At 35.4% G+C, this 57,671-nt stretch carries 36 protein-coding genes (1 of these 36 running past the window's edge); 19 read left to right on the top strand and 17 right to left on the bottom strand.

Going from position 1 to position 57,671, the window contains the following annotated elements:
- Positions 1–657: the 5' portion of an NAD(P)H-binding protein gene (locus EHQ43_RS10565; protein ID WP_135771187.1), read on the bottom strand. 174 nt of this gene lie to the left of the window's left edge; 657 of the gene's 831 nt are visible here — the first part of the coding sequence; the start codon lies at positions 655–657; its stop codon lies off the left edge, out of view.
- A 26-nt stretch (positions 658–683) separates the two neighbouring features.
- The gene (locus tag EHQ43_RS10560) at positions 684–1,490 is read right to left on the bottom strand and encodes a helix-turn-helix domain-containing protein (RefSeq protein WP_135742863.1); all 807 of its coding nucleotides are present in this window, start codon (positions 1,488–1,490) and stop codon (positions 684–686) included.
- Between the two features lie 207 nt (positions 1,491–1,697).
- Between EHQ43_RS10560 and EHQ43_RS10555 the strand changes: the two genes are divergently transcribed.
- Positions 1,698–2,696, top strand: a complete 999-nt coding sequence (locus EHQ43_RS10555) for an LLM class flavin-dependent oxidoreductase (RefSeq protein ID WP_135742862.1) — start codon at positions 1,698–1,700, stop codon at positions 2,694–2,696.
- Positions 2,697–2,795: 99 nt separating this feature from the next.
- A complete protein-coding gene (locus tag EHQ43_RS10550) occupies positions 2,796–3,824 on the top strand; it encodes a CE1 family esterase (protein ID WP_135771279.1) in 1,029 nt (342 codons plus the stop codon).
- A 10-nt stretch (positions 3,825–3,834) separates the two neighbouring features.
- On the opposite strand, the gene EHQ43_RS10545 is transcribed toward EHQ43_RS10550, so the two are convergent.
- On the bottom strand, positions 3,835–4,482 hold the full coding sequence (locus EHQ43_RS10545) for a hypothetical protein (protein WP_244242761.1): 648 nt from the start codon (positions 4,480–4,482) through the stop codon (positions 3,835–3,837).
- Positions 4,483–4,848: 366 nt separating this feature from the next.
- Here EHQ43_RS10545 and EHQ43_RS10540 point away from each other — a divergent pair, with 366 nt between their 5' ends.
- Together EHQ43_RS10540 and EHQ43_RS10535 are read left to right on the top strand one after the other, a co-directional pair.
- Entirely contained in the window at positions 4,849–8,076 is a 3,228-nt protein-coding gene (locus EHQ43_RS10540; protein ID WP_135771185.1) for a SpoIIE family protein phosphatase, read from the top strand.
- A 107-nt stretch (positions 8,077–8,183) separates the two neighbouring features.
- Positions 8,184–8,864 (top strand): nucleoside 2-deoxyribosyltransferase, encoded by a 681-nt coding sequence (locus EHQ43_RS10535; RefSeq protein WP_135753040.1) that lies wholly within the window; start codon positions 8,184–8,186, stop codon positions 8,862–8,864.
- Positions 8,865–8,871: 7 nt separating this feature from the next.
- Here EHQ43_RS10535 and EHQ43_RS10530 read toward each other — a convergent pair whose 3' ends face one another.
- The 3 genes from EHQ43_RS10530 to EHQ43_RS10520 all read right to left on the bottom strand — a co-directional run bounded on the left by EHQ43_RS10530 (position 8,872) and on the right by EHQ43_RS10520 (position 11,633).
- On the bottom strand, positions 8,872–9,153 hold the full coding sequence (locus EHQ43_RS10530; protein WP_244242760.1) for a cysteine-rich CWC family protein: 282 nt from the start codon (positions 9,151–9,153) through the stop codon (positions 8,872–8,874).
- A 303-nt stretch (positions 9,154–9,456) separates the two neighbouring features.
- The gene (gene eutC / locus EHQ43_RS10525; RefSeq protein WP_135753041.1) at positions 9,457–10,242 is read right to left on the bottom strand and encodes an ethanolamine ammonia-lyase subunit EutC; all 786 of its coding nucleotides are present in this window, start codon (positions 10,240–10,242) and stop codon (positions 9,457–9,459) included.
- 5 nt (positions 10,243–10,247) lie between these two features.
- Positions 10,248–11,633, bottom strand: a complete 1,386-nt coding sequence (locus tag EHQ43_RS10520; protein ID WP_135771184.1) for an ethanolamine ammonia-lyase subunit EutB — start codon at positions 11,631–11,633, stop codon at positions 10,248–10,250.
- A 98-nt stretch (positions 11,634–11,731) separates the two neighbouring features.
- On the opposite strand from EHQ43_RS10520, the gene EHQ43_RS10515 reads away from it, so the two are divergent.
- The 4 genes from EHQ43_RS10515 (at position 11,732) to EHQ43_RS10500 (ending at position 18,714) form a co-directional block, all read left to right on the top strand.
- Positions 11,732–13,225: a cryptochrome/photolyase family protein gene (locus tag EHQ43_RS10515; RefSeq protein ID WP_135771183.1), complete on the top strand. Its 1,494-nt coding sequence runs from the start codon at positions 11,732–11,734 to the stop codon at positions 13,223–13,225.
- 178 nt (positions 13,226–13,403) lie between these two features.
- Positions 13,404–15,629 carry a catalase/peroxidase HPI gene (katG, locus tag EHQ43_RS10510; protein WP_135771182.1) on the top strand — a complete coding sequence of 742 codons (2,226 nt, stop codon included), beginning with the start codon at positions 13,404–13,406 and terminating at the stop codon, positions 15,627–15,629.
- A 3-nt stretch (positions 15,630–15,632) separates the two neighbouring features.
- Entirely contained in the window at positions 15,633–16,007 is a 375-nt protein-coding gene (locus EHQ43_RS10505) for a high-potential iron-sulfur protein (RefSeq protein ID WP_135742849.1), read from the top strand.
- 55 nt (positions 16,008–16,062) lie between these two features.
- Positions 16,063–18,714: a phosphoenolpyruvate carboxylase gene (locus EHQ43_RS10500; protein WP_167481784.1), complete on the top strand. Its 2,652-nt coding sequence runs from the start codon at positions 16,063–16,065 to the stop codon at positions 18,712–18,714.
- A gap of 39 nt (positions 18,715–18,753) precedes the next feature.
- Here the strand turns inward: EHQ43_RS10500 and EHQ43_RS10495 are convergent, their stop codons facing one another.
- Positions 18,754–19,059: an LIC10421/LIC12816 family protein gene (locus EHQ43_RS10495; RefSeq protein WP_012389447.1), complete on the bottom strand. Its 306-nt coding sequence runs from the start codon at positions 19,057–19,059 to the stop codon at positions 18,754–18,756.
- A gap of 197 nt (positions 19,060–19,256) precedes the next feature.
- A complete protein-coding gene (locus tag EHQ43_RS10490) occupies positions 19,257–19,757 on the bottom strand; it encodes a hypothetical protein (protein WP_135771180.1) in 501 nt (166 codons plus the stop codon).
- 139 nt (positions 19,758–19,896) lie between these two features.
- On the opposite strand from EHQ43_RS10490, the gene EHQ43_RS10485 reads away from it, so the two are divergent.
- Positions 19,897–20,199 (top strand): hypothetical protein, encoded by a 303-nt coding sequence (locus EHQ43_RS10485; RefSeq protein WP_135742843.1) that lies wholly within the window; start codon positions 19,897–19,899, stop codon positions 20,197–20,199.
- Here the strand turns inward: EHQ43_RS10485 and EHQ43_RS10480 are convergent.
- On the bottom strand, positions 20,181–21,641 hold the full coding sequence (locus EHQ43_RS10480; protein WP_135771179.1) for a RecQ family ATP-dependent DNA helicase: 1,461 nt from the start codon (positions 21,639–21,641) through the stop codon (positions 20,181–20,183). The two genes, EHQ43_RS10485 and EHQ43_RS10480, sit on opposite strands and share 19 nt — an antisense overlap.
- 167 nt (positions 21,642–21,808) lie before the next feature.
- On the opposite strand from EHQ43_RS10480, the gene EHQ43_RS10475 reads away from it, so the two are divergent.
- The 5 genes from EHQ43_RS10475 (at position 21,809) to EHQ43_RS10455 (ending at position 27,832) form a co-directional block, all read left to right on the top strand.
- Positions 21,809–22,183: a hypothetical protein gene (locus EHQ43_RS10475; RefSeq protein WP_244242759.1), complete on the top strand. Its 375-nt coding sequence runs from the start codon at positions 21,809–21,811 to the stop codon at positions 22,181–22,183.
- 176 nt (positions 22,184–22,359) lie between these two features.
- Complete coding sequence (locus EHQ43_RS10470) at positions 22,360–23,202, top strand: CPBP family intramembrane glutamic endopeptidase (RefSeq protein WP_135771178.1); 843 nt, start codon at positions 22,360–22,362, stop codon at positions 23,200–23,202.
- Between the two features lie 278 nt (positions 23,203–23,480).
- Positions 23,481–24,776 carry a lactonase family protein gene (locus tag EHQ43_RS10465; protein ID WP_135771177.1) on the top strand — a complete coding sequence of 432 codons (1,296 nt, stop codon included), beginning with the start codon at positions 23,481–23,483 and terminating at the stop codon, positions 24,774–24,776.
- 281 nt (positions 24,777–25,057) lie between these two features.
- Positions 25,058–26,353 carry a beta-propeller fold lactonase family protein gene (locus tag EHQ43_RS10460; RefSeq protein ID WP_244242758.1) on the top strand — a complete coding sequence of 432 codons (1,296 nt, stop codon included), beginning with the start codon at positions 25,058–25,060 and terminating at the stop codon, positions 26,351–26,353.
- Between the two features lie 36 nt (positions 26,354–26,389).
- Positions 26,390–27,832, top strand: coding sequence for a hypothetical protein (locus EHQ43_RS10455; protein WP_135771176.1), 1,443 nt, complete (start codon positions 26,390–26,392; stop codon positions 27,830–27,832).
- Here EHQ43_RS10455 and EHQ43_RS10450 read toward each other — a convergent pair.
- The 3 genes from EHQ43_RS10450 to EHQ43_RS10440 form a co-directional block, all read right to left on the bottom strand.
- Positions 27,736–30,111, bottom strand: coding sequence for a hypothetical protein (locus EHQ43_RS10450; RefSeq protein WP_135771175.1), 2,376 nt, complete (start codon positions 30,109–30,111; stop codon positions 27,736–27,738). The two genes, EHQ43_RS10455 and EHQ43_RS10450, sit on opposite strands and share 97 nt — an antisense overlap.
- A 123-nt stretch (positions 30,112–30,234) precedes the next feature.
- Entirely contained in the window at positions 30,235–31,047 is an 813-nt protein-coding gene (locus tag EHQ43_RS10445; protein WP_135753054.1) for a hypothetical protein, read from the bottom strand.
- Between the two features lie 184 nt (positions 31,048–31,231).
- Positions 31,232–31,471, bottom strand: coding sequence for a hypothetical protein (locus EHQ43_RS10440; RefSeq protein ID WP_135753055.1), 240 nt, complete (start codon positions 31,469–31,471; stop codon positions 31,232–31,234).
- 442 nt (positions 31,472–31,913) lie between these two features.
- On the opposite strand from EHQ43_RS10440, the gene EHQ43_RS10435 reads away from it, so the two are divergent.
- Complete coding sequence (locus tag EHQ43_RS10435) at positions 31,914–34,433, top strand: adenylate/guanylate cyclase domain-containing protein (RefSeq protein WP_135771174.1); 2,520 nt, start codon at positions 31,914–31,916, stop codon at positions 34,431–34,433.
- Between the two features lies 1 nt (position 34,434).
- Here the strand turns inward: EHQ43_RS10435 and EHQ43_RS10430 are convergent, their stop codons facing one another.
- Positions 34,435–35,208 carry an Lcl C-terminal domain-containing protein gene (locus EHQ43_RS10430; RefSeq protein ID WP_244242757.1) on the bottom strand — a complete coding sequence of 258 codons (774 nt, stop codon included), beginning with the start codon at positions 35,206–35,208 and terminating at the stop codon, positions 34,435–34,437.
- 145 nt (positions 35,209–35,353) lie between these two features.
- Here EHQ43_RS10430 and EHQ43_RS10425 point away from each other — a divergent pair, with 145 nt between their 5' ends.
- Entirely contained in the window at positions 35,354–35,983 is a 630-nt protein-coding gene (locus tag EHQ43_RS10425; protein WP_244242756.1) for an LA_0442/LA_0875 N-terminal domain-containing protein, read from the top strand.
- A 23-nt stretch (positions 35,984–36,006) separates the two neighbouring features.
- Here the strand turns inward: EHQ43_RS10425 and EHQ43_RS10420 are convergent, their stop codons facing one another.
- The gene (locus EHQ43_RS10420) at positions 36,007–37,116 is read right to left on the bottom strand and encodes an AraC family transcriptional regulator (protein ID WP_135771173.1); all 1,110 of its coding nucleotides are present in this window, start codon (positions 37,114–37,116) and stop codon (positions 36,007–36,009) included.
- 119 nt (positions 37,117–37,235) lie between these two features.
- On the opposite strand from EHQ43_RS10420, the gene EHQ43_RS10415 reads away from it, so the two are divergent.
- Both EHQ43_RS10415 and EHQ43_RS10410 read left to right on the top strand, forming a co-directional pair.
- Positions 37,236–38,378: a DJ-1/PfpI family protein gene (locus EHQ43_RS10415; RefSeq protein WP_244242755.1), complete on the top strand. Its 1,143-nt coding sequence runs from the start codon at positions 37,236–37,238 to the stop codon at positions 38,376–38,378.
- 305 nt (positions 38,379–38,683) lie between these two features.
- The gene (locus tag EHQ43_RS10410) at positions 38,684–39,001 is read left to right on the top strand and encodes a hypothetical protein (protein ID WP_244242754.1); all 318 of its coding nucleotides are present in this window, start codon (positions 38,684–38,686) and stop codon (positions 38,999–39,001) included.
- Between the two features lie 842 nt (positions 39,002–39,843).
- On the opposite strand, the gene EHQ43_RS10405 is transcribed toward EHQ43_RS10410, so the two are convergent.
- From EHQ43_RS10405 to EHQ43_RS10395, 3 genes are read right to left on the bottom strand one after another with little or no spacing between them, the layout of a single operon-like run.
- Positions 39,844–45,750 (bottom strand): carboxyl transferase domain-containing protein, encoded by a 5,907-nt coding sequence (locus EHQ43_RS10405; protein ID WP_135771172.1) that lies wholly within the window; start codon positions 45,748–45,750, stop codon positions 39,844–39,846.
- A 9-nt stretch (positions 45,751–45,759) separates the two neighbouring features.
- Positions 45,760–46,164 (bottom strand): holo-ACP synthase, encoded by a 405-nt coding sequence (locus EHQ43_RS10400; protein ID WP_135742832.1) that lies wholly within the window; start codon positions 46,162–46,164, stop codon positions 45,760–45,762.
- Positions 46,161–56,165, bottom strand: a complete 10,005-nt coding sequence (locus EHQ43_RS10395) for a type I polyketide synthase (RefSeq protein WP_244242753.1) — start codon at positions 56,163–56,165, stop codon at positions 46,161–46,163. Before EHQ43_RS10395 ends, EHQ43_RS10400 begins: the two co-directional genes overlap by 4 nt.
- A 383-nt stretch (positions 56,166–56,548) precedes the next feature.
- Between EHQ43_RS10395 and EHQ43_RS10390 the strand changes: the two genes are divergently transcribed.
- Complete coding sequence (locus EHQ43_RS10390; protein ID WP_135742831.1) at positions 56,549–57,352, top strand: helix-turn-helix domain-containing protein; 804 nt, start codon at positions 56,549–56,551, stop codon at positions 57,350–57,352.
- Positions 57,353–57,671 lie beyond the last annotated feature (319 nt).

Here is a 57,671-nt window from a genome sequence, read left to right as displayed (position 1 = left end):
ACCAAATTCTCCCAAGATTTTGATATATGCATCCAATGGTATTTCTTCGAAATATATGGTCTCATTCAATTCTTTTGCAATTTGACCAAAAGCATCTTGGAAACTTAGCAGTGTTGGTCCAGTTAACTCATATTTTTTTCCAATATGAACATTTTTCACCAAAGCATCAACAGCAAGATCAGTTAAATCCTCCAAATCGACAAACGGTTCTGTAGATTTTAATTTTGGGAAAATTACTTTTCTTTCTAATATTTGACCAAGGAACATCCCTTCACTAAAATTTTGAGAAAACCAACTAGATCGTAAGATGGTCCACTCCAACCCAGAGTTCTCAACTAACTTTTCACAAGCTTCGGCCTCTGGTTCACCTCTTCCTGAAAGAAGAACAATTCTTTTTACATTGTATTTTTTAGAAAGTTCGATGAGTTTCTGGATATGATGGATCGAATTTGGATGTGCCAAATCAGGTTGGTATGAAATATAAATTTGGTCGACACCTTTTATAACATCATCCCATCCTTCTGGTTTTTCCCAATCAAAAGCGGGTATAGTCTTTCTTGATCCCAATCGTAATGGATAGTTTAGTTGGGTGAGTTTATTTAGAATTCGTGATCCAGTTTTTCCACTAGATCCTAATATTAAAGTTATTGGTTTCATTACATAAAGATACCAAAGTTATAAAATTAAAAATTGGACAAACCCGACATTGATTCTTTTTTTTCTCTGAATTGAAATGGTTTTTCTTTCGTAAATGATTTAAACTGTCTGATAAAATGAGATTGATCAGAGTAACCATTGTCATAGGCGATCTCTGTTAATTTTGTCTTTTGCACATCTTTTAATTCTTGTAAGCTTGTTTGAAAACGAATGATCGTAGCAAATTGTTTTGGTGTTAAACCTACATATTGTTGGAATTTACGTTGCAAAGTTCTTTCAGACATTCCAATCGAACTTGCAATCCTTTTGATCTCACAATTCCCATTTGAGTTCAATATCGTTTTCATACAATTTTGTAATGTGGTGTCAGGGACAAAATACTTAGATTTGTTTATTAAAAATCGAAAGATTGCATCCTTGGCTAACTCTGTTGATTGTTTTTGCATTGATATCTCAAAATTAGTTTCACTTTGCCATTCTGATTTTGGGATTGTCCAACAAGAATTCGTAAGTTCACCTATAGGGATTCCTAATGTCGCTCCAATGAAACTAGGGAAGAGTTGAACCATCATAAAAAAAAATGGACCTTCTATTTCAATCTGAATTGGTTCTAAGGTTTGCCCATAGATAAAAACAGGTTCCATTTCTTTAGAAAGATTTCCAACGATAACGCGAACTGGTGAAGGAGAATGAAAAAACACAATTCCAGGAAAACCATCGGCAAAAAAATTGAGCGTTTCCTTATTTTTATGTTTAGAATCATAAATAAAAAGGTCTTTTGCCACTAATTCTAATTCATTAGGAATCTTTGCTTTTGTTATGTGGATTCTCATTGTATTTTTTTATAATGTAACTCTTTCAAAAAAACTACGTTTGCTTAGACGAAGTGAAGTATCAAATCGATTTCATTTTTTATATTATTTTTTTGAAAACTTAATATTTGCCACATAACAGGCGCATTTGATTTTGAAGTTGCATTTAAATTTTAAAGATTTCTCCATTTACAGAAATAATCATGAACTGGAAATGTGTAATAGTACATGGAATTTTCAATCTTAGATTTAGTGTTTATCAACCAAGGGGAAACTCCGAGAGATGCCATTCAAAACAGTGTACAAATTGCAAAGGTTGCTGAATCACTAGGTTACCATAGGATTTGGATCGCAGAACATCATAACTTTCCATCCATTGCAAGTGCTGCCACATCCGTTGTGATTGGGCATATTGCAGGGCATACAAAAACAATTCGAGTGGGTGCTGGTGGCATCATGTTACCCAACCACTCACCTCTTGTCATTGCAGAACAATTTGGAACATTAGAAAGTTTATACCCAAATCGAATTGATTTAGGTTTAGGAAGAGCACCTGGCACTGATCAACTCACCTTACGAGCTTTACGTAAAGATCCCATGGCTTCCCAACATTTTCCGGAAGATGTCAAAGAATTATTAGAATATTTATCTTCCGACAAAGAAGAAGGAAAAGTAAATGCAATCCCAGGATATGACACAAATGTTCCTGTATGGATTTTAGGTTCAAGTTTGTTTGGTGCACAACTTGCTGCATTACTTGGACTACCATTTGCTTTCGCTTCTCATTTTGCACCCACCTACCTGAAAGATGCAGTATCCATTTATAAAAAACAATTTAGACAATCTCAATATTTGGACAAACCATATGTGATGATGGCGATGAATGTCATTGCCGCCGATACGGATGCAGAAGCAGATTATTTATTTTCAAGCGTACAACAATCCTTTCTAGGTATTTTAAGAAACAAACGGGCACCCTTCCCACCACCCGTTTCCAACATGGATTCACTTTGGTCTGAGACTGAAAAACAAATGGCTAATCAAATGTTATCAATTTCCGCAGTTGGTAGTGAAAACACAATCAAGGAAAAAATAAATACTACCATCAATGAAATGAAAGTAAATGAAGTGATGGTAGTATCCTCAATTTTTGATACCCAAAAAAGAATTCGTTCATTAGAGATTCTTGCAAACATTAAAGACCAAATTTTGGTAACAACTTCATAATTTTTTTAAACTTTTCATTTCATTTTTTTGTATTTGGTGTATGATTTGAATTTAGATTTTGCTGTTGGAATCTAAACATTGGATCATGACATGAAAAAAATGAAAATGCAGTTTTTACTTTTGAAAAGAATACTTTTATGTCTTTGTCTCATATCACTTAGTGTTTGTGAACGTGGTTTCATACGATCATCCTTAAAAGAACGATTTCAAAAAAAAATGAAAGATTTACCCGCTCCAACTGCATCAAGTGACTTAAGCCAATCGATAACAAATCCAGGTGATTATGTATTTTCGATCCTTCATCAAGATCTCACCCGTTACTACAAAATCCATGTACCAAAAAGTTATGACGGGAGTGTGAGTGTTCCACTATTATTTGTTTTTCATGGTGGTGGTGGTAATATGGATATACAATCTAATGAAGAGTATTATCACCAAATATCCAAATCAGAAGAAATTGGACATATAGTCGTTTTTCCCAATGGATTCAGCGAATATCGATCTGGTAAAATTGCAACTTGGAATGCAGGAAACTGTTGTGGTGAATCAAAAAAACAAAACATTGATGATATAGGATTTGTGAAATCAATTCTAAATCACCTAACAAACAAGGCAAATATAGACAAAAAGAGAATCTACTCAACTGGAATGTCAAATGGTGCAATGATGTCATACCAACTTGCCTGTTATATGACAGATACTTTTGCGGCAATCACGGCAGTTGCAGGAACTGATAACACTATCGATTGCCGGCCTTCAAAACCAATTTCGATTTTTCATATCCATGCAAAAAATGATGATCGAGTTTTATTTTACGGAGGTGCCGGTTCCAGCTTTACTGATCGAACACTCATTACCGACTTTGTATCAGTCCCAAAAACAATTTCCAAATGGGTTCAATTGAATGAGTGTAACTCTAGTCCAAAAATTATTTTAAAGAACCAAGAAGTCCAATGTGATGAATACTCTGGATGTAAGGACGGAGTCAAAGTGAAATTATGTGTTACAGAAGACGGAGGACATTCTTGGCCAGGTGGAGAAAAGCCCTCCATATTTTTAGGTGGAGGACCAACTTCAAAAGCAATCATTGCCAATGATGTTATGTGGGATTTTTTCAAATCCCAATAACTTAGATTGATTACTTTTCTGTTAAGTAACTCCAAGGAGTTTCTGCAAAAGATTTTTTTGCATCTTCTTTGAATTCTTTGATCGTTTCTTCATCCTTTTTATGAGAAACGAGTGTGCCAAGTAAATCAACAGCAATTAATTTGCCAAACATTCCAGTATTACTAAGCATATTTGGTCGCAGGATGTTAGCGTAATGTTTTTGAATATCATCGGCAGTTTCATAATCTTTGTTAGTATCAATTAAAAAACTTCCCATATAACCAATTTGGCCTACGCCTAATTTTGTTTTTGATTTTTCAGCAACTTCAGCACTTGTGATCACAGTATAAACAGTTTTTCCACCACCGGAAGAAGTAGTAACGGTTACGTTCCCAGAAGTTGTAGAAGAAGTTTGTTGTGGTGGTTGTTCTACTTCGTATTCCATTGCAACAACCGCATACTCACCTGGCTCAACATTTAGATAATAAACAACTCCGCGGTCAGACCAATTGGAGGCAATCGTTGGAGTTTTGACGATAAGAGATTGGCTAGGATTTACTTTTTTATCAATACGAACAACATACACTCTGGAGGCAATTTGACTTCCCAAAAATTGTTTGACTCGCATCTCTACTGCTAAAACAGAGCTGTCTTTTGCTGCTGGATTTTGGGAAGGCATTGATTTACAACCAATTGCAAGACAGATCAAAATTATGGACGGAATTATTTTATTAATTTTCATTAAACAACCTTTTAACTTAACGTATATTGAACCAAACAAAACATTTTCAAAAAAATTGTAAATGCAAAATCTAGTATCCGTTATACGAAAACAATTTATACATACTCAGACAAAGATCGCTAATATTTGTTATATTTTTAAGCATTTTGACAACCTAAAATTCTCTAAGCAATGTTTGATGTTCGTTTTTAAAAAGTATGAATCCCCCCTTGTTTTCCTTGAAATCAGACCCTTTTGTTCTTGGATAAAATCAACCATACAGACCAATGATGTAAAATCTTAGTTTTTCTCATTGGTTTTGTAATGAAATTTCGGTATTTATTTGCGATTTATGTTGTATTTCTAAATTTACAACCAATCATTGCGAGCCCAGACCAATTATCCTTTCCATTAAACAATCCTTCTGAGCTTGTCAAATTATCAGGTCCTTGGAAATTTTCTTCGAAAGACGACCTTTTACAGGCAAACAAAGAATTTCCAGACTCCGACTGGCGCGAACTTTCAGTCCCTGCACAGTGGAATAACTCGGGATTGTCAGGTTTTCAAATTGGGTGGTACAGACATAAGTTCCAAGTTTCCAATGATTTTAAAAATAAAAATATAAGTATCCTCACACCCATCATTGCTGATGCGAACGAAATTTATATCAATGGAGCTCTTGTCGGCAGAACTGGTTTAATTTCCGAAAAAGGCGAACTCATCAAAAAAAGTAGCCGTATCAATGTGTATTCTGTCCCCAAAGAACTTATCAACTTTGATGGAGAAAATACAATTGTCGTCCGAGTGGCCGACGATGTTGGCTGGGGTGGATTTGTTAATTCAGAATTTTATTTGGGAGAAACAAACCTTATCCAAGAAAAATTCTACAAATACATCATGTGGAATTCCGCAATCTGTTTTGCGTTTCTTTATTCCGCCGTGTATTGTTTGATCCTTTGGTTAAGAAGTCGTAGAGAACGTGCCTATTTAATGTATTTCTTTTTTGCAATCCTTGCTGGATTTGCAACCTTTGGGAACCTATCACTTCCATATTTTGTTTGGGATAATTTCTGGTTCAATCACTATATATTCCATCCAGCTTTAAACTTGATGGGTATCTTTGGGGTACTTTTCTTTTTTGATTTCGCAGGAGAAAAACCATCTAAGTGGATTAAAGTTATACTGTGGATTCATTTTAGTATAGCAATCGTATCCTTCTTTACATTCCATCCAATGGTGATGAAGTTATATGCTAAGTATACTTTGAATATTAATGATATTCTTTCCTTATTAGAACTTTTTTTCATATTCGGCTTTAATATTAAATCTGTTCGCAATAGAGAACCAGGCGCAATGATTATCTTAATCGGACAAATTGGCTTAGGTATCACCGTTTTTTTCTCTGTCTTAAGTTACCTACAAATTCATGTTTCCATTTTAGATCGTTCTCTCTCTGAAGGATTTTTATTTTACACTTTAAGTTTGTCTTTTGCATTATCCATACGTTTTGCAAAACTCTATGAAATAACAAACCAACTAAAAAGTGAATTAGAAAAGAAAAACGAAGAGTTAGTTTCATTGGATAAGATGAAAGATGAATTTTTATCGAATACATCCCATGAACTCCGAACACCTTTAAATGGAATTATTGGTATTTCAGAATCATTACTTGAAGGAACAATGGGAGTTCTGAATCAAGCAGTCGCAAAAAATTTAGGTTTAATTACATCTTCAGCTAAAAGACTTTCGAATTTGGTTAATGACTTACTTGATTTTTCGATGATGAAAAATCGAAGATTCACACTTTTCCCAATCACACTTGCCATCCAACCTTCGGTTGAAACAGTTTTCAGTCTATTAGATCGAAACGCAAAAGAAAAAGGTCTGACATTAATAAGCGAAATTCCAGACAATACCGCCTTAGTATTTGGTGATGAAAGTAGAATCCAACAAATATTATTTAATTTAATCGGAAACGCAATCAAATTCACTGAAATTGGAGTTATTCGAGTCACTGTACGACCAATAAACAATGGTTTTATGGATTATTTAGAAATCTCCATTTCAGATACCGGCATTGGAATTTCTGAAAAAGACCAATCCAAAATATTTTCGCCCTTTGAACAAGCAGATGCTAGTATTTCGCGAAATTTTGGAGGTGTTGGACTTGGACTTTCTATCACTAAAAATTTAGTAGAACTTCATACTGGAACATTATCCGTTGAATCTGAATTAGGAAAAGGATCCATTTTTAAGTTCACTTTACCAATTGCTAATGGACAAAGAGAATTCCAACAAATTCAAAACCCAAATCCAGAAGGAAAACATATTTGGATGTCAACTGAAGACCTTAGAGGTAACTTTATTGTTGAACAAGCTTATATTGAAAGAGTTGATTCTAGTATCAATCTTTCGAAAGATTTGAATCGAAACCTCACAATTCTTGCAGTTGATGATGATCCAATCAATTTAGAAGTTCTAAAAATTCAACTCAGTGGATCCGGATTCAATGTCGTTCCAGTGTTAGATGGACCGACGGCAATTGCTGTAGCACATGAGATAAAACCAGACTTAGTTTTATTAGATATCATGATGCCAAAAATGAGTGGCTATCAAGTTTGTAAAATATTAAGAGAATCCTATTCCATTTATGAAATGCCAATATTAATGTTAACGGCGAAAAATAGAATTGAGGATGTACTAACGGGACTGGAAACAGGGGCAAATGATTATTTAGGAAAACCTTTTGATAAAAGGGAACTTCTTGCTAGAGTGAACACACTCATCCTTTTGAAATCTGCAGTTGAAGAAAAAGAAGATTATCTAAGCATAAAAGCTGAACTTAAACTTGCAAAAAAAATCCAAGATTCATCCCTTCCTTTAAATCCACCAACAGGGGGAAAAGCTACAATTGTTTCAAGATACAACCCGATGACAGCCATTGGTGGAGATTATTATGACTTTCATACACCTGACGAATATAGTTTAGGTGTTGTGATTGCAGATGTATCGGGACACGGAATCCCCGCAGCGATAGTTGCTGCAATGTTCAAGATGGCATTTAATTTACAAAAACATGTTTCTAAAAAACCTAACGAAGTATTAAAAAGAATTAACAAATTACTTTTAGATTCAATTCACAAACAATTTGTAACTGCATGTTATTTATTTTTTGATTTAGAATACCAAAGAATTTTATATGCAAGTGCTGGACACCCTCCTGTTGCCTTTTATAGAAGGAAAACAAACAAAGTGGAGCTTGTAAGACCAAAAGGAAGGATCCTTGGTTGTTTTCCGGAAATCCCAGACGAAATTCTGGATTTGCCGTTTGCTGAAGGTGACAGGGTCATTTTATACACAGATGGAATTTCTGAAGCAAGGAATCTTGATGGAGAAATGTTTGGAGATGAACGGCTAAGCAATTATATCATTGAAAATGGTAGAAATCTTTCAACGGATCTCTTTGCTGACGGTCTTTTAGAACAAGTCAAAACATTTTGTGGAAAATCAGTCCCTGATGATGACATAACACTTGTAGTTGTTGACCTATAATCCACCAAACATCTAACTTTTTTGAAATTCAAACAAAATTTGAGATGAACAAATTTTGGTCTGATTCAAATTCTCGTCAATATCATCCATGTGAATAAGAGGAAATGATGAGCGAAATTATTTATTGTTCAGGACCAATGTTTAGCCCAGAAGAACTAAGCACAATGGCAAGTATTGCAACAACACTAGAAAATGCTGGGTATAAAACTTACCTTCCACAGAGGGATGGGATTGAAGTAGCCAAAGTAATGGCCCTTGTAAATACCCCAATCATCTCTGGTGAAATATTTAGAGATATTATGATTTTTGTACAAAAAGCGGTTTTTGCAATGGATGTTTACCAAGTTGTTGAACGATGTAATGCCACTGTTTTTAATATGAATGGTCGACCAGCTGACGATGGTTCTATTTCCGAAACCGGTATTTCATTTGCAGTTGGAAAACCTATTGTTATTTATAAAAATGATCCAAGAACTGAATTTAATGGATTAGACAATCCTCTCCTAACGGGTCTTAGTTATAACTGGAAATATGTCACTGATATTTCAAAAATCCCAACAAATTTGGCGGTTATGATTGAAAAGGTCAATTCAGCTGGAGCAAATCTTTATCTGAATAATCCACCACCAATGGTTAAAAAAACTTTAGAAGTTGGAAAAGAAGTTTGGGAAATTTTACAAATCATTCGTTTTTTTGAACACAAAGAAAAAGATTTAGTGACAATTTTAAAAGTCCTTATGGAAAAACTTAAATCTTCTGCTAATTTTATGAAATTTATGGAAGAATAATAAAGTTCTAAAAGTTCCAATTAATCAGCTTGTAAGAGTTGTTAATTCTATACTCGAATGCCAATGCTTCCATACATTGGAAACACAAACAGTCATTAAATTGACTTGCCAAATATTCAGACTCAGCTTTTGTCAATTGTACTTTTGTACATTGACAGAGTTGGATAGAACCAACCTTACATTCGAATATTCGTAAGCAGTTGGGACAAATTTTTTCTTCATGTTTTCTATTGGAAGTTTCGATTTCTTTAGGATTTTGTGCATTATGCGAATTTAATATATCTTTCACTGTGTGACTCCTTATATACTTGAATCACATTATTATTGAAAAAGGTGATCCGGCTAAATTGTCCGGGACCCTTTCTATGAAAGAACGAATGATCGTGTACGGGCGAATCATTTGTGGGAAGATCCGACTTTTTCAATCCTATGGATTAGGAATGAAATTTACGGTTGCACCGTCAGTTGAGGAATTGCACCTCATTCCTCCCGGAATGATTTCAGAAAACTAGATGCCCATCCTTTGTCAATTCAGTGTTTACAATTTGTGTATGTTTTCAAATGAAAACTTAGCTGGTATCATCTTCAATTTTTAATTATCTGCGTTTCCAAGGATTAATTTTTCCTGAGATAAGTAATTATTTTCGCTAGGCATTTGGTCTTTTAAGAGTACACCAGATTTTTTCTGAGCCAAACATTCGTTAATTAAATACATTGTTTTTTTCACTGCCAGTGGTAATGGAAGTCCAAGAGGCCTCACATTTGAGATACAATTTCTGCTTTCATCGGTATTCCCTAATTTAGGTTCGTAGGTCAAATAGATGCCCAAACTATCGGCGGCACTGAGCCCTGGTCTTTCACCAATGATTACAAGACAAATTTTTGCATGTAATATTTCGGCAATTTCATCTCCGAGAGCAACTCTCCCCCATTTTGCAAATACTAATGGAGCTAAAGACAATTTTGTTTTTTGAATCTCTGCAAACAAAAGTTCTAAAAAGGGAACTAAGTTTTCGTCTATTGCTTTGGCTGACAAACCATCAATACATACGATGCTCAAATCATATCGATCAGAAAATGGTTCCAAGTTTAATTTTGAATCTTCGAAAAGTCTTCGCCCCAAATCAGGCCTTAATAAATATTCTTGTTTGGAGGAAACTTTACTTTTTAGAAATAGATTTTGAATTCCGTATTTTTGCGTAAGTTCATTCGTTTGTTCTTGGATCAACTCCCAATTCGGCTCAAGAAGAACCGCATCTTTTGCCTTGGCATGGTCTAATCGAAACTTTAACATTTCTTTGGTGGAAATGGAACCACCTGACCGGTTCAAACCAATCCTTGCCTGAGTGAATTGTTTCCATTGCTCCAAACTTGACATATTAGTTAAAACCTCATTCCATTTTCAAATAAGGATACCATTTGATTTTCAATTGGTAAAAAATTTTGGTCCTTTGAAAAAATTCCATTGTCAACTAACCATTTTTCAAATTCCGGTGTTGGTTTGAGTCCTAAAACTTGTCTTAAATATAATGCATCATGAAAAGATGTACTTTGGTAAGATAACATCACATCATCAGCACCTGGAATTCCCATAATAAAATTACATCCCGCAACCCCAAGTAAAGTGAGTAATGTATCCATATCATCCTGGTCCGCATCCGCATGATTCGTATAACAAATATCAACTCCCATAGGTAAGCCCATCAGTTTACCACAAAAATGATCCTCCAAACCAGCACGAATGATTTGTTTACCATTGTATAAATATTCGGGACCAATGAATCCAACGACAGTATTCACAAGTAATGGCGAAAATTTTCTAGCAACAGCATATGCTCGTACTTCTAATGTTTGTTGGTCAACTCCATGATGAGCACCTGCGGACAAAGCACTTCCTTGGCCTGTTTCAAAATACATTACATTATTTCCAACTGTTCCCCTTTTTAAAGAAAGTGCCATCTCTCTTGCTTCTTCTAACATAGAAAGGTTGATACCAAAACTTTTATTTAATTCTTCCGTCCCACCAATGGATTGAAAAACCAAATCTAGCGGAGCACCTTTTTGTATTACTTGCATCGATGTTGTAACATGAGTTAATATACACGATTGTGTAGGTATGGAATATTTTTGGATGATTGTATCCAACATTTCAAGTAAGGTTATACAAGTTGGGATATGGTCTGTGGCAGGGTTGATGCCAATGACAGCATCTCCGCTACCCAATAATAATCCATCTAGGATACTTGCAGCAATCCCTTTTAATTCATCAGTGGGATGGTTTGGTTGCAATCGAACAGACAATCGCCCTGGTAATCCTATCGTATTTCTAAACTTTGTGATAATATTTATTTTTTGACTAACAAGAATCAAATCCTGGTTGGACATGAGTTTGGAAACTGCAGCAACCATTTCCGGCGTAAGTGCCATTCGAATCGATTCCAAAACCTTTTCATCTGTTGTTTCCGAAAGTAAAAAGTCTCGAAACCCACCTACAGTTAAATGAGAAATCTTTTTGAATGAAACCGAGTCATGTGATTCCTGAATGAGGCGAGTCACTTCATCAATATTTGATGGAATGAGTTCAAAATTTAAAAAATCTGATAAATAAATATCAGCTAACACCATCTGTGCGGCTATCCGTTCTTCTTGGTTTATCGCGGCAACACCAGACAACACATCTCCCGATCGTAGTGGACTAGCCTTTGCCAACACTTCCTTAATGTCTTGGAATCGGTATGTTTTTTTCCCTATCAATATTTGAAGATTCACAATCTTACTATACTCGATTTTTCCAAATAGAACAGAACTTTTCCATAGAAATCAGATCCAATTCAAATCACTTTACTTGTCTAAAAACTAAGCACCAAATGAAAAAAGCCCTTCTCATCCTCGGAAACCAACTGTTTGATCTAAGCTCTATTATCCCCAAGGAAAAACGATCAGACTATATAGTTTTCATCAGAGAAGACAAAGAGTTATGTACTTACTATCGCTTTCACAAACAAAAAATTTTGTTTTTCTTTCTGGCAATGCGTGCTTATACAAAAGAATTAACATCCCTTGGATTTTTGGTGCATTACGAAGCCTTTGATCCCAATTCAGAATCCTATGAAATACAATTATCAAATTTTATCAGAAACAAAAAAATCGAAGAGTTTCATACTTTTGAAATAGAAGATCGATTTTTCGAAACAAAAATCAAACGATTATTCAAACAAACAGGAACCATTTGGATTGAGCATAAATCCCCAATGTTTTTGACTTCACGCAAAGATTTTTCTGATTATTTGCTTAAACATAAAAAACCATTTATGAAAACTTTTTATGAATTCCAAAGAAGAACTTTTAATATCCTTTTGGACAAAAACAAAGAACCAATAGGTGGGAAATGGAGTTATGATACAAATAATCGCAAAAAATTGCCGAAAGGGTATTCTGTAAAGGATTTACCCAAAGTGAATTTTACTGCTTTTGAAAAAGAAGTATTCTCAATTGTTGAGAAACATTTTCCAAATCATCCGGGTAACACTGAAAATTTCTGGTTGCCGACAGATCGAAATAGCGCCAAACAGTGGCTAAATCAATTTTTAGAAGAACGATTGGATCTTTTTGGACCTTATGAAGATGCTTTTTCACAAGAATATCCTTTTCTGCAACATTCTGTTTTAACTCCATTTTTAAATGTTGGTTTGCTAACACCAAAGGAAGTCATCGAATCTACTTTGGAGTATTCGAACAAATATAGAATCCCAATAGAATCACTTGAAGGATTTATCCGCCAAATTTTAGGTTGGCGTGAATTTATTAGAGGGATATATCAAAATTTTGGAGAGCTCCAAGAATCAAAAAACTATTTTTCACACAAGAGAAAACTCACCAAACATTGGTATGATGGAACAACAGGCATTCCTCCACTTGATTTTGTCATATTAAAATGTAATCATTATGGATATGCCCATCACATTGAACGTCTGATGGTTGTTGGATCGCTAATGGTTTTATTTGAGGTTGATCCAAAAGAGGCCTATCAGTGGTTTATGGAAATGTTCATTGATTCTTCGGATTGGGTCATGGGTCCCAATGTATATGGTATGGCACTTTTTAGCGATGGAGGCATTTTTGCCACCAAACCATATATCTGCGGATCAAACTATTATCAAAAGATGGGTTCCTTTCCCAAAGGGGAATGGGAACAGGCAGTTGATGGACTCTATTGGTCTTTTGTTGCAACCCATGAGGCTTTTTTCTCAAAAAACCCAAGGACTTCTGTCCTCGTTGGAAATTTACACCGACTGCAAAAAGAAAGGAAAGAAACCCTTTTCCAAACTGCCACGTTATGGAAGGAAAAATTGACCCTTTGACCTGAATCCTTCTCCGATGAATGGAGAATCTGATTCAGAAAAAAAATCCATTCCAGTTGACAAAACAATAAAAAAGGTTCAGTTCCGGTATAAATTTAGATTAAATCTAAAATTTTTTGCTTGCCCTCCCAATTAGATTAAATCTAAATCTATACTAAATCTAGAAAAGAAGGTCAGTATGAGAAATTTCAGACGTTTCACAATCGCTCTCCTTGTGTTGGTCCTCGGCCCGATTGGTGCCGCTGACACAAAAGAGACACCGGGGTTAGACCGCAAAAATGTACCGAACCAGTTTTGGTGGCCAGAACGCTTGGATTTGGCGCCACTCCGCCAACATGGATCTGAATCCAATCCACTGGGAAGGCAATTCAACTATGCAAAGGAATTTAAGGAATTGGACTTACAAGCCCTTAAAGAAGAAATTAAGGTTTTGATGAAAACATCACAAGATTGGTGGCCTTCTGATTACGGTCATTATGGTCCTTTTTTCATTCGGATGGCTTGGCATAGTGCGGGAACCTATCGTATATCGGATGGACGTGGTGGTGCTGGCGGTGGGCAACAACGTTTTGAACCATTGAACAGCTGGCCTGATAACGCCAACCTCGATAAAGCAAGACGACTTTTATGGCCGATCAAAAAGAAATACGGCAAAAAAATTTCATGGGCCGACCTCATGGTATTAACTGGAAACGTTGCATTGGAATCCATGGGATTTAAAACCTATGGTTTTGCAGGTGGCCGAACAGATGATTGGGAAGCAGACCTCGTGTATTGGGGGCCTGAAAAAAAATTCTTAGAAGATGAACGATACAAAGGCAATCGGGAATTAAAAAACCCACTCGCTGCCGTTCAAATGGGATTAATTTATGTGAACCCAGAAGGCCCGAATGGTAACCCGGACCCACTAGCAGCCGCTAAAGACATAAGAGAAACATTTGGCCGAATGGCAATGAACGATGAAGAAACCGTGGCACTCATCGCAGGTGGTCACACCTTTGGAAAAGCGCACGGAAAAGCAGACCCATCAAAACACGTAGGAAAAGAACCTGCTGCAGCTGGACTCGAAGAACAAGGGTTTGGTTGGAAGAATAATTATAAAAAAGGGAACGCAGAAGATACTATCACAAGTGGTTTGGAAGGGGCTTGGACTGCCAACCCAACAAAATGGACCACCCAATATCTAAACAATCTTTTTGGTTTTGAATGGGTACAAACAAAAAGTCCAGCAGGTGCGATCCAATGGATTCCGAAAGACGGAGCTGGCGCAAATATGGTTCCAGATGCTCATGACAAATCTTTAAGACATGCTCCTATCATGTTCACTACGGATTTGGCTTTAAAATTTGATCCAAGTTATAAAGTGATCGCTAAACGTTTCCAAGAAAATCCAAAAGAGTTTGAACTCGCATTTGCAAAAGCATGGTTCAAATTAACACACAGAGATATGGGACCTCTGACTCGTTATATAGGAAAAGATTTACCAAAAGAACCATTGATTTGGCAAGACCCAGTGCCGGCCGTTAACCATAAGTTAGTTGGTGCGAAAGAAATCGAAAGTTTGAAAGGAAAAATCTTAAAATCTGGTCTGAGTATTCCACAACTAGTAAGAACAGCATGGGCATCAGCATCAAGTTTTAGAAGCACTGACATGCGTGGTGGTGCGAATGGCGCAAGAATCAGGTTGTCTCCCCAAAAAAATTGGGCAGTGAATGACCCAGAGGAATTAACAAAAGTTCTAAAAAAACTAGAACAAATCCAAGATGAGTTTAACAAATCAGGAAGTAAAATTTCACTTGCTGACCTCATCGTTCTAGCTGGTAATGCTGCAATTGAAGAAGCTGCGAAAAAAGCTGGAGTTAAGGTAACTGTTCCATTTACTCCAGGTCGAACAGATGCTACAATCGAACAAACAGATGAGTATTCCTTTTCTGTTTTAGAACCAAAAGCAGATGCTTTTCGTAACTATTATGGCGAAGGGAACTTGATGTCACCTACTGAGATGTTAGTTGACAGAGCCAATATGTTGTCACTTTCAATCCCAGAAATGACAGTGTTGCTTGGAGGAATGCGTTCCTTGGATGCCAATTCAGCAAAATCCAAACACGGGATTCTCACAACAAAACCTGGTGTCTTATCGAACGACTTTTTTGTGAACCTCCTTGATATGTCTACAAAATGGCAGAAATCAGAACAAACAGAAGGTTTATATGAAGGACTAGATCGTAAAACAGGGACTAAACGATGGACTGCAACATCGGTTGATTTGATCTTTGGATCTCACTCTGAACTTCGGGCAGTCGCAGAAGTGTACGCTTCCGATGATGCAAAAGAAAAGTTTGTAAAGGATTTTGTTTCTGCTTGGAACAAAGTGATGATGCTTGATCGGTTTGACGTTAAGTAAAATATGAATCGATTCAGTCGCAAACAATTCTTAAATCAATTGATTGTGCTTGTATCCACTCTCTCCCTATTCGGGGGAGAGAGTGCCATTTCAGGAAAAGAATCAAAACCTGTACCCAAAACAATTCCCATTCCTGAAGGAGAAACACCTGTTTCAGAAAATGAACCCACTGCACAAGCATTAGGTTTTCATCAGGATGCAATTAAGACGGATTACAATTTGTATCCAGATCGAAAATTACCCGAAGCAAAAAACCAATTTTGTGCTACATGCTCTCAATTTACCAAAATCAATGAGGGATGGGGGAAATGTAATATCCTATCAAAGGGCCTTGTTTCGAATCACGGTTGGTGTTCCGCTTGGTCAAAAAGATATTGATTTGAAATCTATCTATTTTTTGATTCACTCGAAGGTTAGGAGACCCAAACATTCCGTGGATCAAAAAATTCAGATCGACTATATATATTTACTAGATTGTTTAAAAGAAGTATTGGAAGAAATAGGACAAAAAGATTTAATCCCCTTTTTACCTTTCGATCTAAGTATTTCACCTAACAAAAAACAAAAAGAACAAACAAAAAAAATAAGCGAGCTCATTAGCCTTTGTTTCCAACTTCTCAATATGGTGGAAGAAAATGCCGCTGCACAATTCAGAAGAAAACAGGAAAAAGAAGATGGCTTCACAGCGCTATCTGGACTTTGGGGTCAATCTTTATCCAAAGCAAAAGAATACGGATTCACTCACAAAGAGATACTACCTATTTTAAAAGAAATTATATGTGAACCAGTTCTAACCGCCCATCCAACGGAAGCTAAACGTGCCAGTGTATTAGAAATCCACCGAGACTTATATTTACTCCTTGTTAAAAAAGAGAATAAAATTTGGACAGATCTAGAACAAAATACCATTCGGGAGGAAATCAAAGTCCAACTCGAAAGACTTTGGCGAACAGGAGAAATTTTACTTCATAAACCCGACATCAGAAGTGAAAGAAGAAATATCGAATACTACCTAAGGAATGTATTCCCAAACGTCTTACATGAGTTAGACCAAAGATTTTTCCATGCGTGGGAACAATCAGGTGGACACCTTGATGATGTATCTGATCCCAAATTAATACCAACTATTCGATTTGGAAACTGGATTGGAGGTGATCGTGACGGTCATCCTTTTGTTACAAATGAAATCACAAATGAAACATTAACTTTATTTAGTCAATATGCTAGAGAAATTCACAAAAACAAATGCATTGAACTTACAAAATTTTTATCTCTATCTGATCGCATCCAATCGCCGCCTATAGAATTTTTAGATCGATTAGAATTATGGCATGAAGAGCATAAATCAATTTCGCCAGAAGTTAAAAATCGAAATCCAAATGAACCTTGGAGACAATATTGTAGTTTTCTAATCGAAAAAATCGATAATCAAATATCAATTCAGGAATATTCAGAACATTTATTATTTTTACGAGAATCACTGATTGCGATTGGAGCTAAAAAAATTGCAAAGCATTATGTTTTTCCTATGGAAAGACTTGCTGTTTCGATAGGGTTTCATTTGGCCAAGACAGATATTCGTCAAAACTCCGTGTATCACGCAATTGCCATTGAACAAATTTTGAAAACTTCCGGGAAGGAAGAATGGAACTATCGTGAGTGGACTGAAGAAAAAAAAATACAATGGATTTTAGATGAACTTAAAACACAAAGACCTTTCCTCTTACAAGATTCAGATCCTGGAAAAGAGGCATCAAACATTCTATCAACTTTCAGATCCATCAAACAATTTATCTCCGAATTTGGAACAAGTGGTATTGGTAGTTTTATCGTAAGTATGACCCAAAGTCTTTCAGACTTACTGCTTGTTTATTTATTCTTAAAAGAGACGAATTTATTAGAATATAATGAAGACAAAGGTTTCCTTTCACCTTTCCAAGTGGTTCCACTATTTGAAACGATAGAGGACTTAGAAAGATCTCCAGACATATTAGAAGCATATCTGAAACAAAAAATCGTAAGAAACTCCTTTGTGAACCAATCCATTCAAATTATGTTGGGTTATAGTGATTCCAATAAAGATGGAGGAATATTTGCAAGCCAATGGAATTTATATGCAACGGAGATAAAATTAACTGAAATTGCTAAACGTCACCATTTTAAACTTAAATTCTTTCACGGTCGTGGTGGGAGTATTTCAAGAGGAGGCGGAAAAACACATAAATTTTTAGATGCCCTTCCTCATGGCACATTGGATGGAGAAATTCGAGTTACCGTACAAGGCGAGTCAATTAGTCAACAGTATGCAAATAAAATTACTGCTATTTATAACTTAGAATTGTTTCTTGCAACTACTACAAAAGTTACATTACGGCATCAACGGAATCAAAAAAAGAATCATCCTGCATATCCAATTTTAGAATCCTTGTCCCACCAAACAAAAGATACTTATACAGATTTGTTGAATACAGAAGGTTTTTTAACTTTTTTTTCACAAGCAACACCAATTGATGCAATCGAAAACTCAAAAATTGGATCGCGACCTTCTCGAAGAACAGGTAAACGCACATTCAATGATTTACGTGCAATCCCTTGGGTATTTAGCTGGAGTCAATCGCGGTTTCATTTGCCAAATTGGTACGGTGTTGGCTCTGTTCTTTATGATTTAAGTCAAAATAAGAAAGAAAAGTTCCAAATTTTAAAAGAAGAAATCAACGAATGGCATTTTTTAAATTATTTAATTAAAAATATTGAAACTGGTATTTATTCAGCATCTCCTAAAATATACACTATGTACTCTGAGTTAGTTGAAGATACCGCAATTAAAAATAAGATCCTTACCAAAATAGATGTAGAATACAAAAAAACTATGGATGTTCTTTACAATTTACGAGGAAAAGAAATTGGAGAAGTAAGACCGTCGCTGATTGAAACTCTTAAATTAAGAGAGCCTGGTCTTTGCATTCTACATGAAAAGCAAATCGATTTACTTAGTGAATGGAGAAAAAATCAAAACGAGTTTTTATTAGAAGAATTATTGGTAACTGTGAATGCAATTGCAAGTGGTTTGCGAACAACCGGATAATTTACGTTCCTTCATTTGAGAAGGAACGTATTTAACTTTTTAAAGTTTACCAGCTTCTTCTTCGTATAGTTTTGCATCAGCTTCAAACTTTTCAGCCAATTCGATCATTTCTGCTTTGCGATTATCTTGGTAAATTGCCTTACCACCTTTTTGTGCTTTCGCTAAGCCTCGGTATTTTGTTGCTAAATCTTTATGTTCCTTTGCAACTTTCAATAGATAGGATTTTACCACTTTTTTTTCTTCAGGTGTATTTGCCTTTTGAACCAACACTTTTTCAATGTCTTCCAACGCAAAAATTGATGTAGCAGCGAATGCTAAGATTAGAATCGATAGTTTTTGAATCATTTTTATCTCCCGTTCTTAGACAACTAAGCAGAAAAAAAAACAAAAAAATATAATTCAGGAAGAGCGTTTTCTAATGAGATTCCAATGCTTCGCATAACGTGCCTAATGTTTAGGCAATTTGTTTGTAAAATCAGGTTATCCGAGTGTTATAAAATCATGTTTAAAACTCAGGTCGTTTCCGTTGGAATCTAAGACATTCATTTCCATTGGCAATGGGTTAGGTCAACTGTTTCAAATATCCAAGGTTTGTGTGCATGTTTCGCATTTTTATCTTCAATCAAATCAAAGGAAGTCGCAGTTGATGAGAGACTCTCAAAACTCAAATAGAAAGGAGTGTCTTTCATTTTGGTTCGTTTCGGACAAAGTTCAACACCTTCTGATTTTAAAAATGAATACTGATTTCCCAGGTCATCTCGAAAGACCATCCCTTCTTTTAAAACGCAAACCCGTTTCCAATCTTTAGTGTGAAGTTTTAATTTTGTTTCAGTTTCACTGATACAAATTTCTCTAAGAACAACGACTCCCAAAAACTCTGCATTAAGATCACAACATTGAGGAGTCATACTCCAATTACGTTTGGTAATGACTTCTTTTGCTTCTGTAGGAGTGTCAGTTACTTGAGTCGTTTGCGAAGAACACGATACAACCAGGAAACATTCAAAAACAACTAACCAAATGAATCTATTAATTCTCTGCATCTACCTACCATTCCCAATGAAATTCCTTAAATTTCTGCATAGGAGTCACCAAAATTCTATCTTTTTTTATCATTATTTTTTCCAAACTTTCCAATTTGTCCTAGGTCCGGCCTAAGATGAATACCAGAAGAGGTCAATCATGGAATACGTAGAATCACTTTTAGAAGAATACTTTGATGTTTCGAGAACAGTCGAATTGGAAAAAGAATCAAATGGTAAGAATCGCGAATGGATAGATTGTCTACTTGCCATAGAAGAGGAAATCTGTTGGGAATTCAATGTCCCTCCCACAAATAAATTTAGAGATTTGTTTCGGTTGATACCAAAGGAAATTTCGAAAGAAATTTATGTTTCAACTTCTATCCAAACTCTTTCTCGAGAAAAAGCGAGATACTTTTACCGACCAAATGAATCTTTATTCAATCAATCAAAAGCTGCATAAGAAGGTACATGCTCTTTTAAACAAAGATCACAATTCCCACAGGTAGTAAATGGTGAATCAAAATATTGGTGGATGAACTTCCTCCTACAATCTTCGGTTTTTGTATACTGAAGCATTTGGTAGAGGCGTTTGCCACCTTCTTTTTTTTTGGTCTCCAAGTCCTCTTTGGAAAAAAGTGAATCGTCCCATCGATTTTCAATCTGTAGTGTACCTTGTTCAATATCTCCAGAAACAATTCCTACACGACTCAAATGATTGATTGCTGTTTGTACACGGTGGTCTGATTTATTTCTATAAGTCATATAAGACTGGATCGTTTGATAATCCAAAGCAGAAAGCTCGTTTTCTTTTTGTACAAACAATTGGTATAATTTTTTTAAGTACGATAAATCTGGATTTTGCCAATCAATAAAATCCATTTGAATCGCTAAATCATCTTCTGTATAATAAAGTTTACATTGCGATGGCTCTCCGTCACGCCCTGCTCTACCGATTTCTTGGTAATACGCTTCAATGCTTCCAGGGATTTGCAAATGGTAAACATTTCTAACATTTCGTTTGTCAACACCCATCCCAAAAGCATTAGTTGCTAAAAGTACAACCTCCTCAGACTTTATAAATTTTGCTAGTGTCGCACTTCGATCTTGATTGGAACGTTTCCCATGATAGACCAAATGACGAAATTGTTTCGTATCTAGCCAATTGCTAAATTTTTCTAAATCTTGGATTAAACTAAAATACAATATTGAAACACCAGGTTTCGATCTTAGCTCCTGCAAAACCAAATTGTATTTGGATTCAGTATCAAAACAATCTGTTACCGATAAATGTAAATTCGGCCGAAACAAACCATCATCAAAAATCAGAATATCATTCTGAGAAAGCCCCAATTGATCCAGTATATCTTTCTGTACACGAAGCGAAGCCGTTGCCGTCAAAGCAATCGTAGTTGGAAACTTCAGGATTTCACGAAACCACTTGATTTTGGTATAATCGGGGCGAAAATCATGCCCCCATTGGCTGATACAATGAGCTTCGTCGATGGCAAGGAGTGAAATCTGAATCGATTGAATGGCTTCCAAAAACTCTTTTTTTTGAAATCGTTCTGGAGAAACATACACAATTTTCCAACTACCGGAACTTAATTTTGCATAACGTTCCAATCTTTCCGAACGACTTAAACTAGAATTGATATAAGTAGCATTGATTCCTTTTTTTCTCAAAGAATCCACTTGGTCTTTCATGAGTGCGATGAGTGGTGAAATGACAATACAAGTACCTTCCATCACGAGAGCCGGAAGTTGATAACAAATCGACTTACCCATACCAGTTGGCATTAAAACAAGTGTATGATTACCACATAATACATGTTCGACGATTTTTTTCTGGTTTCCGCGAAATTCGGAAATTCCAAAAGTTTGTAGCAGTAAGTCTAATTTCATTCTCTTTCGTCACTCTTTTCGAGACTTTCTTTTCCAGTGACTCTTTTTCGAACAAATTTAACATTCCTCAAAGAAGTTTTAAACCTTTATCCAAATATAATTTTCCAAGGCTGAATGTCTGGCCGATGTCTCTTTAAAAAAGAAGGACAGGGGCTGAATTCAATCGAGTGTTACTATCTGCTGGCACTGTTTATGTGATGGTTAAACACATTAGTGGTTTTGGTGATAGTTACAATTTACAAGTAGCAAATAGCGGAGTTGTTGCATCGAGTTCAGCAAAATTAACTTACAGTGGTTGGGCTTTTAACTTATGTTATGATACCATGGGGACAGGTCCAGCAACAGCTAACAACTGCGATGCTCAGATGGCAGTACATAGTCCCACGAGGTCTGGACGCTGTACTTACCCAGGAGACCAAGGATTCACCACACGAAATTATTATTTGGAAGGTGGTTTTACAACCAATTATAGTGAGACAACTTGTTTGAATGCGGGTGGTGGTTCACAAAATGAAGCGGAATCTATTTTCATTCCCAATTGATGGATTACTCCTAGTATCAACCAACAACAGTTTAGTTTTTATAGGCTGAACAGAATTCAGATGTAGTCTCAGCTTGTGAGGCTACTAGAATTGAAGATTTTCTAAATAAAATCTTCTAAATCAAAAACAATGGTATACGAAAATCGAATTGTGAATCCTCTTAGCGATTGATTCGTATGACAACCTCAAAAAAATTCACTTTATTTTTCCTTCTGGTAATCACTGTTAGTTTTATTCTGAGTTATTTCCTATATATTTTCCAAATGTATTTGGTATCAGAGAATCCGAACGTCGAATTAAAACCTTTCACCTATTCCAAAATTTTATCTCGCACAACTACAATTATCTTATTTTTAGCTCTGATTTGGTTTCGCAAAAAAATTGATCGGATGTCAATTGTATCTCTAGGTTTAACAAGATTTTACCAAAGAAAAAGAGAATTGTTTTTAGGTTTTATTGCAGGGGTGTTATCTTTAAGTTTGGTTGTTGGAACTAAGGTGATTTATGGAGTTTCAACTTGGTCACCTAAAGAATTTTTTCTCTCCGATTGGTTATTGAGTTTTTACTTTTTGCTTTCAGTTTTTTGTATCGCTTTTGTCGAAGAACTTTTTTTTCGAGGATACCTCTTACAATCGTTTGTGAAGGAATGGGGAGAAAAAAAAGCGGCAATCCTTACTAGTATTTTCTTTTCGCTCACTCATTTTATTCGCCCAATTCATGACCCATTTTTACTTATTCCTGAAATGATTGGCTTATTTTTAGTAGGGTATGCACTTTCCTATTCATTCATTTATACACGATCCCTCTATTTACCCATAGGAATCCATGCAGGTTGGGTCTATGTTGTCAAAATGCAATCTTCGTTTGTGGCTCCAGTTCCACACGACTTACATTGGTTATTTGGTGGAGAGAGATTGGTAACAGGTGTTGTGGCTTGGATGTTCATGTTTCTATTTCTGTATGGACTCAAACGTATTTTTGAACAAATGTTACAAAAAAGTGAAACCCTAATTGGATGAGTTACGATCCGGTGAATCGTGCTCAATAGTGTATATTTTATAGATTCGGATATAATGTTTCGTATTAAACACGTTGTGTTAATCAAATGGAATTCCGAACCCAAATTGAATCAGAAATAGTTCAATGGATTTGAACCTTAACATTGCCGAAAGAGATTTGCATTATTATCAAATTCAATTGACATAAATTTTTTTTTAACTATTTTAGAAATTAAGGCAATAAATTGAACAAATGAATTGTTATACAGATTATGGTGAACGGACAATTGATAAACAAAATGAATAGTAGAATCATTTTACAAAATGTGGTCCTACTAATCATGCTAATGTTTTCCATCCAGTGCAAAATGCCTGCCCTGAATAATCCTCGTGACCCACTCTCAAACGATTATGGCAAAAATTTAATTTTATCTGAACTAGTAAGGTATTGGTTAAGAGACAAAATAGCACCTGATAGTCTCATCATATTAGGTGACAAATCAATTCCTCCGTACAACGAAACTGGATTTCGCATTTACCGCATTGGGGAAGATGGACCCACTGGAGAGATAGATTACTCTGGGATCAAACCTTCAAACTTGAGTGCATTCCCAGGATGCCAGCCAATTCGAGTGACAGTACCTCCTGGTTCTAGAGATATCATCACCTTTACTGGTAGTAGTACCAACCGAATTGCGGTTCACCGCTATAGCAACGAACACAATTTGAGTTTGATAGAGGACAAGCCAGGTATTGGAATTCCATCGCATATGGCAGTTACAGCGGATGGAGCCACCGCATATGTCAGTAATGGAGCTAGTAATCCAAATTCGATCAACAGATATTCTCGCAATACGCTCTCAGGAAGTTTGAATCTAAGTAATGGTAGTAATTACCCATTTAGTGTTGGCTGTTCTCCTGTTTCCTTAAGAACTAGTTCAAGGGATAACATTGTCTTCACAGCCACCACTTCCTATCTCCCTCTTGGCATTGATGTTTATAAAAATACGGGACCCGAATCAGGGGTGTTTGCGAGTGGGTCACCTTACGATCCTGGAACAAATCCTTCTTCGCATAATAACCTTTGTTTGATTGAAAGCGAAAGGTTATTGTACATGACTTCGGGAGATGCCACATACCCGATTTACGGTTTCCGTTATGACGAAAATGGTACAATGAGTGTACTACCCAGCTCTCCATTTGCTCCTGATACAGGAACGCTTGGCCCTGCTTCCATTGACAATTACTCAACAAGTATGGCTTTGGATCCAAAAGGAAAATATATAGCATATATGTATTCGTTAGCTGGTATTTTCTATTTAAGACTGTTATCCATAGACATAACCACGGGCAATATCACTACGACTGACCAAAAATACAGCGTCGGGAATGCACCGAAACATTTAGAATGGGATGGTAGTGGCAAATTCTTATACCTTGTCTCTGACACGGGAGGGACTACCAATAATTTCCAATTGGAATACTTTAAATTCTCAAATGATGGAAAACTAACAAAAGGCCCTAATCTCATCATTTCTTCCATGGGAGGCAGTTTTAACATCTCCCATATTAAATCGCTCCCCATCTATTATTGAACTACGGATTTCATCGATAATGGTTCATTAAACTTGTGTTAAAGTGATATCAGACGATAAGTAACTATTTTGTCATGAAATTTACTGCAGTCAGAATTTCCTTCAAAGGATGAAATCCTTTCCGTTCGATAACTTGAAGTAGCTAGGGAAATCGACAAAGTCAATTTTGATTGACAAGTGGAAGAATTTTGAACATCCTATTCAAAAGTAGTCAAGAAATTGCATCATTAAAGAATACAAATTGTTCAATGTTTCGGAACAATCGAACAAAGGCGCATCCCATGAATCATTTGAAACGTTTTTTTATTTTCTTATTCATCATCTCCACTTCTTTCAATTGTAAAATCCCAGCTCTCAACAATCCCGCAGACCCTCTTTCTGATGACTATGGAAAAAATGCGGCCTTATCCCAACTCATCGCATATTGGCTGAGCGAAAAAATAGCACCCGATGGACTCGTTGTTGCCGTTACCAAGTCTACCCTTCCGTATGAAGCAGGGATTCGCATTTACCGGGTAGATTCTGATTTAGGTCTCACAAGTGAATTTGATAGTGATGTGAGAGCTGCTACTACATTGGCATTCCCTGGTTGCTCTCCGATCCGTGTCGCTGTCCCGCCTAGTTCTCGGGATATCATCACGATCACCGGAGCAGGTAGCAATCGGATTGCATTACACCGGTATGGAATTGATCGTTCGCTTGTCCTTCTGCAAGACCAAAATGGATTTGGGAACCCAACATTCATTAAGTTTACATCTGATGGTCTTAGAGCGTATTCAAACAATACTGCAACTGATCCAAACGTAATCCTTCAATTGGCTAGGAATAAAGAATCCGGGATCCTCAGTATTAACAATGGTGGGAGTTTTCCATTTAGTGTTGGTTGTTCCCCTGTCTCATTGAATGTCAGTAACAAAGACAATATCGTTTTTACGGCTTCAACATCCACGTTACCTCTTGGAATTTTCTCATTCAAAAAAACGGGAGATTATTCAGGTGTTTTTGCAAGTGGCTCACCTTATGACCCTGCAGACAACCCAACCCAACATAATAATTTATGTGTCGTTGAAAACGAACGATTATTGTACATGACTTCAGCGAACGTAACAACTCCTATTTACGGATTTCGATATGATGAAAATGGAAATTTGGGATTACTTCCCAATTCTCCTTTTTCTCCTGATCCAAGCGTTTCGGGTACTGGTGCCGTTGACAATAATTCTACCTCACTTGCAGTCAATCCGGAGGGAAAGTATTTGGCTTACCTTTACCAAGCAGGTGGTACTTTTTATATTCGAATTCTTTCCATAGACCCTTCATCAGGGAACCTCACTCCTACCGACCAAAAATTTAGCGTCGGGAATGGACCAAAGCATTTGGAATGGGATGGTAGTGGAAGATTTTTGTATCTAGCATCCGATACTGGTGGCACAACCAATAATTTCCAACTTGAGTATTTTAGTTTTTCAAAAGATGGAGTGATGACAAGAGGGGTCAATTCACCGATCACTGTTGGAGCTATGACAGGTGGTTTCTCTCCAAGGCATATCAAAGCAATCCAAAGGTATTACCAATAAAGATTTGAAACTTCCTTTACTTGATAAAAGAACTCAGTGAACCATACTCGTTACGCACTTCTATTTGGTATCACCATCTATGCCTTGTTACTCTTTGGATTTAGTGGTGTTCCCGATGCAGATATTTTTTATCATTTTGCCATTGCAAAGTTATACCTAAAGGAAGGATTCGTCTCAAAATTACCCTGGCCAGAATTAGCTATTCAATTCCAAGAATTTACGGATTTTCATTTTTTATTCCATATCTTACAAATCCCATTTGTTCTCCTTCCATTTGAAGAAACAATTTCAATCAAGTTATTTATCTTAGTATCAATCTCCACACTCTTATATACTATCCAAAGATATCTACTATCCAAATCACCAAACATATCTCCTTACTTCTTAGTTACCTTTTTTATTTTAGGATCAATATTGTTCACAGGCAGGATGTTATTTGGTAGAGGGAATTTATTATTTTTTTGCCTCTATTTCCTTTGCCTTCATCTTTGGAATCCTAAAAATGTGTATAAAATATTAGTTATTTCATTTGTATCGGTATGGACTTATAGTGGATTTCCATATTTATTATTAACTGCTATTTTCATTTCGTTACTAGACTCTAAAAAAGAAAATCTTAAGATTCTCTCTTACGTAACTACAGGAATGATTCTCGGAATGATTTTTCACCCTTCATTCCCTTATCAATTTAAAGGTTACTTTATTGAACTCGTTCTGCAAACAATACCACCAAAAGGAATCGAACCAATTGCCGAATGGTTACCTCCTACAAAAGAAATTCTAATCTTAGGATTCATAACTACGTTTCCACTCTTATTACTTTGTTTTCGTAATGGAATACATTCTAAATTTGAACCTACAAGTATTGTATTTTTATTTTTAGGAATCACCAATTTAATTTTTGCAAGTGCCTCTTTGCGTGTGTTCGAAATCAGTTGGTTGATGTTTTTTGTATTTATTTTCCTAAATCTAAAGATAAACATCCGCTATCAATTATTCATTTCACTTTTAGTTTTTGTCATTCAGATACCAATTGCCTATGACAAAATGGGCCAACAATTTAAATCGTCAGAAACGAAATATGGACAAATTGTAACCGATTGGGTTCGATTCAATATCCCAAAAGGAGAAAAAATCTTTTTATCTTGGGCGGATTATCCTTATTTTACTTTTAAAATTCCCGATTACCATTTTTTGTTTGGACTCAATCCATTATATGCTTGGTCATATGACCAGAAATCATATTTCACTCAAAAAGCATTTTTTGAAGGTAATTTACAAGGATTTCAATTCATCCCAAAGGCAATGGATTATAATACTATCGTTATTAACAAACATTACTATGGTTATACGGCAAAAACCTTCAAGGATCTTTCAATTGATTACATTTTAGCTTTTGAAAACGAAAAGTATTCAATTTTCGTTAGAACCAATCCTAACAAAAACAATAAAAAAGATGCGATCATAAATCCTAAATAAAGTTTTCCAGACAATTCAGGTAATGTTACAGTCATTTCTTTTTGTTTGTCCTTTGAGTAAGGGATCCAATATTCTTTTGCGGCATCATCTAATAATACAATGCCATTCGTTGATCGTTTTTGCTCAAAAAAAGTATGCGAAGGTTGGAAAAATTCCTCACCTTTCATAAATTTGGGAAGTTGATTCAAAAATACAGATAAATTTTCCTCAGTAGTATCGGCACTTCTTGTTAAACTCGTTTCACCTAACATAAAGGTTGGAATACCCTTTTGGTCCAAATTTTTAAGCCAGGAAATCTCACCTAATCCATTTTGATCCGTGATTAAAATTAACGATGATAACGAAGGTAATATTAAATCTAATTGATCCAAATTGTTTCGAGATATTCGAATGATCTTTGTTTGGTATCCTAAATTCATAAGATACATTTGCATCAGATTACTTGTTTTTAAAAAATGCTGATACCCAAACTCTTTATTTTGGTTTAAAGTCTCAGCATGGATCAAACCAATTGGTTTGATGAAATTGTTATTTTGTTTTTGGAGTATTTTTACAATTTTGAAAGGTCCTTCCGTTGCTACAATTTCCAATCGAACTCTTGATTGTTTGATAAAATCTGTAAATTCCGGAGAAAAACCCATTAGATAGTTAACTCCAGATCGTGTTAAAAAATTCAAAAAGTATCCAACCTCGTTCTCCTTTTTTAAGGAAAGCAGATTTTCTCTTAAATCTATTTCTGTACCCCATCGAAACGTATGTGAAAAACCAAATGATTCCCAATTAAATACAAGTGTCGAATAATAGGAAGATTCGACAGTCAAACCCAAGTTATTCTTAATACCAGCTTCATAAAAAAGAGGAATCCAAAAATGAGGACCACCAAATAATGATTTTGATTTAATGATTTCTGGTTGGATAATCGTATCTTTAGGCAATTCTTTCAACTTTGATAACAAACGATCATACAAGTACAACTCGTCATCAGACCGAGCCTCCTTCCATATCGGTGATTTGTATTCTTGGTATTTGATAGGATCAAAATGAATAAATAAATAAAATTGAATGAATACAATTGATATTAAAATTGGTAAGAGCGGTAAAAACTTTTTTTGCGTCCGCACAGAATGTACGATCACCAATGGCATAAGAATCGAAAATACAATAAAAAAACAATCAAATGCACGATAATTATGTATTTTGATGTTTGGAATGATATATCCAAACGAATAGTCTAAAGACAACCAAAAAAATACCATAAAAACTGTCGTTAAAAATCTGCTCCTAACAAAGTTTAGTAAACTTCGCATATGGAATGTCATTAAAATTATTATTAATAGATATATCCAACGACCTGAACGTAACAATTCAATTAAGAATGCGACTGTTATATTCTCACCAAACTGAGAAGCTTTTAAAGCTTGGTCGTATACGTCTCTACTCAGAATCGAAAGGATTGGAGGGTATGAATATCCATAGAACACTGAACTTGCATACTCTGCATATTTGAAAAAATGAAACAATACAGGTGAAATAAAAATCAAAACAAAAACAAAAGATAGAAATAATTCTTTAATATGTTTTAGCCAGAATTTTCTATAGATGATGAAATAAGTAAACAATACGAAAGAATAAAAAATTGAACTAAGTAGATGTGAATAAAACACTAAAGAAGTGGTTCCGATAAATAGGACCAAAGAATTCAGTTTTTGTTTTAGTCGAAACTGATCCAAATAAACAATTCCTAACAAAAAAAGCCCATGTGTAAAACTCGAGATAACAGTACCTTCAACGATCCCAACAATGCTCGTTCCTTGTAATCCTTCCCCTGCATAATTAAAATAGAACAGAATGGATGAAATACCAAGCAACAAACGAATGTTTAATGGGAACCGTTTCCAAAAAAAATGATTTCCAATAGTATAAATTGAAAATCCAAGTAAACAAATTGTAAAAAATATAGATATACCAAAAGCAGATTCAATGGAGATAGAAAAAATTAAATGAATGATATAAACTAAAAAATAGTAAAATGGAGGATAAAAATAAAAAACAGGAAATCCTCCAAACCAAATATCAGACCAACCAATGCCTAATCCTTTTTCGAATAAAATAGCAAACTCCTTTGCTAGTACTACATGCCCTGGAGTATCCCAGCCACTTAAGGTCTCTCCAGTGAATAAATATTTGAACTTAAATACAAATGTAAGGATAACAACGATAAACGTTACATAGATGACTATATTGGTCCATATCGATTTGGACAAAAATTTGGCGGGCATAGAGGTGAAAATAACTCTGTTCTATGTTTTGGCAATTCTATATTATAAACGAAAGTTTAAATTTAGAAATATTTTTACAAACATCATTAAGATGTTTGTTGCACTAAAAAATTTGAAATTTTTTCAAGTTAGAGATGATTTAGATTCATCTACTTTTGCTTGGAACAATAAAAATCCAAGTGTGGCAATTACCCCTGCCAAAAAGATAAACAACTCTGGACCAAAGGACTCGGATTGCCAATTGGCACCTACCAACCAAAGATAAATGATAGGCGCTATGTATTGATTCATAAACAAACCAAGAAACGTCAATTGGTTAGCAAGTCCTCCCTTCAGAAATTTCCATAAAAATAAATTTGGATTAGAGAAGATAGTAGATAAGGCAAGTAATCCCATAAATGCCATCTCAAACAATGAGATTCCTACCCTAGGATCAATTGTCATACTCAAATAAGTTGGATTTTGGAAGAGATGACCAATCAAACTTAACCCTCCAGGAACAAGCGCTAGGTGGATAAGGATATCATCTAAAATCCAAGATCTCTCAGGAGTTTTTCGCAGGTACAATAGTATTTCATAAAAACTAAAAAATATAAACCCTATCGAAGTGAATACAGAAGTCATTACGAGAGAAGACTTGGGATTGATATGAACTGCTGGTGCAGAAAGTAACATCAAAATAGAGGAAATATTTCCCCCACCGACGATCATCAAAAAAGCTAAATTTGCAGTAAAAGGCCAAAGCTGAAAGTGTCTGGTTGCCAGACGTAAAGCGACGATGACAAATAGAGATATGAGCGTGAAAATTGAAATGACAGGACCATCTATTTTGTAAAAGAATGGAACACCTACAATCCATGCAACAATGGAAAGGCAAGACCCAACCAAAATCAATATGTCAAGAATCTCTCCCCATTGAACTAATCGTTTTTCCATTTTATCATTACCCACTTAGCGGTAATGATGTGTCATGATCCTTTCCTTTTGGCAATTCAAATTTTTAGCAATGAAATCAATCTTTGAGGGAAATAAATTGGAATGATTTTAGAGTTCAATTAAAATCTGATTTCATCACTGGAAACCAACTCAAATCATTGATGAGATGGCAACCGTAGTTCTTTCACTCACGACTTTGAATTTTTTTTACCTCACCTAATATCTCAAAGTATACCCTGTCACCTAATTGATAAATGATTTCCTCTTTGCCCTTCCCTGATAAAAATTCTTTGAATGACCAATCATTACGATTCGGGTCTTTGCCAGAATCAAACCAATCCTTAAAAATCACATTGTTCCCTTCAATGAGGACTTCCACTAAATGATAGGGTTCGGAATTTTGCCAATAGCGTTTCTCTTTCATAATCGAATCTTATCTATGTTAACCTCACACATATATGTATGAGAATTAAAAAATGACTTCAATCCAATTTCAAATCAATCTGTTTACTTGAAACTAGAAACGTTGAGGTATAGGTTTTGTGTTGTTTTGAATCAATCTTTCTGCAGAATCTAATTTCATAACTATAGATACTAAAAATTTTATCTTTATACTTTAGGTCTATGTTAAACGAGCATTCGAGTCATTTAATCCTAATTGTATGCAAAGTAAACATATCAATTTTTCTTTCCTATCAGCCTTCACTCTCACGAAAGGTTTATAATAAACAAAAATTTCAAGGTGAAGTACTTAAAAATAAGAATCTGAAATCATTGATTGGGTTCAAAGGCATTTGTTGTAATATGCTAGACAATTCATGCAATTTATTTACGAAAGGTTTACTAGGTGAAAAAAACATTCAAAAATGGAATACACATACTCATTACCCAACGTCGAAACGATCCATGATGCATGGACATACTTTTGGTTACAACTTCCATACGGAATTCCAGGAATCATTTCACTTGTCGTCGGTTTTTTACTAAGCGCATTCGGCTTTCGGAGGATGTTTCATACATCGGGCGAAGACAGGCTTCTTTCCTTCAATGTCGCAATTTCATTTTTCGGATACGGAATCTTAGGATTAGTACTTTCACTTAGAGCCTGGATTCTAAACAGAGAACTTTTACTTTTTTTGAACAATTGGCTTTATCTATTTATTTTACTCATTTTACCTTCTAATTTTTATATCTGTTATGCGCTTTCGAAAAAGAAAGTATTTCTCTATTACACTTATTTGTGTTGGATCAGCGTTATATTTGGTTATGTTGGTCTTTTCCAAGGCCTTGGATTTCATAATGATTGGTTTGATTACCAATTTGGCAGATATCCCAAAGCAACTGCTTATATAAAACCATTTGGAATCATACCTCTCGTTGGATACTTCGCATTAGTTTTACCATTTTTTACCTTCCAATGGAAAATTCTTTTGAAAAGAATCCATAAATCGCTTTTCATCGGATACAACGTTTTGTTCCTTATGACAATCTCCAATGCACCAGTGTTACTTGGTTATAATGTTTACCCTGGTTCATTTTTTATTTTTATCCCACTCATTCTCATTGCATATGGAATTTTTAGATCGGATTTTTTAGATGTAAATGAACTTCTCTTTGATCGAAATGGATTATTCTACATTCTATTTGGAGTCGTTTCGTTCTCGTTGATTTTACTAAGTGGAACCGTTGCATTAGGACTCCATCACAGTGCCTATCTAAACAATAATTGGTTTCCACATGCACTCCCTCCCACGATTTCATTTTTCGTAGCCATCTTTATGGCGATCATTGTCGCAGGAAGTAATCCTCAAGCAAAGATCAATCAATTATGCGCATTTTCGTTAATTATAACAGCATTTTACAATTTACAATCAATACCAACCAAACTAGAACTGAATTATTTAATTTTATTGCGTATATCACAAGTTAGTTTTCTTATTTTTTCCTTAGCTCCTAGTATATTGGCTCGATTTGTATTAAAAGCAATTGGTAGCGATAGACCTAAATCAATACTCGTTGTTGATTTATTATCAATTTTATGTTCTTTTCTTTCGATTACTCCTTATTTGCACAAAGGTTATTACCTTTATGATTTTGGAATCATCCACAAAAGCCATGTTGTTCCTTATCTATTAGGTATAGCAGGATTATTTGCTTTTGTGATTGTAGGAAAGGTAATCCTCAAACGATGGAAAGAACTACCAAGAGAATCTCTTGTAGCTTTAGGTTCTGTTTTACTCTCTGGTTTATTTTTATTAACTGCTTTTTTTCCATCTCATGGTTTTAGTTTTCCACCTATCTCTGATTATCTGTTTATTCCCACCACGTTATTAGGATTCGCTGTTTTAAAATTAGGAGCTTTTTCATTACCTGGTAGAACCATTCGTTTTAGCCAAAAACTTGCCAATTTAGGTATCTTTTCCATTTTGTTTGCCAGTCTCTTGCAAATGCCTAAGTTTTTAGAAAAGTTAGCGTTTGGAGAAAGTCTATTTCACATTACTCTTGTTACATTACCTTTAGTTTTATTCAATTATTTACTCGTTTATGTTTTTGCGAGACCTTTAGCAGAGGAATTAGATCGAAGTTATATTCTCCTAGAACAAGCAAAAAAGGAAGCAGAACAAGCTGGAGAAGAATCCGAAAAACTTTTGTTAAACATATTACCAAAATCTGTGGCAGAAGAAATCAAAATCAACGGGTATTGTGAACCAAAATCCTTTGAAGAAGCCACCATTCTCTTCACAGATTTTCGTGGATTTACTGAAGTGGCAAAAAATATGGAATCCAGTGAACTCATTACAGAACTTGATGCCTGTTTCACACAGTTTGATGAAATCATTTCGCGAAACAAATTGGAAAAACTAAAAACCATTGGTGACTCTTATATGTGTGCAGGTGGACTACCAGATTCAAATTTCACAAGTCCCATTGATGCCTGTCTTGCAGCCCTCGAAATCCGTTCTTTTATGGACCAAATGAAACATATCAAAACGGAACTGAACTTACCATATTGGGAACTGCGAATTGGAATTCACACTGGTTCTGTGATCGCAGGAGTCGTTGGTCGTTTCAAATTTGCATATGACATTTGGGGTAGTAGCGTCAACACCGCGTCCCGTATGGAAAGTTCAGGAATTGTTGGTGAAATCAATATTTCACAAACAACCTATGACAAAGTTCGGTTTCTATTCCAATGCGAACACAGAGGAAAGATCATTGATAAAAATGGAGAGAGGCATGATATGTATCTCTTGAAACACATCAAAGCTAAGTATTCAAAATATGGTCTTGTCCCAAATGAATCGTTTTGGTCCATTTACAATAAAATCAAACAAGGTAGTAAAATTGTTTTAAAATCAAAATTTGAAAGGGAAAGAATTTTTTAATTTAAGGATTCGATACACAGCGAATCGCTTCCACAGCCCCTTTACCTTGAAATAAGGTGGTTCCTAAACAAAAATTAACGTAGTATGCCAGAGAGATGTCGCGACGTGACGCTGACCAATAAAAGGAACAAAAATTAGGAGCGTTTGGAAACAAATCCGCATTCTGGTGTTGAAACGCTGTGACACCGCACCCAGTTGCTCCATCCAATGGAAGATTTGTTTTGTCATTGGTGCAAGCGATCAGTAACTTCAATTCGTTTTTCGTCGGAACACGCCAATTGTTACGACCACCCAACTCGAGACTGTCACAATACGCATACGCTTGGCTATTGCCAGTACCATTCAGGACAAAGGTAGTCGTAAAATCATTACACGAATCATCGTTCAAATTACAAAAATTCAATTCACTTGGAATCTCTGGAGAACAACGATTGCTTCCACTCTGCCAAGTTTGTCCAGATGAACATTTAGCAAAAATTAGGTTCGTTGCAGGATACACTTCCCCGCCAAAGGTGCCAGCATTCCCTACAAATAACACAGTTCCATCTCCGTTGTCAGTAAAGGTTCCCCAAGGATAACTAACAGATTTCGGTAACAATAGGAATGCCAAAATCTCTTGGCTACCAAACGGTTCTTTTTCGGAACTTGGAGGCTGAAATAAAAAATAGTATAAGGGAGAACAGTTAGAAATAAAGAATAATATCAGGACGAAAGCTACAATTTTGACAAAACTATAAATTCGACTAAAAATTGTCAGGTGCTTATCTACATCCATTTAATTAACATACTTTGTTTACTAAAACATTCATCCATTGCAAGATATTTTTAAGAACCTAGCAGTGAACTGATGAAAATAAATCATTCTTACGATTTAATCGAAAATTCTTTTTTGCTTTTCCAAATTATGAATTTTTGTATTGTTGAGCGAATCATCTGGTTATATGACAAATCAAATCGAGGTCAAATTGCATTTACGCCAATCTATAATTTTCATCATTTATTTTTTATCAGCTTCTGCACTTTTTGCAACCAATGTTCTACTCAAATCCGGTGGAGTAATCAAAGGGAAAGTGGTAAATCAAGATGCTAATCAAATGATCATCATTGATGAATCAGGGATTAGCCGCACCATCCTCAAATCAAATATATTAAAAACTGTATATAAAGAGTATTCCGAACAAGAGTTAGCAGCGATCCGAAAAGAAGAAGAACGTAAACTCATGATAGCAAAACAAAAAAAAGAAACCACTAATAATCTAAACAAAACAACTGATTCAAAAGGATCACAAAGCATTTTAACAAAACAATTTGTATTATCCTCTGTGGAGGAAAATTGTTTTTTCCATGCGTCAAAAGTGGAATGGTATTGGTTATACGGAAATTTTTCCATCTCCAATCCTGATGCATGGCAGGAACTTTTGCCAGAGGACGATCGACCTATCAAAGTAATCTTTAAATCCACTTGGATAGATACAACTCTTACCTTACTGATTGGATCCCTTACTTCCATTAGTCGAAAGACAAGACAGATAGAAGTATGTGAGTTTTAGCAAACCAAACTATCATTTTAATTTTATATATTTTTTTCTTTAAATTTTTCTCGATAGTTTTGAGGTGATAAACCAAAACGATTCTGAAAGAGCTTATGGAACGAAGATTTTGAATTGAAACCTGATGCATACATAATGGCGATGATTGTCATTTCACGACGTTCCAAAAGCAGTTTGGCCGCCTCTAACAAACGAAATTGATTTATATAATTTCGAAATGAAGATCCTAACTTCGTATTCAATATTTCGGAAAGTTGGTGAGAAGTGATATCCAAGCGATTTGCTACATTAACCAGAGTTAATTGATCATTCAAATATAACCTTTCCAAATTCATCAATCCATCCAATCGTTGTAAGACATACGGTACATCAATGCCTTTCACCCTACTTTCTTTATAACGAGCATCTAAAAATTCCGTTTTAAAACGATTTAAATATCCTTTATCATTCAATTTCAATAAGATGATAACAAATAGTAAGAGAGTTAAACCAAAACATGCGGGTATAAATAATTCCATATATGCCCATTGTGCAAGAACAAACAAAATCATAACAAACAGGGAATAAATGAGTAAAAAAATAAAAGGTCTAAAGGAAGATTCAATACTCCCGCTCGATTGTAATTTCCAACGCACCACTCGCATTAAAATCGAAAGTATATAAACAAAAATGGAAAGAACACCAATCCCAAGTAAAACTAAAATAGAATCACTGGAATTTTCCAATTCATAATTATGAATTTTTAAATTTGCCATCGTAAAATCATTAAACTTATAAAAACATAGGTAGAAAATGCTCAGTACAAATGGCAAATAATGTAAAAACCGTATTTTATAAAAGTTTTGCCCACTCAACTCTTCAAAAAAAATATAACTGATCGGACCAATTAAAAAAATAATAGGGATATGAATTCCATAGAGGAAGGGAATAAACTTCATTTCGTTTGAAATTTCAGCATATATATGAAGCTGTAAAATAGTCAGACAGACAAACAAAATTGACGGAGGAGAAAATTTGACTATCGAAATTAAACTAGATTTATTGTTACCTAAACGTTTTTCATAGTCTTCAATCAGATACGAAAACGTTAGAACCAATGCTATCACTGCTCCCATGATTGGAATCAATTTCATAATTCAATTTGGAGAAACAAAATGTAGATTGTCTATTTTTTTAATCAAGTTTTGTTTATTTTTATTCCTTCTGTATCCAAACGGACGACAGTTTTCAAAATTCAGTAGATACTTTAAATATGAATCAAATCTCAACTCATACCAAAAAAAACTTACATACAAACATTCCGTTGGGTAAGTACCTTAAAATCATTTCTTACCTCTTCTTTACTTTTAATCTTTTTGCTCAGCCAACATCTTCAAAAATGTTTGTTTCTAATAATAAAAATTTAGAACGTATTTTGATCAAAAAGTCACATCAAAAACCAGTGATAACAGTCATCGGGGAAAATCAATTTACAGAACTCACAGATTTCATCATACCTTATGGAATCTTAAAACGAGCCAATATTGGAGAGATTTTTGCTTTGGCACCGAATAAAGGTATAATGAACTTTTTCCCAGCTCTTTCGATGGAAATCAAAACCTCTTTTTCTGATTTCGATCATATACATCCAGAAGGTTCTGACATTGTGATCGTACCTGCGATCCATAACTCTGAAAATAAAACCATTATCCAATGGATACAAAGCCAATCCCAAAAAGGGGCTACCATCGTAGGAATTTGCGATGGTGTATGGACAGTAGGTCATGCAGGACTATTGGAAAACAAAAAAGCAACTGGGCATTGGTATTCTAAAGAAGGTTTAAACAAATCATTTCCAAATACTAAGTGGATACAAAATAAGAGATATATCCAAGATCAAAATATCATTACGACAACAGGTGTTTCCGCCTCACTTCCCATTTCCATCTCCTTGATAGAAGTTTTGGCAAATGAAACAAAGGCTAAATTGATGGCAGAAGAAATTGGATTCACCAACTGGTCTTCACATCACAAAACAGAAGGCTTCCAATTCAGTTCGGTTCATTACATTACTGCTGCAAAAAACCTAATATTTGTTTGGAATCATGAAACGATTGGAATTTCTATCTATGAAGGCATCGACGAAGTTTCTTTGGCACTCGTTGCCGACTCTTATTCACGAACTTACAAATCAAAAGCATTCGCAATTAGTAACCAACCTATCCAAACTAAATCAGGATTGGTGCTGATTCCTGAAATGCAAGTAACTGATAATAGCAAAATCGATTACTATACTGAAATTCCAAAAGACAAAAAACCATATGATTTATTTTTAAATGCATTGCATGATATTCAATATCGGTATGGAATTAATACTTACCAATTTGTAACGAACCAGTTGGAATTTTCGTTGTAATGATCATTCAGGTTCCAAATTAAATTCAGATATATAGAACTAAAAATAAAAAGTTTAAGATTTTTAAATGTATCATTATAATAGCAGATCAACCTTTCATTGAAACAAAATTTCAGGTCGGATTGGTACTTTGAAATAGTATACCATATTAAGCATTGGACCCCAAATTTTTTGTGGCTCTCTTTGCGTTTACGGTGTTAGTTTTTGGTAAAACCCTTACGAAATTCTTAAATGGTTAAAAAGAGTCACCAGAAGAGAATTGATTAATTTTTGGGGGAATGGAATCATAACAACCAAACCTAATTATGCCCCTTAGCGAAATTCAAGTAAAACTCATCCAAGAATCCACAGGGATACTTGTTCGAAACCTTCACCTTACAACAGAGGAAGCAATCGAAGTCATTTCCAATGCAATTAAACGTGAGTTAATTGCGAGAAAAACAACCATGGAAGTTTTGGAAATCAGTACCCTATCCTTAAGGACATCCTTTGTTCGTGCGGTTGTAAAAAATGTACAAGACCAAGTGATGAAAAATCCAAAATGGAAATCGAATCATGTGGAACGTTACATTGAAAAGTTTTACCAAGCTCTTTACAAAATTGTAAATCCCGACCCCGAGTGAATTCGTAACCAATATTTTTCTGGAATTGATTCCAAAAAAATTTCTTTTTTTTCTATTGATTACATTCTCTTTCTTTTTGGATTCCCCCCCTAACATAAAAAAACCTAGATCTTCAGCTGTAATGCATCTTTTTATCTTTTACTCTTCTTCAACTATTTACGACAAGAGTTCTATTTTCTCTGATGAGAGAAAAGCTGCGGGGAAACAAAACAGAATCTTTTTCTAACTCCTGCCATCTGAACTTACTCGGGGATCGCATTATTGAGAGAAGTTTGAATCCAAATTTTGCAAACTTCTGAATTGTGGAAAATTCAATCGAGGCTTAATTTGGAATGAACTTCACGATTGTAGGATTATATTCGCTGTACCCTTCTCATACGAAAGTCGAATTTGGTTCTTCTTATTGTAGAAATAACCATTTCAGTTGGTCGATTCCCCTATCCAGTATTCTAACCGTCAACTTCCCCACTATCATATCGGTTTCAAATTACCCAAAAGACTAAATGAAATATTATTTCAAAAAATTGTCAATCCTCGGTTTCTAAATGGCCTTGTTTCCTTAACCTTAAACTGCGTATGTATCACTCTCGGTTTTTTATTCGGCATTATTTTTAAATTAAGCCGCACCCAAGCAGTGTCCATTTCAATTGAACGTAGTATACAAAATGGTACAAGAGCACTTCGCATTAGATGTACATTGCTTACAGTGCCTGAGATGACAATTGTGCCAGTAACCTATTACTTACTTATGTTTGTTACTTTCTTCAAGTTTTGTTTCCTTGAGAGGATCGTTGTTTTGCATTAAAAGTCATTCCCCATCCATTTTTTTTTGTGTCAAAAATTCATTTGGATGAGTATCTAAGACCATCCATCCATAAACTTTGTTTATTTTCTGCTATCTTCAATGCATCTACAACGATAGAACGTAAATCTGTAATTGATCCAAATACACCATCCAAAACCTTTGTTCTATAAGCATCATTTTTTGCTTTGGCTTTTTCTTTATAAGAATCTAAAAAGTCTTTTCTGAGTGAATCAATTTCTTCCTCTTTGTTTTCCTTTCGTAACTGAGCCACTTTAGCACTTTGGAATAAATCAAAAGCTGAATGTGCTCCCATTACGGCAAGGGTTCCTTCCTCCCATGCATGGTATGACACTGCTGGTCGTAAAAACCCGCTAAAAGCATGAATCTGGCGTCCGCCATAATTTTGTCTGAGAACAATTGACACGATAGGATTTGTGGAGAGGACATTTACATCCAAAGACTCACCACCTATTTGTTGAATGCGTAGTCGTTCTTGTTTGGTTCCAGGAACAAAACCAGGTGAATCAGATAACATCAGTACGGGGATGTTGTGTTTGTTTAAAAATTCCATAAATATTCTAAATTTTTCTGTTCCTTGGGCATCAGGTGCTCCGCCGTCTTTTGGTTGGTCAGCAATGACACCAATGGTTTTTCCTTCGATACGACCAATCCCTGTTACCAAACTTTTACCTGGGTCGTCTTTATAAAATTCAACGAAACTAAGATCATCTAAAATTTCACGAATCACTAATTTTTCCATATCATAGGCAACAGAAGAATCAATGGGAATCTGTGGATAAGAATGGCGATTCGAAAAATTTTCTAGTTCTCTTACATGCAAAAGATTGAATATTTGAGATGCTTTCAAATAGGCTTCTTCTTCCGATTGCACCGTAATAGTTGCACAATGTTCTGGGTTAGATATTTTTGAAGATGGAAATTTATTCCCTTCGAAATCCTCTGATTTAACCCAAATCCATACATCTCCAACAGAAGATAATTCTGGTAGGGCAAGACCTTCTTTATCTTTGACAATATGGATAAGTGCCCTACTAAACTTTTGCAATTGTTTTTGGAAGTCTCGTCTTACTCTTAGTGACTGGTTATTTTCAGCATAAGAACTTCGAAACCATTTTGAACCATAAACTAAGAGTAAACCTGAATTTATTTTCTGTGCTATCCTTACTGATTCTTTTGCTTTGATCAATGCTTGGATGGAATGAAAACCAAATTCAGTTCGGGGCCCAAGTGCTATGATCGGATTACCCGCCATTGAAAAAAGTCCAGAAACCAATGATTCCGAACCTGAATAATTTGCCTTAATGGAAAGGTATTCGCCCGAGTCCGCAATTTGTTGGATTTTTCTTTCTGAAAAAATATTTTTGGATCCATCCCTATTCTGATTTGTAAGCGAATATAAAGAAGGACTTTCGGTTTTGTTAAATAGTATGGATTGTATTTTGTAAAGGATTGAGATCAAGTGGGGTTTGTCGTTGGCAACAAAGTCCACAGTTCCTGTTCCATGCCCCATCACCCGTGCACCACCAATTTCATAATTTGTCAATGATTCCCCCGTGACGGATTCAATGACAGAGGCACCAGTCAATACGCGGTAAGATTGTTCTTCATCTAAAATCACTTGGATGGAAGCCTGAGAAGACCCGTAAACATCAAGTCCAGTGGAAGACCCAACTCCAACTGCGACAACATAACACTGATTAGGGCTTTCATCTGGCGAATATTTTTTAAAATTCAAATCAGGAAGAGTTTCTAAATTAAGCAAAAATTTCGATATTATGGAATCGTTATGTGATTCAATTGCAGAACGAAACTCTTTTGATTTTACCCTATGTGTAAGAAGTGCAGTGATAAAAAAACCTTCCGATGCACGATTGAGTGCAACCATACCTTCTTTTATGTTCGCTCCAGCACCATCATTCCAAACATAAAGAGGTATATCTTTTCTATAGGCAATGTAGGCAGCACTCAAATATTTTTTTCCTTCTTTATCCCCTGTTGCACCACCAGCTATACGAGAGTCTTTTAGAAAAAATAAAACATCACCACAAGCGAGTTTTCCTAAATAAATTTTAGCTCCCACCTTTTGGATTTGTTTGCCTTCAGTGGAGCTGTCGTTTTCTAAAAAATCCAATCCTGGTATTAAAATTTCTTTGAAACTGTTTGGATCTAATGTTTCTTCGACCCACCTTTCTACAGGCCATTTTCCTTTTTCATATAGTTTGGAATCGTTTTTGTCTGTCTCAACTGAATAAGGAAATTTTATATCATTTTGTCCAATGTTATCAATTCGAAGTTTCCCATCTCTGATGAAAAATGAATAGGTTTGAAAGTAACTATTTTTGTTTATGTTTCTTTCAATATCAATTGTTAAACTAGAGAATGCCGCATGGAAAAAAAATTCTAAAATAGAATGAGCACTATTGTATAATTTTTCATACTCAATGACCTTATTTAAATTTTTATCATCAGTTTTTGGTGTTTCATTAGAATAAGAAATCATCTCCAATCGTAAAAAATCGGCTTTTTTGGCATTGTTTGCACCTTGTAAAACTGACGCCCCCAAAATAGCTTCTTTTTCCAAATTTGGACAATGGAATTTCTCTTCTAAATCCGTAATTGGAACTAAAAAATCACTATTCATAACAACAAACAAAAGATAGGTGGATGTTTCCTGTCCTTGGATATGTAACAAAATTTGATTCTTCATTGGTGAATGGAGTCTTCGAATTTCTCCAATGTTCTTCCAATAATTCAATTTCTTTTGGATTAAGTTTTGCACTTGTTCTGGTAAATCCGTTCCAAGGTTCAAACCAGAAACATTCAATGATTTTATGAACTCCGACTCTTCAATCTTTGGTTGTTCAAAAAGTGACCAAGGATTCTTTTTAAATTTAGCAAAACTTTCATTATGGCGACGTGAAAGGGTTTTAATGCCTTCAGGAATATCGAAATTAAAATTTCTCCTTCTTCCAAGGATTACCCTGATTATGGATTCAAGTTTTGGTTCTTGTTCCCTTTCTTCAAAGTACAAAAGAACTCGCAAATTTAAACTTGTGGACTTAGACTGTGGGATAAGTAGACTTAGTTTTTCTAAAATTTTTGCAAACAATTCCCTTTGTTCTTTCTGAGTTTTAAAGGCAGACACTATATAATGAAATGCTTCCCCTTGGTCAGGTCTTTTCCTAAATGTTGTCCATGCCTTAACTCCATAGTGGTGAAACACTTTGGTCAATAACCGCGAAGTTGATTTGTTAGGAACAAAACCTTCAGTATCCCAATGTAAAAGAGATCTTTGCATTTCACCAAGATGTGAATGTACAGATCCTATGTCTGAAGAAAATAAACTCCTGAGTAATACATTAAATTTTATAAAAAATTTAATAAAAGAAGTCCAATTTTTAGTCTCTTCTATCGATTTTAATATAGAATCGATATTTAATTGCTCTAATAAATAGTTAATTCTAACATGCGAATTTTCACCTTTTACAAAACCTAATATCCAAGAATAAAAAATCCGCAAAATTTCATTTCGAGATTCGATTGAATTTAATTCAGATTCAAATTTAAAGTTTTGATTTGTATCTTTTCCAGTTGGAATGGAGTTCCAATGATTCAGAATGGAAAACTCTAAATTTTCACTGGAATTTTCATCAATGAATTGATCACCATTAGGGTTTGTGAATTCACTTGGAGTTACACGTACAAGCACTTCACCTTCAGAAAAACTTTTACCCAATATTTGTCCTGACGCTGTTTTTCCTCTTACCAATTTATTTAGATTTCCATCTTCAACGATATGTTCAATTACCCCATCAATTGGTGATTTTAAAACAGTTTCCATCTTCATCGCTGAAATCATGAGTAAAGGTTCATCCTTTGAAATTTTACTTCCGATTGTCCAAGGATGAAGAGTTTTTGGATCATTGAATATTTTTACAAATGTTCCTTGGAATGGTGAACGTAAAAAACCAACTTCATTCGCTGATGCGTTACCTGATTCAAACTGGAGTTGAATCCTAGCATAATGTAATTTCCCATCAATTTTACTTGTAAATCGAATCAAATGAAAACTAGGTTTTACATCTATTCGTACAGAGATTGATCTACTTTCTGATTCTGCTAAAAATTGGTTCCCATCAGCACTGTAACGTGTGATACGAATCGTTTTTGACAGAATTGTATTCCCACTCACTAAAAATTCTCCCAGACCGGTTCTAAGTACTGTTAATTTAATTATTTTGTCTTGGGTTGTTACTTTAAATTGATATGGTGAATTTATAGTTTCATTTGAATAAACAATTTTTACTAAATCTCTTTCACGAAATGTTTCTGAAACATTTTTGCCAGATAACCGTATTGTTTCACCTAAACAAGCGTAAATGATAGCCTCTTCCAGATAATCTGTGCTAGATTTTGTTAATTCTTTGTTGTCATCTAGGAGTCTATTATCATAATTTCCAGCTCGAAATAAATCGTGCCTTACAATCATTAGAAGCTGCTCAATATTTGTGGTGATACCTCGGATGAAAAGTTCACACAAGGCTCTTTCCATTCTTTGTATGGCTTCATTTCGATCACTACCGTACGAAATTAATTTCCCAACCATCGGATCAAAATCTCCGGGAATTTTATCCCCTGATTTGAATCCAAAATCGCAACGAATCCCATTAAAAGTGGGCAATTCCAGCTCTTTGATTTTTCCGGGAGACGGTGAATAGTTTTGGAAAGGATCTTCTGCATAAATACGGCATTGGATAGAATGGTTTCTATCTCCAAACCGTTTTCTTTTTACCGTATCGTATTGGATTTGGTTTAGTCTTTCATCGAATAAAAAGATTTGCCACTTAGCTAAATCTATTCCTAAGGATTGGTCTGTTACTGTGTATTCAACTTGGAGGCGAGTGTTCATCTCCAAAAATCCAAATTGACCTGAGTTTCGGTCTAATAAAAATTCTACAGTGCCCGCACCGCAATCATCTGAGTACCCTGAGATTTCAGAAAACTTTTCTGCATTGGAAAGTAATTGTAATTGAACATGATCATCTAAAAAAGATTCTCCAGATTCCTCTATAATTTTCTGGTTTCTCCTTTGTACTGCACATTTCCGAATTCCAATGGCAACTCCATTAAAAATTTGAACTTCAAAATGTGCAGGTGTTTCTATATATTTCTCAAGATAGAAGGTATCATTCTCATAAGAATTAAGACCAATCCGTTTTGCACTTTCAATCGCTTGGGGTAATTCATCTACGGAACGAACAACCAACATACCTTTTCCACCACCACCAGCATCCAATTTAATGATGACAGGAAATCCAATGCGTTTAGCTTCCACTTCCGCTTCTTCCACACTTTCGATGGAACTTGAACCTAAAAAAAGTGGAATACCATTTTCTACTGCTAATCGGCGCGCATCTAATTTATTACCCACTCTTCGCATAACGGAAGATTTTGGACCCATAAAAATTATACGTTGATTGTAGAATTTCTCTACTTCCAAAAGGCGTTCTACGAATAAAAAATTTTCGGATAAAAATCCATAACCGGGATACACTGCATTTGCACCGGATTCTAAAATGGCAGCGCATATCACAGGTATACTAGCATAGTTTCTTGCTTCACCAATGTAGATCACTTGGTTTGCAAATTCAAACCAAGATTGACCTCTATCTTCATCTGCAACCACCGCAACTGATTGGATGCCCTCTTCTTGTAAGGCGAGGATAAATCGTTTTGCGATCTCTCCTCTATTTGCAATTAGTACTTTTTTTAAAACTCCATTTCTTTCGGAAGATAGTTTGGCAACATTCAATCCTAGATTTGGGTCACTTTTTTTAAGTTCAGATCTAACTTTTTCAATGTCTTGAAAATGTGTTAAATCTAGTTTATTATTATTGTTTAATATAACATTTTTCTGAACCATTTTATTTTCCTAAAATTCAATTAAAACTTGGGATGCTGCGTACTCATGTACATGAGTTATTGATAGTTTAACAGACTCCATTTGTAGATCCGAAATAGTTTTTAAAAGTGAGCCATAATAACGGAAATATGGCCTACCAAAATCATCATTTCGAATCTCCAATTCAGAATACTTAAATTTAATCGTTGGTTTGGTATGCAACCAACGACCATCCAGAGCTTTTAGAAATGCTTCCTTAGCCGCATACCTACCTGAATAAAATGTTGCCCGCTGTTTTGTTTGTTTCAAATCAGCAGTATTTTTCTCCCAATCGGTAAATGTTTGGTCAAAAAAAGCCGTCCCAGGATCTTTTAAGTAAGATTCAAATTCTGGAATGTACACCATATCCATTCCTATCGAGTAGGAACTTTTCATTTTGAGCTACCGATCGTAACATTCTTGGCAGTTTTTCTATATGTTGCATCTAATAAGGCAGATTCTTCTTCTTCCTGTGGTATGAAAGATTGAGTTTTACGTTTGTACAAAGTAGTTCCATTCCCCAAACGAATTTCATGGTAACGTGTGATCGCAAACCGGCCTCTTTCGATACATTTGTTCGCATAACTTACTTTTTCTTCCGGTGTCAAATGAACCCAAAAGAAGTTCCTATGTAAAAAGAGACAAAGGGCTGCTATATGACCAAACCCAAGGGAGGTTAATATTCCCGCTTTAAAATGCCCCTTCCCAAATTTGATCGCCTCATCAGTGAAGGTGATGAAAGAATATGGATCCATGTCCGTATCTACATCCGTCAAATTTCTGTTACCTGAAATAATTCCTTCTTCAAGTGTTTGTAGTACACCAATAGACTGCCACATAGCCGCACCACCCTTGGAATGTCCTGTCAGGTATTTTTGCGAAACTACAGGAAGGTTATTACCTGGAGTTCTTTTTAGTTTCAACATCATCTTTTGTAAGAGGTTATTTTCATTTTTATCATTTGCTTTCGTTGATGTGTCATGTTTGTAAGCAAATCCAATGTCATCACCTGACAATCCAAAGGAAGCCAAAGCAGATTGTATCGGCGAACTTTCATTATTTGAGTCAGCAGCAAGAGAAAGAAGACCAATTCCTGGTGCAGGGATGGATGTGTGAATTCCATCAGTCCGCGATCCTGCAAAACCTAAGATTCCGTAGACGGGAAGCCCCATTTCTAAGGCAACATCTCCCCTTGCCAAAAGTAAAACACCTCCGCCTTGCGCTTCCACAAACCCATTCCTTCGACTGTCGTTAGGCCTCGATACTTCTGACGCTTCAATGCCTTGGTTTTCCATTTCGAAACTGTTTGCAGTTGCGTTCATATCCCCAAAACCAATCATACTTTCTTCGAGGGTATCGTCAAAGGCACCAGCTATCATAAACTTTGCCTTTCCTGAAAGTATATTATCCCGAGCCATCTCAAGTGAAACTCCCCCAGTTGCACAAGCAGCAACCGGTGTGATCACAGTGCCATACAGTCCCGCATAAGAGGTGATAGCCCATGCTGCAGCAACATTGATCAACGATTCTTGCAATGCATCATGTTGCCTATCTTCACCAAGTCGAAAGTTTAAAAACATTCGTTTGATTTTTTGCATCCCCCCCATACCGGAACCCACACTTGATCCAGCTTGGCTTGGATGAATGAAGTCAAATAATTCAAATGGATCCATACCTGCCCGGAGGTAAGCCTCGCATGTACAGAACAAGTTATAGATTGTAATCGGATCCACTTGGTGGATGAGATCTTTAGGAATGCCAAACCTTTCAGGATTCCAACCATCAGGGATCTGACCTGCTATTCGTCGTTGAATTCCTAAGGATTTTTTTACTTTTAAGACCGAACCTTTCTTTCGTTTGATAGTCCACTTTTCTGAAGTTGGATTGAAATAAATTTCAGTCATTTCTGGATTTGCCTTTTTGTATTCTAAGGCTTCTTCTTTACTAGCAATGGGAAATATTAAATCATCTTCTAGCACTACATCTGCATATACTGATATTTCAGTAGGATCAAACGGTGAAGTTTTTGGATCAACGATACGAATACCAGTACTTCTTAAAATTTCATCTTCATACTTCTCTTTGATTTGCCATTCCAATACTGGTTCCCCAGTTTTCGTATCTGTCCAAACCTTTCCATTTTGCCCCATCTGGTATTGGATAAAACCTAAACTCCATGCGAGTTCGGCACAAGCCTCTAGCGATAAAGTTCCTGACTTTTCGAGATCCCAGCGGGTCATGGAGCCTCCAAAAGGACCAACCTCCGCATAACCAACGACACATACTAAATCTTTAAGAGTCGTAGTTCTTTTTGTTTGGTAACGAGATAGATCTTCATTCGTTGGGACTTCTGGAAATTTTAGCCCATGTTTTGGTAATACATTCGTTAGTTTTTTTGATTCTGTTTCCAGACTCAATTTTTGTTTTAGATTTAGTATTTCAATGTTTTGTTTGGTTTGTGAATTTAGATAGGAACGGATCTTTGATAGTGTTAAAACTAAATTTTTTACCTTTCCAAGTCCACCGGTGAGGTCCGCCTTTACCACTTCTAATGTTTCATTTCGTAGACTCCAGGCTGCAAATCCTGTGAGTAACATACCCATCTCCGATCGTGAATATGTTTTTATATTGCATTCTGCTTCCAGTAGAGGAGCAGACAAATCGTTTGCTCCCATAAGTCCTGTTCCTCTGACCCATCCGATCACTGCACCCAGTATACGAACGGAATTGCCCCATTCATTTGCCTCAGAGAATTTTTTTCGGTATAATGTTTCAAGTCCAAGTTTCGTTTCAGCATAGAGTCCATCTTTCCCAAAAATACCATGGTTTGGAGAAAGTGGCAAAATTACTTTGAGTTTCGAATTAGATTCTTTCTGATTTTTTCTTTGTGCACCTAACTCACCTATTAGTTTTTGAACACCTATCAGCATTACTCGAACAGAAACTAGCGAAGATTGGTCCAAATTTGAAGCCGCATTTTCTTCACCCACCGCAGCAAAAGGAATTAAAAAATCTGGGTGCCAATTTTTAGCTTTTAAGTAACCTACAAGTGACCGAATGTCCTCGAAAGAACCTTGCGAAAATGGAACAATTTCTAAACTTGAGGTTTTAGAACCGTACATTTGGTACAATTCTTTGAACTGTTTGACTCGTTTCGTAGAATAAGAAGTCGTTGTTAACACAACATCTGCCCCGCCCATTAAAAAAGCTTTCACTACTTCCCAAGCAATGGAACCTGGACCTGCACCTGTTACCAAAACCTTTTGGTTCCGAAAAGATACTCCTGAGTTTAAAATTGTATTGAGTACCTCTTTGAACTCATTTGTAACAGTTTCGTTTTCTACAAAAGAAGAACCAAAATCATCGCTTCCACTAAGCGTTAGGCGCTCATTTGGAAATTTTTCTGGATCTATTTGGTTTATTTTTTCCTCACAAATAAAATTTCCATCTAATCCTACTTTGAGGTACGGTGTTGATGTTGTGTTTGGAGCTAGGTATATTGGATTTGGATTTGATTGTGAACCGAGGCAATCCAGAAGTTTTGTATACTCTAAACCAACAGATTTAAAATACTCAGTATCTGATTTTAAATTCGCCTCAGAAGCTTTTTCTAAAAACTGCGAACGCCAATATACAATATTATCACAAAGTTCTTTTGAATTGTGATTTTGTAAATAGACAATATCCTCTTTTGAAAACTCTTTTGAATCCTTTCTTAAAAATGCTGCAGCCTGCTTAAATAAGTACTTTTTAGCCCACTGTTTTGAGTTTTTAAAAATTACGATTTTACTTTCAGAAAAGATTGGTTGGATATCATCCGCTACGAGAGTCCGAGCTTCTTCAATGGATTTTAAATCTTTAACCAAGTATTCTGAATATGGATCATCATCCAACAAATGTCGGCGGAGATCTGAAATGGATTTTGAAAAAAGGCCTTCAATTCCAAAATATTTCCGTTCCAAGGCTTCCAGTGCCAATGAATCCACCATAGAACCAGCCGAATTGGATGACGCAGATATTTTTCTAGGAATTTGAACGTTTTTTAAGTTTGCGAATTGATCAACGGCTTGGTCTAACCACTTTGTCACTTCCGCTGTGTTACCAAGCCGATTTTTAAGACCAATAGAACTCAAATTTCCATTTCGGAGAGAATCTCCTGACCGAATGAAAAGAGGAAGATATATGGAAAATAAAAATACACCTTCTTCATCTAACATTCGTTCGTCTTTTAAGAATTGAAAAATTTCTTTTCTACCAAAATCACTTGGAAAGAATTTTTTTATGCTTTCATCAAATGCTGCACGAAGGTAAGGTCCTGGTTGGTTATAGGAAGTTTGTTCTTCTAAAAGTTTTACTAAATCTTTTAAAGATTTTTCATGTCCTCCCTCAAGTGATGTCGATTTAAACTCAACACCAATATCAGCCAAAGTTTGGTTTCGTTTAGATGAATTTCCACCTAACAAATCATCAATAGATTCAGAGTCTGAGATTTCATCAAACCGAACATTTGCCTTCAATGCTAAAATCGAATACAATGCATCCTTTTTCGAAAATTTTATGACAGGTGAATGTATTTGATTTATAACATTCTGCTTCGGAGTTTCTAGTGTTGGTCTGTTTTCGACTACAGACTCAGTATTTTGTTTTTGGATGGATGCGGGAATTTCAATGTCTCCCTTTCCAACGGTAGGACCTTCACTCCATTCCGCTTCCGGCAAGTCTTCCTTTTCATAAAAAACTTCATTACGGTTTTCTTCTATATGGAGAATTTGGAAGGTAGTCGAATCCCGCCTATCTTTGAGGCTCTGCCTAGCCATTCCAGCAAGATCTCCCCTTGCACCGATATCGATCAAACGTTTCGTTTTTAATGGTCCAAAAAGAACTTCTTGGGTTTCGATCCACTGGACCGGCATTGCAAATTGAAAAGCAAGTAACTCAATCAGAACAAGCCGTCTACTTTCATTTGTATTTCTATCTTTGAAAGAAAGTTTGAGTAAACTATCCACAACGGGACTTCCAGTTTTAGATAGTATTGCATTTAAAAATTCATCAGAAAGTGAGAATGGTTTTGCAATTAAGTTCGGAATGTAACGCCCATCCAGTTCATTTAACGGCAATTCGTTACCAATATTCGATTGTAATGTTTTTCTAAACTCATCAACTCCATTAATAAGAATACGAGAGTGGAAAGGAACATCTATACCTTCTAAACGAATTGTTGTTTTTTTCCCACGAACAAATGTTTTACATTTTTCTTCTAGTAACTCCAAAGCTTGAATATGCCCTGTAACCGAATATTGTTTATCTCGAATATTATAATTTACAACCTCTACATGTAGACCGGATTCAGATTTTGCTTCTTCAACTAGCTCTAGGATTTTTTTCTCATTCAAACCAACATGACGGTTTCCCAATACAACACTCATTGCATAGGAACTTTTTCCTTCCTCATCACGAGCGACTAAACTTTGCATATTCAAACCACGGTTATATACGATTTTAAATACATTCTCAGGCAAAATAAATTCTCGTGCTGAAAGTGCAGAAAATTCACCTAACGAATGACCTGCGAATGGTGATTCGATATTCAAGAAACCTCGTTTCTTTAGAATTGCCCAATCTGCAAGCGATTTTGCGACTAGGGCAACTTGAGTGAATTGTGTGAGATTTAAAACTCCCTTAGGATGAACCCAATTTTTCCCTCCACAATGAAGTGATGTAGGATTATTTTGAACAACATCCAATAGGGAGAAACCTAATTCATTTGTAGCAACTCTTTCAGCTAAAGTCCAAACATCGCGAGCCTCAGAAAACTCTTCCAATAGTTTCATTCCCATTCCTTGGGATTGTGAACCTTGGCCTGTAAACACATAGGCTGTCTTAAGAGGTTTTAATAAGGCTTCCGCACGAAGTTTTGTTTCTCCATTTTTATTTTCCAAAGTAATTTCCAATGCCATATTCCCAGATTTCTGGCCAATATGAAATGCACTTAATCGTAGTTCTTCGCTTAATAATACAGGTGCTTCAAAACTTTCTTTCAGAGAGACAATGCGAGATGAGTCTCCTTCACAAACATTCCGAACAAGAAAGTTTATGACCTGGGAAGATGTCCAGAGGCCATGGACAATAGGACTCGCCCAACCAGCCTTTTTCGCAAATCGAATGTCTGTGTGAATTGGATTTGCATCTTTCGAAGCTTTAGAATAGGAAATCATAGAATCAGGAGCAGTAAAAACTTCAGAGATAATTCTGTATTTTTTTGGAATGGTAACAATGCCTTCTGCCTCGCGGAATACTTTAAAAAATCGATCTAAACTTGAATCTTCATTCAAATTTCTTCCTTCATCGATTTTGAAACTTCCAAGAAGAACCTCGTTCATTTGCCCATTTGATTGGAAGATATTTCCAATGATGTAGTGAAAGGTATCGGTTGCGTTTGAGATGATTCTTCGTTCTGAAGTTACAAACCTAATTTTATCTCCGACTCGAAGAGTATTGGGTTTAATGCTTAAGTTTATCCAAATGAGTTGTTGAAAGACATCAATCTCAGCCTGTGAAAAAAATTCTATGGATTGTTCAAGTGGAGTTGTATCAAATTGGACAAATTTTTCATTCTGATTTCTTAATAGAAATCCAGTTTCGAAGGCCCCTATTTCAATTTCGGAATTCCACATCACTCCTGTTACATAAAGAATGATTGATTCTCCAAATTTCTTAACTCGAGAAATTTTTGATTTAGTTTTTATGACATCATCCACCGTAACCAATGAAGCTTCAGGTTTCCAATGAAATTCTTGCGAAAAATGAAGAAGTTTAAAAAGATCCGCCGAAGAATAGGATAACAAGGGAATGACGGTACTTTCCCATGAAAAAACCACTCCCATTGAAATAGGAGAAAGTTTTTTGTCAGAATCAACTAGATCCTTACGAAATAGATCCTTTGTTGCCTTTCTAAACTTAATAATGTTTTCTTCAGTGACTCTAAATTCAGATGACCACTCCTTTTCAAAAGTTCTCATACGTTCAAATGAATAGTAGTCATCGATCACATTTGGAACAGATTTTATATCCCAAACGTTAGCATAAAATTTTCTCATCTCCTCATTAGCAAAAGTTTGATCTTCAATAACTAATGTTTCTGGGCCACCGCCAAACAAGAATCGCCTTTTAAATGGAATTTGATTTTGTTCATTTGGATGATGGAAAAATAAACTAAGTTCTGCTGTATTCTGGTTTATCAAATCTAGGGAAGCATTAATAAACTTTCCATCATTCGAAAAGGAACGGATTTGTATTAGTTCACCGATAGCTCCCTTTTCAATTGTAAATTTTTTAGCCTCATCGGGTGAGAACCACATATCTTGGTCGGCAACTCCTCCATAGATCCGATTTGATGCAAGTAAAATGGATAAAAAACCCCCTCCTTGTTGTGCTAGATATTTTACCCAATCACTTCCAGTTATCTCCTCACTATTAGGTATAAAAAACTCATTGAATGAATCATTATGCTCAATTTGTATTTTATTTTCCTGTCTTATCGGGTTGAATTTTTTTGTAAATTCTGACCATTCGATATTTTTAGTTACACTTTTATTATCACCTAACTCAGAAATAAATTCATTGAAAATTGAAACTACCGGTTCATTTATTTTTTTAATACCTTTAATAGCCAAAGGCCCAGGGATCCAAGCACAACTATCTGGATCCATTCCAACACAATGAGAATACCATAACGAATCGGATTTGATCCATCGAAGTAAATTTTCATCTAACAGAGGAATGAAATTTACAGGTTTACCTGGTTGTTTGCATATTTCTAAGAAAAAATCTTGGTCTTCTGGTAAAAGGATGGTCGATTGTCCATTTGGAAAAAGATTCTTCCAAATTTTTAGAAATTCGTATGGTTCATCCAAAATGGAATCATTGTTTAAAATGGACAACTTTGTATCAGAATCTAATAATCTACCTTCAAATTTTAAGACGAGTTGTTCAAATCGAGCCCTATAACTCTTGTCAATGTAAGGATGGTCTGACCATCTGCCTTCGCTAGGTAGCAATCTATCGCCAGGGCAAGTTAAAAATATAAACCTTTCCAATACTTCTGTATAACTAAGTATTGAAAGATCTCCAAAGTATGGTTTTGCTGTGGAATTTAATAGAGAGATGATATCAGCTTTCTTTTCTGCAATACTTTCTCTAGCTAAAACCGGATCTTTTCCTTTCGTTAATCCTTCTACCAATTCTGAGAGTTTTGTCCATGTGTTGGATGCATAATAGATATCCGCACCAAGTGAAGATTTTCCGGAAATAATTCCACCTACTTCATCTCCATCTTTGGATTTCATCCAATCATTTCCGCCAATCATCTCTTTCAACTTCTCTTTAATGGGTAATGAAGTTTTGCATTCTAGTGCAGCCATAAGACGAGTACCTAAAAATACTGCATCCACAGGCATTTTTGTATTTTTATTCCAGTCACCAGATAACCATAATTTAGCATCATTAGGGGAGGCGATGCCTCCTCCTACAGCTAAGATGATATTGGAACGTTTACGAATATCCTCGTATGTTGCTGAAACCAAGGAGTTTAGATCTTCCCAGCTATGATGGCCACCTGCAGCGCCACCTTCAATTTGCATAAGTATATTATTATTTGGAAGTTCATCAGCAATTGATACTACTCTTTTAATTTGATCAATTGTCCCAGGTTTGAATGAATTCAACCATATGCCAATTTTTTCCCATTCTGTAAGTAAGGCTGCCGCTTCTTTGAGTTCGGGTATACCTGCAGAGATTGTAATACCTTCGATCGGAGCACCTTCCAATTTAAATTTTTTAATTAGTGGTACATGCAAATTCCATAAATAAGGATCGAGATATAATAGATTAATTACAAAACCTTTTCCCGCAGGAAGTTCTTTGGTTATTTTTTCTATCCTTGATCTAAAAATTTCTTCAGATACTTGGCCTCCACCAGCTAATTCAACAATATATCCTTCCTTAGCTGCTGCAATAACAATGTCTGCTTCGACAGTACTTGGTGTCATTCCACCGCCAAACACAGGCGGGCGACCTGCCCAAAGCGAATATTTGTTTTTTACAAATTTCGCCCCATTAGGAAGGATTACTAATTCTGGCGCATAACTTTTCCAGGCATTTGGAAATTCAAAGTTGTTAGTTTTTGCGAACTGAATAAACCGACTCTTATGTGTTAGGTTTCGAATTAAATATGATTTATCTCTTAAAAATCTTTTTGTTATTTTTTCTATAAATTCACCTGGCCCAAAAGATAGAAGCATATGTTTACCATCTATTTTTAGGAGAGATGACAATGTTACTTCCCAATTAAGTTTGTCTGTGCAAACCATAGCTACTAAATCAGTTTTTAAATCTTTTTTTGAATCGCGCAGGTCTGATCCATCTCTGGTATCATACAAAGGAATTTCTATCTCATGTGTTTGGGGCGCGAATCCTACTTTTTCAAAATCAGTTTGTACAAGGTTTACCACTGCTTCTAACAAAGGTGAATGAAACGCAGTTGAGGATGTTATGAAATTCCAGGTTTTCACAGCATCAACTCCGGACTGTGTCAATTCGTCTCTTAATTTTAGTAAAGATTCAGGTGTTCCACAAAAAACTTTACTGTTAGGTGTATTCATTAATCCAATATGAACTTCTTCAGACTTAGATTGATTTTTATTGAATTCATTTAAAATTTCGGTGATTTGAACATCACCATCATCAAAAATAATTTGGGCCATAGGTGAAGGTTTTTCTCCTTTTTTTACAAAAAGACGAAGTATATTTGGGTCTAGATCTAACTCAGGAAAAATTTGTTGGCTGCGGAATAACAGAAAGAATAAAGCCGAAAATGTTTTTTCAAAATTAGCTAAAAATATTTCTTTATTTGGAGATGATGAAAACAATAATCCCGCAAATATTCCTTGGGAATGACCATAAATTCCACCAATAGATTTTCTAAGTAGGTTCCATTGACCTTCTTTTATAAAACGATATAAATGCGATGCTTGGGCTGCAAAGATCAAAGGCCCACTATAATAAGAAGATTTTAAAATAGTTTCGGTAGGAATCAAAGTTGGATCTAACAACCATTCTTTTAACGCAAAACCTTTAGAAAAATAAGTGGACTCACCATCTTTCCTAACTAAGTCCATACAATTATCAATTGTTTTGAATAAGGTTACAAAAAAATCTGATGATTCACCTTCTTCCTCAAAACTCGCAAGAAGTTCAACCATTGGATCGTTTCCTTGACCAGCAAATAGGGCACTTACGAAAACATCCTCTTTTTGAAGGATTGAATATGGCTCAACTCCAAATGTTTTCGATGTACCGTTGCCATTTGAATCTACATTTATACCTGTTGAATTTTTCATACCGTTAACTTCCTATAATTTCGTTTCATGAATTTTTTAATTTACGACTTGGATGTTGGATCAAATAGATTTGTATTGAAAGATAGAACCTATTGGGTGTTTGTTCAATTTTCTATTCCTGATCATGTAACCTTTCCTATTCTTTTAAGAACAAACTCTGACTTATTTCAAATTTTATGAAAAATCAAAGTGAACATAAATAGATTGTTGAAGGTTACAGAAATTTAGGTGTTTCGGCTTGAATGTTTCGGCTTTAAAATGTTGATTATTTTTGAATGATTCGGCTATATATGTAAATTTAATTTATAAATATACCAATTTGGCTTTATTCTACACTTACAAAATAATATCTTAGTTTAGATTTGGAAACTGCACCACATTCAATGAAAAGGAGAAACTCATTATACGTTTGGGACGCCCAGGTTCTTTATGCGGCATGGGAAGAAACGACTACGATGCATAGCCTTTATTCAGCATCGCTATGTTTTTCGGTTGATATACCTTCAAAAATATTTCTATCAAATGAAAATTATATCGAATATACAGGTGTATTTTTACCACCTAATACAAATTATTATCAAATTTCAAAGAATACACATATAATAAATATTTATATTGATCCAGACTCATTTTTGTTTGAACGTTTTTCTGGCAATATTAAAGACGGTGTTCAATTTTTTGATTCTACAAAGATACCATATTTAAAAAAAATACTCGATGTGTTATTAGATGAAAAATCACCAAATGAAGAAGTATTAGGTTGTTTAAAGTTACTCGTAGATTCTGTGTTTGGTTCAATTTTACCTCAAAAACCACCAGAAGTACTGGATCCAAGGATATTCACAGTTGCTAAATACCTTCGTTCACAAACATACCTACCACAACCAGAAGAAGTTAAACTAAAAATTTTAGCAGATATAGTAAATTTATCTGAAGATAGATTTCGACATATATTCAAAGAAACGCTTTTAACATCTGTTAGGAAATTTATACTAAGTTTGCGATTAAAAATTGCAGCACGAAATTACCATACAAGTGCAAATTTTACTGAAGTTGCCCACCTTGCCGGATTTTCTGATTCAGCCCATTTCAGTAGAACGTTTCGATCTGCATATGGTCATAGCCCTTCTGCTGTTTTCAGAAATCCAAAAAGGACACGAATTAGATTTATCAATATGGAATCCTAATGTATCGTCGCGTATAAGAAGAAAACATAGAAACAAAAAAAGCTCTGAACTTTCATCCAGAGCTTTTCCCAACATTTGTATACGACAAAGGTTCTATCTTCCCCGATGAGGGAAAGCCTGCGGAGCACCAAGCGGCACTGCCGCGACTGCGAGCACCCGACTTGATGCGTGAGCTTCGAGCTCTAGCATCAAAGTCGTTCGGCGCTGACCGCCAAACAGAACAAAGTATAACAAACAACGCTATAATCTATACATACACGTTAACACGTGTATATTGTAATATGGTCAAGCCGATCGAGCGATTAGTATCACTTGGCTG

It is taken from the genome of Leptospira bouyouniensis (assembly GCF_004769525.1).
GTDB lineage: Bacteria > Spirochaetota > Leptospiria > Leptospirales > Leptospiraceae > Leptospira_A > Leptospira_A bouyouniensis.
The sequence above is the reverse complement of the archived record's forward strand: the minus strand, read 5'-3'. Positions and strand labels throughout refer to the sequence as shown.

Excerpts from the sequence above, each read along its gene's own strand:
- EHQ43_RS10560 (WP_135742863.1), bottom strand. The coding sequence starts at position 1,490 with ATGAGAATCCACATAACAAAAGCAAAGATTCCTAATGAATTAGAATTA.
- EHQ43_RS10555 (WP_135742862.1), top strand. The coding sequence starts at position 1,698 with ATGGAATTTTCAATCTTAGATTTAGTGTTTATCAACCAAGGGGAAACT.
- EHQ43_RS10550 (WP_135771279.1), top strand. The coding sequence starts at position 2,796 with ATGAAAATGCAGTTTTTACTTTTGAAAAGAATACTTTTATGTCTTTGT.
- EHQ43_RS10545 (WP_244242761.1), bottom strand. The coding sequence starts at position 4,482 with ATGCCTTCCCAAAATCCAGCAGCAAAAGACAGCTCTGTTTTAGCAGTA.
- EHQ43_RS10540 (WP_135771185.1), top strand. The coding sequence starts at position 4,849 with ATGAAATTTCGGTATTTATTTGCGATTTATGTTGTATTTCTAAATTTA.
- EHQ43_RS10535 (WP_135753040.1), top strand. The coding sequence starts at position 8,184 with ATGAGCGAAATTATTTATTGTTCAGGACCAATGTTTAGCCCAGAAGAA.
- eutC (WP_135753041.1), bottom strand. The coding sequence starts at position 10,242 with ATGTCAAGTTTGGAGCAATGGAAACAATTCACTCAGGCAAGGATTGGT.
- EHQ43_RS10515 (WP_135771183.1), top strand. The coding sequence starts at position 11,732 with ATGAAAAAAGCCCTTCTCATCCTCGGAAACCAACTGTTTGATCTAAGC.
- katG (WP_135771182.1), top strand. The coding sequence starts at position 13,404 with ATGAGAAATTTCAGACGTTTCACAATCGCTCTCCTTGTGTTGGTCCTC.
- EHQ43_RS10505 (WP_135742849.1), top strand. The coding sequence starts at position 15,633 with ATGAATCGATTCAGTCGCAAACAATTCTTAAATCAATTGATTGTGCTT.
- EHQ43_RS10495 (WP_012389447.1), bottom strand. The coding sequence starts at position 19,059 with ATGATTCAAAAACTATCGATTCTAATCTTAGCATTCGCTGCTACATCA.
- EHQ43_RS10490 (WP_135771180.1), bottom strand. The coding sequence starts at position 19,757 with ATGCAGAGAATTAATAGATTCATTTGGTTAGTTGTTTTTGAATGTTTC.
- EHQ43_RS10485 (WP_135742843.1), top strand. The coding sequence starts at position 19,897 with ATGGAATACGTAGAATCACTTTTAGAAGAATACTTTGATGTTTCGAGA.
- EHQ43_RS10480 (WP_135771179.1), bottom strand. The coding sequence starts at position 21,641 with ATGAAATTAGACTTACTGCTACAAACTTTTGGAATTTCCGAATTTCGC.
- EHQ43_RS10470 (WP_135771178.1), top strand. The coding sequence starts at position 22,360 with ATGACAACCTCAAAAAAATTCACTTTATTTTTCCTTCTGGTAATCACT.
- EHQ43_RS10465 (WP_135771177.1), top strand. The coding sequence starts at position 23,481 with ATGAATAGTAGAATCATTTTACAAAATGTGGTCCTACTAATCATGCTA.
- EHQ43_RS10460 (WP_244242758.1), top strand. The coding sequence starts at position 25,058 with ATGAATCATTTGAAACGTTTTTTTATTTTCTTATTCATCATCTCCACT.
- EHQ43_RS10450 (WP_135771175.1), bottom strand. The coding sequence starts at position 30,111 with ATGCCCGCCAAATTTTTGTCCAAATCGATATGGACCAATATAGTCATC.
- EHQ43_RS10445 (WP_135753054.1), bottom strand. The coding sequence starts at position 31,047 with ATGGAAAAACGATTAGTTCAATGGGGAGAGATTCTTGACATATTGATT.
- EHQ43_RS10440 (WP_135753055.1), bottom strand. The coding sequence starts at position 31,471 with ATGAAAGAGAAACGCTATTGGCAAAATTCCGAACCCTATCATTTAGTG.
- EHQ43_RS10435 (WP_135771174.1), top strand. The coding sequence starts at position 31,914 with ATGGAATACACATACTCATTACCCAACGTCGAAACGATCCATGATGCA.
- EHQ43_RS10430 (WP_244242757.1), bottom strand. The coding sequence starts at position 35,208 with ATGGATGTAGATAAGCACCTGACAATTTTTAGTCGAATTTATAGTTTT.
- EHQ43_RS10420 (WP_135771173.1), bottom strand. The coding sequence starts at position 37,116 with ATGAAATTGATTCCAATCATGGGAGCAGTGATAGCATTGGTTCTAACG.
- EHQ43_RS10415 (WP_244242755.1), top strand. The coding sequence starts at position 37,236 with ATGAATCAAATCTCAACTCATACCAAAAAAAACTTACATACAAACATT.
- EHQ43_RS10410 (WP_244242754.1), top strand. The coding sequence starts at position 38,684 with ATGCCCCTTAGCGAAATTCAAGTAAAACTCATCCAAGAATCCACAGGG.
- EHQ43_RS10405 (WP_135771172.1), bottom strand. The coding sequence starts at position 45,750 with ATGGTTCAGAAAAATGTTATATTAAACAATAATAATAAACTAGATTTA.
- EHQ43_RS10400 (WP_135742832.1), bottom strand. The coding sequence starts at position 46,164 with ATGAAAAGTTCCTACTCGATAGGAATGGATATGGTGTACATTCCAGAA.
- EHQ43_RS10395 (WP_244242753.1), bottom strand. The coding sequence starts at position 56,165 with ATGAAAAATTCAACAGGTATAAATGTAGATTCAAATGGCAACGGTACA.
- EHQ43_RS10390 (WP_135742831.1), top strand. The coding sequence starts at position 56,549 with ATGAAAAGGAGAAACTCATTATACGTTTGGGACGCCCAGGTTCTTTAT.